At 66.6% G+C, this 57,495-nt stretch carries 50 protein-coding genes and 1 pseudogene (2 of these 51 running past the window's edge); 22 read left to right on the forward strand and 29 right to left on the reverse strand.

Going from position 1 to position 57,495, the window contains the following annotated elements:
* On the forward strand, window positions 1–126 hold the final stretch of the coding sequence (locus DFO58_RS14870; RefSeq protein ID WP_047118132.1) for a polysaccharide deacetylase family protein. It extends 633 nt beyond the left edge of the window; the window shows 126 of its 759 coding nt (coding positions 634–759); its start codon lies off the left edge, out of view; its stop codon occupies window positions 124–126.
* Window positions 127–132: 6 nt separating this feature from the next.
* Here the strand turns inward: DFO58_RS14870 and DFO58_RS14875 are convergent, their stop codons facing one another.
* From DFO58_RS14875 to DFO58_RS14895, 5 genes are all read right to left on the reverse strand, one after another.
* Window positions 133–564, reverse strand: a complete 432-nt coding sequence (locus tag DFO58_RS14875) for an SRPBCC family protein (RefSeq protein ID WP_047118133.1) — start codon at window positions 562–564, stop codon at window positions 133–135.
* 179 nt (window positions 565–743) lie between these two features.
* Entirely contained in the window at window positions 744–1,112 is a 369-nt protein-coding gene (locus DFO58_RS14880; RefSeq protein ID WP_146956065.1) for a hypothetical protein, read from the reverse strand.
* Window positions 1,113–1,241: 129 nt separating this feature from the next.
* Complete coding sequence (locus tag DFO58_RS14885; protein ID WP_120991564.1) at window positions 1,242–2,846, reverse strand: hypothetical protein; 1,605 nt, start codon at window positions 2,844–2,846, stop codon at window positions 1,242–1,244.
* Window positions 2,847–2,868: 22 nt separating this feature from the next.
* Window positions 2,869–4,170 carry a tetratricopeptide repeat protein gene (locus DFO58_RS14890; RefSeq protein WP_120991565.1) on the reverse strand — a complete coding sequence of 434 codons (1,302 nt, stop codon included), beginning with the start codon at window positions 4,168–4,170 and terminating at the stop codon, window positions 2,869–2,871.
* A gap of 173 nt (window positions 4,171–4,343) precedes the next feature.
* Window positions 4,344–5,999 (reverse strand): thiamine pyrophosphate-dependent enzyme, encoded by a 1,656-nt coding sequence (locus tag DFO58_RS14895; RefSeq protein WP_113607572.1) that lies wholly within the window; start codon window positions 5,997–5,999, stop codon window positions 4,344–4,346.
* 368 nt (window positions 6,000–6,367) lie between these two features.
* Between DFO58_RS14895 and DFO58_RS14900 the strand changes: the two genes are divergently transcribed.
* A complete protein-coding gene (locus DFO58_RS14900) occupies window positions 6,368–7,888 on the forward strand; it encodes a sodium:solute symporter (RefSeq protein ID WP_120991566.1) in 1,521 nt (506 codons plus the stop codon).
* A gap of 73 nt (window positions 7,889–7,961) precedes the next feature.
* On the opposite strand, the gene DFO58_RS14905 is transcribed toward DFO58_RS14900, so the two are convergent.
* On the reverse strand, window positions 7,962–9,257 hold the full coding sequence (locus DFO58_RS14905) for an adenylosuccinate synthase (protein WP_047118139.1): 1,296 nt from the start codon (window positions 9,255–9,257) through the stop codon (window positions 7,962–7,964).
* A gap of 524 nt (window positions 9,258–9,781) precedes the next feature.
* Between DFO58_RS14905 and DFO58_RS14910 the strand changes: the two genes are divergently transcribed.
* Complete coding sequence (locus DFO58_RS14910) at window positions 9,782–10,414, forward strand: hypothetical protein (protein WP_113607570.1); 633 nt, start codon at window positions 9,782–9,784, stop codon at window positions 10,412–10,414.
* A 61-nt stretch (window positions 10,415–10,475) separates the two neighbouring features.
* Window positions 10,476–11,273, forward strand: coding sequence for a MerR family transcriptional regulator (locus DFO58_RS14915; protein ID WP_113607569.1), 798 nt, complete (start codon window positions 10,476–10,478; stop codon window positions 11,271–11,273).
* Here the strand turns inward: DFO58_RS14915 and DFO58_RS14920 are convergent.
* The 3 genes from DFO58_RS14920 to DFO58_RS14930 all read right to left on the reverse strand — a co-directional run bounded on the left by DFO58_RS14920 (window position 11,270) and on the right by DFO58_RS14930 (window position 13,712).
* Window positions 11,270–12,208, reverse strand: a complete 939-nt coding sequence (locus DFO58_RS14920) for an EamA family transporter (protein ID WP_286163626.1) — start codon at window positions 12,206–12,208, stop codon at window positions 11,270–11,272. The two genes, DFO58_RS14915 and DFO58_RS14920, sit on opposite strands and share 4 nt — an antisense overlap.
* On the reverse strand, window positions 12,205–12,774 hold the full coding sequence (locus tag DFO58_RS14925; RefSeq protein ID WP_231736029.1) for a TetR/AcrR family transcriptional regulator: 570 nt from the start codon (window positions 12,772–12,774) through the stop codon (window positions 12,205–12,207). Before DFO58_RS14925 ends, DFO58_RS14920 begins: the two co-directional genes overlap by 4 nt.
* A gap of 62 nt (window positions 12,775–12,836) precedes the next feature.
* Window positions 12,837–13,712, reverse strand: coding sequence for a LysR family transcriptional regulator (locus DFO58_RS14930; RefSeq protein ID WP_120991567.1), 876 nt, complete (start codon window positions 13,710–13,712; stop codon window positions 12,837–12,839).
* A 116-nt stretch (window positions 13,713–13,828) separates the two neighbouring features.
* On the opposite strand from DFO58_RS14930, the gene DFO58_RS14935 reads away from it, so the two are divergent.
* Together DFO58_RS14935 and DFO58_RS14940 are read left to right on the forward strand one after the other, a co-directional pair.
* Entirely contained in the window at window positions 13,829–14,995 is a 1,167-nt protein-coding gene (locus tag DFO58_RS14935; protein ID WP_120991568.1) for an FAD-dependent oxidoreductase, read from the forward strand.
* A gap of 23 nt (window positions 14,996–15,018) precedes the next feature.
* Entirely contained in the window at window positions 15,019–16,263 is a 1,245-nt protein-coding gene (locus DFO58_RS14940; protein WP_120991569.1) for an allantoate amidohydrolase, read from the forward strand.
* A gap of 123 nt (window positions 16,264–16,386) precedes the next feature.
* Here DFO58_RS14940 and DFO58_RS14945 read toward each other — a convergent pair whose 3' ends face one another.
* The 4 genes from DFO58_RS14945 to DFO58_RS14960 all read right to left on the reverse strand — a co-directional run bounded on the left by DFO58_RS14945 (window position 16,387) and on the right by DFO58_RS14960 (window position 19,716).
* Window positions 16,387–16,725 carry a hypothetical protein gene (locus DFO58_RS14945; RefSeq protein WP_146956063.1) on the reverse strand — a complete coding sequence of 113 codons (339 nt, stop codon included), beginning with the start codon at window positions 16,723–16,725 and terminating at the stop codon, window positions 16,387–16,389.
* A gap of 201 nt (window positions 16,726–16,926) precedes the next feature.
* Complete coding sequence (locus DFO58_RS14950; protein WP_053797209.1) at window positions 16,927–18,057, reverse strand: tyramine oxidase subunit B; 1,131 nt, start codon at window positions 18,055–18,057, stop codon at window positions 16,927–16,929.
* Window positions 18,058–18,106: 49 nt separating this feature from the next.
* Window positions 18,107–18,454 (reverse strand): P-II family nitrogen regulator, encoded by a 348-nt coding sequence (locus tag DFO58_RS14955; RefSeq protein ID WP_047118147.1) that lies wholly within the window; start codon window positions 18,452–18,454, stop codon window positions 18,107–18,109.
* 23 nt (window positions 18,455–18,477) lie between these two features.
* Window positions 18,478–19,716: an ammonium transporter gene (locus tag DFO58_RS14960; protein WP_053797208.1), complete on the reverse strand. Its 1,239-nt coding sequence runs from the start codon at window positions 19,714–19,716 to the stop codon at window positions 18,478–18,480.
* Between the two features lie 387 nt (window positions 19,717–20,103).
* On the opposite strand from DFO58_RS14960, the gene DFO58_RS14965 reads away from it, so the two are divergent.
* Both DFO58_RS14965 and DFO58_RS18695 read left to right on the forward strand, forming a co-directional pair.
* Window positions 20,104–20,865, forward strand: a complete 762-nt coding sequence (locus DFO58_RS14965) for a gamma-glutamyl-gamma-aminobutyrate hydrolase family protein (protein ID WP_052772216.1) — start codon at window positions 20,104–20,106, stop codon at window positions 20,863–20,865.
* Window positions 20,866–20,906: 41 nt separating this feature from the next.
* Window positions 20,907–21,464: a TetR family transcriptional regulator gene (locus DFO58_RS18695; protein WP_047118149.1), complete on the forward strand. Its 558-nt coding sequence runs from the start codon at window positions 20,907–20,909 to the stop codon at window positions 21,462–21,464.
* Here the strand turns inward: DFO58_RS18695 and DFO58_RS14975 are convergent.
* Window positions 21,461–22,084: a thymidine kinase gene (locus tag DFO58_RS14975; protein ID WP_047118150.1), complete on the reverse strand. Its 624-nt coding sequence runs from the start codon at window positions 22,082–22,084 to the stop codon at window positions 21,461–21,463. The genes DFO58_RS18695 and DFO58_RS14975 overlap by 4 nt on opposite strands.
* 341 nt (window positions 22,085–22,425) lie before the next feature.
* On the opposite strand from DFO58_RS14975, the gene DFO58_RS14980 reads away from it, so the two are divergent.
* The gene (locus tag DFO58_RS14980; RefSeq protein ID WP_053797205.1) at window positions 22,426–22,722 is read left to right on the forward strand and encodes a hypothetical protein; all 297 of its coding nucleotides are present in this window, start codon (window positions 22,426–22,428) and stop codon (window positions 22,720–22,722) included.
* On the opposite strand, the gene DFO58_RS14985 is transcribed toward DFO58_RS14980, so the two are convergent.
* Both DFO58_RS14985 and kynU read right to left on the reverse strand, forming a co-directional pair.
* Window positions 22,723–24,105, reverse strand: a complete 1,383-nt coding sequence (locus DFO58_RS14985) for an amino acid permease (protein WP_286163627.1) — start codon at window positions 24,103–24,105, stop codon at window positions 22,723–22,725. It lies immediately after the preceding gene.
* Window positions 24,106–24,226: 121 nt separating this feature from the next.
* Window positions 24,227–25,507, reverse strand: a complete 1,281-nt coding sequence (kynU, locus tag DFO58_RS14990; RefSeq protein ID WP_047118153.1) for a kynureninase — start codon at window positions 25,505–25,507, stop codon at window positions 24,227–24,229.
* A 106-nt stretch (window positions 25,508–25,613) separates the two neighbouring features.
* Between kynU and DFO58_RS14995 the strand changes: the two genes are divergently transcribed.
* From DFO58_RS14995 to DFO58_RS15010, 4 genes are all read left to right on the forward strand, one after another.
* Window positions 25,614–26,099 carry an Lrp/AsnC family transcriptional regulator gene (locus DFO58_RS14995; RefSeq protein ID WP_120991570.1) on the forward strand — a complete coding sequence of 162 codons (486 nt, stop codon included), beginning with the start codon at window positions 25,614–25,616 and terminating at the stop codon, window positions 26,097–26,099.
* Window positions 26,100–26,324: 225 nt separating this feature from the next.
* Window positions 26,325–26,744: a hypothetical protein gene (locus DFO58_RS15000; RefSeq protein ID WP_053797202.1), complete on the forward strand. Its 420-nt coding sequence runs from the start codon at window positions 26,325–26,327 to the stop codon at window positions 26,742–26,744.
* Window positions 26,725–28,188: a HAMP domain-containing sensor histidine kinase gene (locus DFO58_RS15005; RefSeq protein WP_286163628.1), complete on the forward strand. Its 1,464-nt coding sequence runs from the start codon at window positions 26,725–26,727 to the stop codon at window positions 28,186–28,188. Before DFO58_RS15000 ends, DFO58_RS15005 begins: the two co-directional genes overlap by 20 nt.
* The gene (locus DFO58_RS15010) at window positions 28,185–28,853 is read left to right on the forward strand and encodes a response regulator transcription factor (RefSeq protein ID WP_047118157.1); all 669 of its coding nucleotides are present in this window, start codon (window positions 28,185–28,187) and stop codon (window positions 28,851–28,853) included. The genes DFO58_RS15005 and DFO58_RS15010 overlap by 4 nt, the downstream gene beginning before the upstream one ends.
* Before the next feature lie 103 nt (window positions 28,854–28,956).
* On the opposite strand, the gene DFO58_RS15015 is transcribed toward DFO58_RS15010, so the two are convergent.
* Together DFO58_RS15015 and DFO58_RS15020 are read right to left on the reverse strand one after the other, a co-directional pair.
* The gene (locus DFO58_RS15015) at window positions 28,957–29,808 is read right to left on the reverse strand and encodes a polyphosphate polymerase domain-containing protein (protein ID WP_120991597.1); all 852 of its coding nucleotides are present in this window, start codon (window positions 29,806–29,808) and stop codon (window positions 28,957–28,959) included.
* Window positions 29,808–30,443 (reverse strand): DUF4956 domain-containing protein, encoded by a 636-nt coding sequence (locus DFO58_RS15020; protein ID WP_047118158.1) that lies wholly within the window; start codon window positions 30,441–30,443, stop codon window positions 29,808–29,810. The genes DFO58_RS15015 and DFO58_RS15020 overlap by 1 nt, the downstream gene beginning before the upstream one ends.
* 750 nt (window positions 30,444–31,193) lie before the next feature.
* On the opposite strand from DFO58_RS15020, the pseudogene DFO58_RS15025 reads away from it, so the two are divergent.
* Window positions 31,194–31,340, forward strand: a pseudogene (locus DFO58_RS15025) (IS110 family transposase); the annotation flags it as partial.
* Window positions 31,341–31,636: 296 nt separating this feature from the next.
* On the opposite strand, the gene DFO58_RS15030 reads toward DFO58_RS15025, so the two are convergent.
* From DFO58_RS15030 to DFO58_RS15045, 4 genes are all read right to left on the reverse strand, one after another.
* Window positions 31,637–32,038, reverse strand: coding sequence for a hypothetical protein (locus DFO58_RS15030; protein ID WP_047118159.1), 402 nt, complete (start codon window positions 32,036–32,038; stop codon window positions 31,637–31,639).
* Between the two features lie 334 nt (window positions 32,039–32,372).
* On the reverse strand, window positions 32,373–32,732 hold the full coding sequence (locus DFO58_RS18305) for a hypothetical protein (RefSeq protein ID WP_147407300.1): 360 nt from the start codon (window positions 32,730–32,732) through the stop codon (window positions 32,373–32,375).
* The gene (locus tag DFO58_RS15040) at window positions 32,717–38,173 is read right to left on the reverse strand and encodes a DUF6531 domain-containing protein (protein ID WP_120991571.1); all 5,457 of its coding nucleotides are present in this window, start codon (window positions 38,171–38,173) and stop codon (window positions 32,717–32,719) included. The genes DFO58_RS18305 and DFO58_RS15040 overlap by 16 nt, the downstream gene beginning before the upstream one ends.
* A 127-nt stretch (window positions 38,174–38,300) precedes the next feature.
* Window positions 38,301–38,582, reverse strand: a complete 282-nt coding sequence (locus DFO58_RS15045) for a hypothetical protein (RefSeq protein ID WP_047118162.1) — start codon at window positions 38,580–38,582, stop codon at window positions 38,301–38,303.
* Between the two features lie 334 nt (window positions 38,583–38,916).
* Between DFO58_RS15045 and DFO58_RS15050 the strand changes: the two genes are divergently transcribed.
* From DFO58_RS15050 to DFO58_RS15060, 3 genes are all read left to right on the forward strand, one after another.
* Window positions 38,917–41,811, forward strand: coding sequence for a hypothetical protein (locus tag DFO58_RS15050; protein WP_120991572.1), 2,895 nt, complete (start codon window positions 38,917–38,919; stop codon window positions 41,809–41,811).
* Window positions 41,808–43,094 (forward strand): ABC transporter substrate-binding protein, encoded by a 1,287-nt coding sequence (locus DFO58_RS15055; RefSeq protein ID WP_120991573.1) that lies wholly within the window; start codon window positions 41,808–41,810, stop codon window positions 43,092–43,094. Before DFO58_RS15050 ends, DFO58_RS15055 begins: the two co-directional genes overlap by 4 nt.
* A 63-nt stretch (window positions 43,095–43,157) precedes the next feature.
* On the forward strand, window positions 43,158–47,435 hold the full coding sequence (locus tag DFO58_RS15060; RefSeq protein WP_120991574.1) for an FtsK/SpoIIIE domain-containing protein: 4,278 nt from the start codon (window positions 43,158–43,160) through the stop codon (window positions 47,433–47,435).
* 21 nt (window positions 47,436–47,456) lie between these two features.
* Here the strand turns inward: DFO58_RS15060 and DFO58_RS15065 are convergent, their stop codons facing one another.
* The 5 genes from DFO58_RS15065 to DFO58_RS15085 all read right to left on the reverse strand — a co-directional run bounded on the left by DFO58_RS15065 (window position 47,457) and on the right by DFO58_RS15085 (window position 53,141).
* A complete protein-coding gene (locus DFO58_RS15065; protein ID WP_183043216.1) occupies window positions 47,457–49,433 on the reverse strand; it encodes a serine/threonine-protein kinase in 1,977 nt (658 codons plus the stop codon).
* A 100-nt stretch (window positions 49,434–49,533) separates the two neighbouring features.
* Window positions 49,534–49,947, reverse strand: a complete 414-nt coding sequence (locus DFO58_RS15070; protein WP_053797195.1) for a DUF3151 domain-containing protein — start codon at window positions 49,945–49,947, stop codon at window positions 49,534–49,536.
* Between the two features lie 2 nt (window positions 49,948–49,949).
* Window positions 49,950–50,972: a class II fructose-bisphosphate aldolase gene (gene fbaA, locus DFO58_RS15075; protein WP_047118166.1), complete on the reverse strand. Its 1,023-nt coding sequence runs from the start codon at window positions 50,970–50,972 to the stop codon at window positions 49,950–49,952.
* Window positions 50,973–51,117: 145 nt separating this feature from the next.
* Window positions 51,118–52,365 carry a peptidoglycan DD-metalloendopeptidase family protein gene (locus tag DFO58_RS15080; RefSeq protein ID WP_120991575.1) on the reverse strand — a complete coding sequence of 416 codons (1,248 nt, stop codon included), beginning with the start codon at window positions 52,363–52,365 and terminating at the stop codon, window positions 51,118–51,120.
* Window positions 52,366–52,487: 122 nt separating this feature from the next.
* On the reverse strand, window positions 52,488–53,141 hold the full coding sequence (locus DFO58_RS15085) for an RNA methyltransferase (protein WP_082123777.1): 654 nt from the start codon (window positions 53,139–53,141) through the stop codon (window positions 52,488–52,490).
* Between the two features lie 197 nt (window positions 53,142–53,338).
* Here DFO58_RS15085 and DFO58_RS15090 point away from each other — a divergent pair, with 197 nt between their 5' ends.
* The 4 genes from DFO58_RS15090 (at window position 53,339) to DFO58_RS15105 (ending at window position 56,065) form a co-directional block, all read left to right on the forward strand.
* Complete coding sequence (locus DFO58_RS15090; protein WP_113607713.1) at window positions 53,339–54,136, forward strand: HAD-IIA family hydrolase; 798 nt, start codon at window positions 53,339–53,341, stop codon at window positions 54,134–54,136.
* Between the two features lie 106 nt (window positions 54,137–54,242).
* Window positions 54,243–54,482 (forward strand): hypothetical protein, encoded by a 240-nt coding sequence (locus DFO58_RS15095; protein WP_047118168.1) that lies wholly within the window; start codon window positions 54,243–54,245, stop codon window positions 54,480–54,482.
* Window positions 54,483–54,560: 78 nt separating this feature from the next.
* On the forward strand, window positions 54,561–55,343 hold the full coding sequence (locus DFO58_RS15100) for an ABC transporter ATP-binding protein (RefSeq protein WP_244910900.1): 783 nt from the start codon (window positions 54,561–54,563) through the stop codon (window positions 55,341–55,343).
* The gene (locus tag DFO58_RS15105; RefSeq protein ID WP_161449994.1) at window positions 55,340–56,065 is read left to right on the forward strand and encodes an ABC transporter permease; all 726 of its coding nucleotides are present in this window, start codon (window positions 55,340–55,342) and stop codon (window positions 56,063–56,065) included. The genes DFO58_RS15100 and DFO58_RS15105 overlap by 4 nt, the downstream gene beginning before the upstream one ends.
* Before the next feature lie 49 nt (window positions 56,066–56,114).
* Here DFO58_RS15105 and DFO58_RS15110 read toward each other — a convergent pair whose 3' ends face one another.
* Together DFO58_RS15110 and pyrE are read right to left on the reverse strand one after the other, a co-directional pair.
* Window positions 56,115–56,327 (reverse strand): hypothetical protein, encoded by a 213-nt coding sequence (locus DFO58_RS15110; protein ID WP_047118248.1) that lies wholly within the window; start codon window positions 56,325–56,327, stop codon window positions 56,115–56,117.
* A 140-nt stretch (window positions 56,328–56,467) separates the two neighbouring features.
* A complete protein-coding gene (gene pyrE, locus DFO58_RS15115) occupies window positions 56,468–57,025 on the reverse strand; it encodes an orotate phosphoribosyltransferase (RefSeq protein ID WP_181728131.1) in 558 nt (185 codons plus the stop codon).
* Window positions 57,026–57,064: 39 nt separating this feature from the next.
* Between pyrE and DFO58_RS15120 the strand changes: the two genes are divergently transcribed.
* A protein-coding gene (locus DFO58_RS15120; protein ID WP_047118172.1) for a transcriptional regulator crosses the window boundary here: on the forward strand, window positions 57,065–57,495 show its 5' portion. The gene runs 7 nt beyond the window's last position; only the first 431 of its 438 coding nucleotides appear in the window; it begins with the start codon at window positions 57,065–57,067; its stop codon lies beyond the right edge, outside the window.

The raw sequence follows: 57,495 nt of genomic DNA on the forward strand, positions 1-57,495 counted from the left end.
CTGGTCGGAAAGCTCAAGGAGCAGGGCTACACCCTGGTGACCGTCGACCAGCTCTTCGCCGGAACCGACTTCGTTCCCGGCGCCGCCTATGAGCGCGGCGCGCACCCGGCGGCGGCGCAGGGCTGAGTCGGGTCAGGGAGCGGTTTCGGCGTACATGCGCAGCTGGTCGAGCTTGTCTTCCTCGCTTTCACGCACATGCCCGGCCAGCTCCTCGCACTCCTCCACACTCAGGTCCGGATTGATGATTGCCACCTGGAGCACCACTTCGGTGTACCCGGCGTCGTCCTTCAGGTCGTAGCGGTAGGACAACCCGTCGGGGTTCTGCGAGGTGTGCAGCACCAGCAGCCGGTTCTCGATGAGGTCGCGGACCTCGTACCGACGTTCGTGCCCGGCGACCCGGTAGGTCAAGGTGGTTCCCACCCGCAGCTGGGGGTCATCCGAATGCATGGATCCGATGCCGTGCATCCACAGGGGTGCCGCCGCCCAGTCGGTCAGCAGCTCCCAGACGCGATGCACCGGAAGATGGATGGTCACGGTGCTCTCGAACACGCTGAACTGGCTCATACCGGCATCGTCCCATCCGCGGCCCGTCTTGCCAAGGGCTGGAAGCCCCGCGGCCCCTGCCGCGGGACGCTGCGGCGTAAGCTCAGAGAACGCAGGCCCGCTCGCGCGGCGCCCGGGGCGCTGCGTGAACCGGCCTGCGGCCCTTCCTTCCGGCGTGGTGGCCGGGCGGGAGGGATGATCTACCAGTCTTCGTCTTCGTCCGCCTCGGAGATGCCGAGTTCAGGCTCCTGCTCCAGGTCGAAGTTGTACCAGGCCTCGGCGAAGTCGGCCATGGAGTCCAAGGCGTCCTGCGCGTCCGAGTCCAGCACCTCGAGCGCATCGGGACTGTTGAGGATCGCGGTGATCGCCACGAACGGATGGTGCTCGAAGTAGTCGGTCGGGGTGGCGCCCTCATTGAACGTCAGGTCCTCGCTCTGGGCGAAGAGATCAGTGTACTGAGCCACGGCATCGGGCAACCTGGTCAGATTAATACCGGTCAGGGACTCATTGTAGATTTCGGCAGTGGCATCTGCCCACTGCTCAATGAGCTCCTCGCTCATTTGTGCCATCTGTTTTTCCACCTCGTGCTCGGGAAGTGAACTGCGCGCGCAGTTCGGTAGCACTTCATCTTAAGCTGTGGCGTTCCATGTGCCAAGACGACCCGGGCCATCGTGATCCATGCCTCGCGGCAACGGCCGCTAGGGCAGCTCAACAGCCGGCAGCGAGGGCAGTTCAACGATCTCCGGGCGTTGGGTGCGCAGCTCGTCAAGGCTCTCGTCGAGCAGGTTTAAATCCAGCTCGGACCGCTTGGGATCCATCGGCAACGGGTCAGTGGGGGCCAGTCCGGAAGGGCCCACGACCAGCAGCGCGGCGGCGAATCCAGTCGCCAACAGGCCGGGCACCAGGTGCAACCCGATGAAGTAGATCCCCGCCACGTTGCCGCGGACCAGCGCCGCGCGACGGTGCTTGGAGGAGGCTCCCACGACCTGGCCGTAGGCAAATGCGTTGCCCGCCGCGCCCAACCGGATGTGCGCGACGATCAGGGGCACCGCCACTGACAGCAGGCCCAAGCCCAGCGCCGCCAGTGGCACCGTGGCCAGCCTGCTGCCGCCGGCGGCGCAGTAGCCGAACAGCACCAGGTTGATGCACACCATCAGCACCCGCATCCAGAACCCGGAGGCCAGCCACCCGCTGCGGCGCAGCAGGAACAGCCGATGCGCCTCGCGGTCCGCGGGATCCTGCGGAACACCGGCGGCCTCCCGGTCGACCCACGCGGCGGCCAGCTGGCTGCCCGCCACGCCAAGCAGCAGCACAACGGTCCCCAGCAGGCTTGCGGCATCGAAGCAGGCCAGCAGCGCGCCAACCAGCCCGGCGACCCAGCTTGCCCGGTAGAGCCGCAGCCCCCGAAAGACCCAGGGGTGCCGGGCGCGGATGTCGCCGGCGTACCCTGCCGGCAGGGGTTCGGACGCTTTCTTGAAGGTTTTCCGGTTCCACAGCGCGAAGGCGCCGGACACCAGCACGATCAACGCGGGCATGATGACTAAGACCGCAGCCTCAGCCAGCGAGTCGAACATGGCAAGGCAGGCCAGCAGCGGGATGAAGATCCAGAAGCGGTTGCGGTAGACGCGCTGCTTTTCGATGAAGGTTTCGGCGAAGTCTTCGTGCAGCCCCTGGTTCAGGGGGTCGCGGGCCAGCAGGCCGCGCAGCAGCTGCCCGCGGTCGCCGACAAGCTGCTGGCCGTTCTCCACCTCGGCGGCGTAGCGCAGCATCCCCTGGTGGTGCGGGTCGATGCCCAGGCCCGCCTGCAGGTGGACCAGGGCGGCGCGGTGGTCCCCCGAGACCCGGGCGGCCATCGCCGCACCGAGATAGTACTCGGGGTTCTCCGGTTGCAGCCGAAGCGCATGCTCGGTGGCCTGCCGGGACAGCATGCGGTCTTCGGCGCTGCGCACGGAACCGGCCAGGATCAGGCCCAGCAGGTAGTGGGCATCAGCGAATTCCGGCCAGGTCTCGATCAGCCAGTACACCGTCTGCAGGGCTTCGTCGCGCTGCCCCAGCCGCATCAGCGCGAAGGCCAGGAAGAGTCCCGCTTCGGGCTGCTCGACATCCAGATTGAGCGCTGCACGCGCGGCATCAGCTGCTTCGGAGTGGCGGTCCAGATGCAGCAGCCCGGAGGCGTAGTGCACCCAAAATGCGGGATTCTCTTGGTGCTGCTGCAGGTTTTCCTTAAGCAGGTCCACCGCTTCCGCGGCGCGGCCGGTCGCCAGGTGGTGGCTGACCCGGGTACGCAGTACGTCGAATTCCATCAGACGAGTTTTCCTGTGCGCCCTAGAGCATTTTCCGCGAACGCAGGTAGTCGGCCAGGTCGTCGTAGCGGCCGTGCTCGTTGCCGAAGCGGACCACGTTCCGCGCGGATTCGAGCCACGGCAACGTGGAGGGCTTGACCTCCCCGATGGCCTGTTGGACATGGCCCATGTCCACGGGAACGACCTCATTGCGTTCGATGGACTGCATCATGGCCTTCTCCGCGGCCGTGGTGCACAGATGCTCCAGGTCGGCTCCGGAGAACCCGTCGGTGCGGGAGGTGATCCATTTGAGATCGATACCGGCGATGGGGCGGCGCTGCAGGTGGTGGCGCAGGATCGACCCGCGGGCCTCGGCATCGGGCGGGGTGACCAGCACGGAGCGGTCCAGTCGTCCGGGGCGAAGCAGCGCCTCGTCCAGATCCCACGGATGGTTGGTGGCGGCCAGCACGTAGAGGCCGTCGTTGTTGGCCGATAGCGAGTCCATTTCCAGCAGCAGCTGGTTGACCATCTGGCGCAGCCAGGAGGCGGAACCGGTCAGCGAGCCGCGGCGCAGGCCCAGCGCGTCGACTTCGTCGAGGAACAGCACCGTCGGGGCGTTCGCGCGGGCCTTGTCGAACACTGCCTTCAGGTTCTTCTCGGTACCTCCCACATGCGAGTCGAGGATGTCGGTCATGGTCACGGCCATGAAGTTCGCCTGCAGCTCGCCGGCAACCGCCCTGGCCACGAAGGTCTTGCCACAGCCCGGCGGGCCGTAGAGCAGCAACCCGCCGCGCAGCGACTTGCCGAAGGCCTTGGCGATGGCCGCGTTGCGCATGGGAGCCAGGAAGGATTCGTTCAGCCGGTCCTTGACCGCCTGCAGCCCGCCCACGTCGGCCAACGTCACCGGTTCGCCCGCCGGCTCCAGCGGCGGCTCCAGCGCGCCGGAGTCCTCGCTGATCTGGAGGGGCTGCTCGATGAAGGGCGCGGCCAGCGCGTCGCCGAACTGCGCGGCGGCCGCGGTCCAGTCATAGCCGCCGTCCGCTGCATCCGTTCCGGATCCCGGGTCGGGTTCAGATGCGGAGGGGGCCGGCGCTGTTGGCTGCGGCGGCTGCACGGGGCGTTCGGCGGCGACCGTGCCGCCGACCAGTGCCGCGGTCACCTGGCCCAGCAGGCCCAGGGCAGTCGCGTTTCCGGGGTCCTTCTGGATTACGAGATTCAGCTGAGCCAGTGCTTCCGCTTGGCGGTTGGCTCCGTGGAGCAGCTGCGCGAGGTGCAGCCCGAGCTCCAGATCTTCGGGGGCCTGATCAACGGCGCGCTGCAGGCTGGCAATTAGGGCTTCGTTCACGGTTTGTCGGCTCCCCGAGTCTCGTCGTCCCTGCCGCGGATTCCTGCACAGCAGAGCAATGCCTTTTTAAAGGCATCCAGCGGGCGCCCCAAAAAGGACACCCGCTGGAATTATACGACTATTGAGCCGGGGAAATCCCCTCCGCACGACACCAGCCGCGCGGAACGGAGCCCCTAGTAGGCCTTGACGCCCTGCTCCACGATCAGGTGGATCAGCGCAAACTTCTTGTCCTCGTCGATGGCCTTCAACGCCGCTTCCAGCGCCGCCGGAACCTCGGCATCCTGCTCCACGCGCACGCCGAATCCACCGAAGGCCTGGGCCATCAGCGCGAAGTCGGGGTTGGCCAGCTGGGTGCCGGAGACGCGTTCCGGATACTGGCGCTCCTGGTGGGTGCGGATGGTTCCGTACTGCTGGTTGTCCATGATGATCACCAGCGGGGTGGCGCCGTACTGCGCGGCGGTAGCCAGTTCCTGGCCGTTCATGAGGAACTCGCCATCGCCGGCGATGGTGACGACGCGGCGGCCCGGGTAGCTCAGCGACGCCGCCACGGCGGACGGCACGGAGTAGCCCATGGAGCCGTTGCGCGCCGAGATCATCGAGGCGTATCCGTTGGTCGGGAAGTAGCGGTGAGCCCAGTTGGTGTGCTCGCCGGCGCCGAAGGTCACCATGGCGTCCTCGGGCAGCGACTGCACCAGATTGGCCATCATGGTGGCCATCTTGGCCTGGCCCTCGGATGGAGCTGCCGGCGGAAGCTGCGCGAATTTCTCCTGCTCGCCGCGCATCCGCGAGGTCCATTCCTTCCAGGAATCCTTGACCGGCAGGTCCATCAGCAGCAGGTCGCGGACGAACACGTCCGGCTTGGCCACGATCTGATGGGAAACCGGACCTGAACGACCACGCAGGGCGGGGTCGATGGTCACGATGAAGTTCTTCTTTTCCCAGTTCTGGCGGACGTTGAACCCGTCGGTGATCACGTCGCCCGGAACGGTGCCGACGAAGACGAGCAGGTCGGTTTCTTCGAGCAGGTCGTAAGTCGGCTTCGGACGTCCGTAGCCGATCGGGCCGACGTAGGACGGCGAGCTGAACGGGACGGTGCCCTCGCAGCGCCACTCCGCGGCCGCCGGCAGGTCGTGCTCTTCGAGCCAGCGGGTGAAGTCCGCGGCGCCCTCGTGCGACCAGTCGTTGCCGCCGAAGACGAACAGCGGCTTCTCGGCTTCCTGCAGGGCCGAGTTCAGCGCCTTCCAGTCGGTCACGGTCATGCCGCCGGTGGCCACCGGAATCTCCGGGTGCAGCTCGGCGGAGATTTCATGGCGGATGATGTCCTCGGGCAGACCCACGACCACCGGGCCGGGGCGGCCGGACATCGCCGCGAACATTGCCTCGGCGACGATTTCGCTGGCGCGCTCCGCATGGTCGAGGATCATCACGCGCTTGGCGCCGGTGCCGAACCAGGCCTTCGGATCGAATTCCTGGAACGCTTCCTTTTCCCGGTGCTCGAAGGGAATCAGGCCGACGAACAGCACCAGCGGGGTGGAGTCCTGCCATGCGGTATGCAGCCCGACGTGGGCGTTGGCCGCGCCGGGGCCGCGGGTCACCATGGCGACGCCCGGGCGCTGGTGCAGCTTTCCGTCGGCTTCGGCCATGTAGGTCGCCCCGCCTTCGTGGCGGCAGACGATTGTCTCGATCGGCGAATTATGCAGTCCGTCAAGGACATCGAGGTAGCTCTCCCCCGGAACGACATAGGTGCGCTCAACACCGTGCGCGGCGAGCGTATCGACAATTACATGTCCGGCAGATTTCCGCATCTGCGCTTGACCGTTTTCACTCATGTTCTAGGGGCGTCTTTCTTTTTCTAGGTCGTCAGACGCAACAACGAGTTAAAAGATCATTGTGATCGTGCGATGCAACGTTGCGTCGTCAAAAAACACTACTAAAACCAGAGCAATTGCACAGCATGAATACCTATTGCTACGCGAGTATGACATGATGCGCGACTTCATGCATATCCTTGCTCATATTGTCTACAGAATTCCGAACAGTGGGACAGTGTCCTTCATCACTGAAATCCACTCCCGCCAAACGACGTCGCGCAACCCCGGAATGTTGACCAGATCACGTTGAAACAATATTCTATTAGAAAACTAATGTTTACTGGCAGGAATCACCGGCTAGTCAAACTCTCCAGTGAGGTTCTCCCATGGAATTCATTAACGGAACGATCGTCGCGGTCTACCTCGCGGCCATGCTGGCCTTCGGCTGGTGGGGCAAGTCCCGGACCAAAAACAGCAGCGACTACCTGGTAGCCGGGCGCCGACTTGGTCCGGTGCTCTACACCGGCACCATGGCCGCAGTGGTCCTGGGCGGCGCGTCCACCGTGGGCGGCGTGGGCCTGGGCTACAAGTGGGGCATCTCCGGCATGTGGCTTGTCGCGGCGATCGGCGCCGGCGTCATCCTGCTGTCCCTGGCCTTCGCCCCGACGCTGCAGAAGCTGAAGGTCTTCACTGTCTCCCAGATGCTGAGCCTGCGCTACAGCAGCAAATCGGCCACGAACACCTCCGGCATCGTGATGCTGGCGTACACGCTGATGCTGTGCGCGACCTCGACCAGCGCCTACGCCACGATCTTCGTGGTGCTCTTCGACTGGGAGAAGTGGGTGGCCATCGCCGTGGGCGGCGCCATCGTGGTGGTCTACTCGACCATCGGCGGCATGTGGTCCATCACCCTGGCCGACCAGGTCCAGTTCGTCATCAAGACCATCGGCATCTTCGCGCTGATGCTGCCGTTCTCGCTGAACGCGGCCGGAGGCATGGACGGCATCCGCGAGCGCATCGGCGCCGAGTTCTTCGACATCACCGGCATCGGGCTGCAGTCCATCATCACCTACTTCGTGGTCTACACCCTGGGCCTGCTGATCGGCCAGGACATCTGGCAGCGCGTGTTCACCGCCAAGACGCCGAAGGTCGCCCGCTGGGGCGGCACCACCGCCGGCATCTACTGCATCATCTACGGCATAGCCGGCGCCCTGATCGGCATGGCCGCCCGAGTGGCGCTGCCGGACATCACCGGGGCCGATACCAACAAGGATGTCGTCTACGCGGAAGTTGCCACGCAGCTGCTGCCGGTGGCCGTGGGCGGCCTGGTCATGGCGGCCGCCGTGGCGGCCATGATGTCCACCGCTTCCGGTGCGCTGATCGCCGCCGCGACCGTGGCCCGCACCGACGTCACCCCGTTTGTCGCCGGCTGGTTCGGCCGCACCATCGAAGTGAACTCGAACGAAAACCCGGAGCACGACGTGCGCGCGAACCGCATCTGGGTGCTGGCGCTCGGCGTGGTGACGGTATCGCTGGCGATCCTGGTGGACGACGTGGTTGCGGCGCTGACCATCGCCTACGACATCCTGGTCGGCGGACTGCTGGTCGCGATCATCGGCGGCCTGCTGTGGAAGCGCGGCAACGGCCTCGGAGCCACCGCCTCGATGGCGGCCGGCACGCTGGTCACCCTGGGCACCATGATCGTGCTGGAGATCCAGGCCGAGAACAAGTTCGACGGCGTCTACGCCAACGAGCCGATCTACTTCGGCCTGATCGCCTCCGCGCTGACCTTCATCGTGGTGTCGCTGGCCTCCAAGCCCACCGATTCCGGGGTGCTCGCGCACTGGAACCTGCGCGTCTCGGGCAAATCGCAGGAAGAAGGCGTCATGGCGGAAACCCGCAACTAGCCTGCGCAGCAACCACAAAAGCATCGAGCCACCGGCCCCGGGAGGGGCAGGTGGCTCGATGCTTTTCTCCTGTTTAGAGCTTGTCGCTCAGCAGGTCGTGGCGCACGATGGTCTGGTCGCGGTCCGGACCCACGCCGATGGCGGAGATGCGGGTGCCGCTGATCTTCTCCAGGGCCAGGATGTAGTTGCGGGCGTTCTCCGGCAGATCCTCAAGGGTCTTGGCTCCGGAGATGTCCTCGGTCCAGCCCGGGAAGTACTCGAAGATCGGCTTCGCGTGGTGGAAGTCGGTCTGGGTCATCGGCATTTCATCGTGGCGCACGCCGTCCACGTCGTAGGCCACGCAGACGGGGATCTGCTCGATGTTGGTCAGCACGTCCAGCTTGGTGACGAAGTAGTCGGTGAAGCCGTTCACGCGCGAGGCGTGGCGGGCCAGTACCGCGTCGTACCAGCCGCAGCGGCGCGGGCGGCCGGTGTTCACGCCGAATTCGCCGCCGGTCTTCTGCAGGTACTCGCCCATTTCGTCGAACAGCTCGGTCGGGAAGGGACCTGCGCCCACGCGGGTGGTGTAGGCCTTGATGATGCCAATCGAGCGGGTGATGCGGGTCGGGCCGATGCCCGAGCCCACGGATGCGCCGCCGGCGGTCGGATTCGACGAGGTCACGAACGGGTAGGTGCCGTGGTCGACGTCCAGGAAGGTGGCCTGGCCGCCTTCCATGAGCACGACCTTGCCCTCGTCCAGCGCCTTGTTCAGCACGTAGGTGGAATCGATGACCAGCGGACGCAGGCGGTCGGCGTAGGACAGGAAGTACTGCACGATGTCCTCGGCGATGACGCTGCGGCGGTTGTAGATCTTGACCAGCAGTTCGTTCTTCTGGCGCAGCGCGCCTTCGACCTTCTGGCGCAGGATGGATTCGTCGAAGACATCCTGCACGCGGATGCCCAGGCGTCCGACCTTGTCCATGTAGGCGGGGCCGATGCCGCGACCGGTGGTGCCGATGGCGCGCTTGCCCAGGAAGCGTTCGGTCACCTTGTCCATGGTCTGGTGGTACGGGGCCACCAGGTGGGCGTTGGCCGAGACGCGCAGGCGCGAGGTGTCCGCACCGCGGGATTCCAGGCCGTCGATTTCCGCGAAGAGGGCTTCCAGGTTCACCACGCAGCCGTTGCCGATAATCGGGTTGGTGTCAGGGGAAAGAATGCCGGCTGGCAGGAGCTTGAGCTCGTACTTTTCGCCGTTAACGACCACGGTGTGCCCGGCGTTGTTGCCGCCATTGGGCTTCACTACGTAGTCGACTTTGCCGCCGAGCAGGTCGGTGGCCTTTCCTTTACCTTCATCGCCCCACTGGGCTCCGACGATCACGATTGCTGGCATGGGATCCTCCCCCTTGCATAAAAAGCAGCGGTTGCGGCGTGCTTCGCGCCGGCCCGGCACGGTACCGGGCAAAAAATATGCCCCTGTCCTGCTCACTTGCCCGAGCCGGGCATCGCAAGAGTTAGGGGCTCTTACGACCAAAGTTTACCGAACCGCTAGCGGAAGTGCGAGCCGGGAAGCCTCCCGGCGCGTGGTGGGCTGGTTCTGCACGCGTCGAGAAGCCCGGAAAAACGGTATGCATTGGGCTTCAATTCACTCCATAGCCTTGATTAATCCTGCAGCTACGGCAGTATGGATGGACGGCGCCGGATAGTCATTTGCACCACGTGGCACGCACCGTTTGCACCGCACCGACAGGACCGTACACAACGCAAGGACAACCGATGAAAACGCAGCCTCGTCTTCTGGCTCTCATTCCAATCGCGGCACTTCTCGCCGCGTGCACGCCGGGCTCCCCGGACGCGCCGGCGGGCGATTCGGCCACGGCTTCCAGCACTCCTACGGCCGCATCATCAAGCCCGACCATGACAAATAGCCCGAGCGCTACGCCAACGCGGCAATCGCCAAGCACCACCGAAACCGAGTCAGCCGCCGAGGTCGACACCCGCGACTGGAAGACCTTTGCCGTCCACGGCATTTCCTTCAAGTATCCAAGCAACTGGACCATCCGCGTGGATGACTTGGACGACCCGTCTCCCGATCCGGATAATCCCTATCAGGATTGGGACATCGTCACCGAAAAAGGCCACTCCATCGCCACGTTCGAGGCGAATTCAGCCAAGGACACCGACGGCGATCTTGCCACCTACAAGCGCACCACCTTGGAAACCGAAAAGGTTCCGGCGAAGCTGCACACCCCCGCAGTGTTCGTGGCGGAGCACTTCGTCCAGACCGAATCCGGAGACGACTCGAATGACGAAAAGTTCGTCATGTTCCTGAGCACCAAAGAAAGGGCCGAGGACCGCGGCACGGACCCTGCGTTGTCCTACTTCATGCCCGTCGCCGACTTCTATACCATCTTCGAGTCCGATGGCGATCTGCCAGAGGCATTGGGCATCGACGACGACCACGTAACAATCGAAGCGGCCAAGAAAATCATGAAATCGCAGGAATACCGAACCCTGAAGGCGATGATGCTCAGCGTCTCCGTCAAGTGACAGCAAGAAAATCTGCCTCATTCTTGACCCTGACACCGTGTCAGATGGGATAACTGAAGACATGTTGACCATTGGGCAGTTCGCGCAGATCGGCCAGGTGACCCACCGCATGCTGAGGCACTGGGACACCGCTGGCCTCTTGGTCCCCGCTCACGTGGACCGGGCCAGCGGCTATCGATCCTACGATCCCTCGCAGCTGCATCGGCTGCACCGGATCGTCGCGCTGCGGCAGCTGGGGTTCGGCCTGGCCGAAATCTCGTTGATGCTCGAAGGCGCAGCAGATCTCGAACGGCTCAAGGACCTGCTTCAAGCCCGCAGGTCTGATGTCGCCGCCGAGTACGAACTGGCAACCACCCGGCTGGCGGATGTCCAACGCCGGTTGGATCTCATCGAACAGGAGCACCACATGTCCAGGATCGAACTGATCGACAAGCCGTTGCCGGCGCTGCGACTCGCCGCGCTGACACGTACCGTGCAGTCCCAGCCCGAAATCGCGACCGTCATCGGCGGCATGTTCGCCCAAGTCGAGGCCGCGCTTCCCGAAATTCCCGACTCCATGGCCATTGCCCAGTACCGTCCGGTCGAAGACGGGCTGGAAGTCACGGCGGGTTTCGAATATGCAGGGCCGGCGGTGGCCGGATGCGACATCGTTGAGCTTGGCGCGCAGCCGGCGGCGCTATGCGGGGTGCATCTGGGGTCCATGGACCGCATCCACGAAAGCTGGCAGGCGGTGCACCAGGAAATCCTCGACCGGGGTTCGGCCCCCAGCGGCCCGTGCCGGGAACTGTACGTACGCTCGGAACCGGAGGACCAGTCCGACTGGGTCACCGAACTGCAGCAGCCCTACGCGCGGAGCTAGTCGACGTCCAGCAGCACGCCGGCTCGCAGCGGCACCCGGGACCGGGGCCGCAGAAGCAGGACAACCAGCGCCGCGGCGATCAGCACCATGCCAATCCACCCCATCAGGCCCACGCGCTCGCCCAGCAGGAACACGGCGAGCGCCGCGGCAACGGCAGGTTCGCTCAGCGTGACGGTGGTTGCGGTACTGGCCGGGACCCGGGACAGGGCGATCCCGAACAGGACGTATCCCAGGAACATCGGGACCAAAGCCAGATAGGCGGCGACCGCGAAATTCAGCGGATCCTGTACCAGCGGCGCCCCGGTGGCCAGCAACACCGGCATCAGCAGCAAACCTCCCTGGCCGAAAACCGCTCCCACCGCTGCCTTCCGTGGAATCCCGTTGGCCATCAGCCGTCCGGCGGCCCAGGAATAGACTGCGTAGCTGGCACCGGCGGCAAGTCCCAGCAGGCAGCTGGGAAAGACCGTATCGGCATTGGCGTTGTCCCCCGCGGCCCTGGCGAATCCCAGCAGCGTACTGCCGGAGATGCCCAGCGCCGCCGCCAGATACCAGCGGGTGGTGAGCTTGATTCCGTCGATGAGCCGCTCAAGAAGTCCGGAGAACAGCGGTGCGGTCCCCAGCGAAATCACGGTTCCCAGGGCGACGCCGCCCAGATGCATGGACGAATAGAAGGCCAGCGGATAAACCAGGATGCCCACGGCCCCGAGCATGACCAGGCGTCGGTTGATCACCAACGGGACTCGGGCTGCCTTCAGGGAACGTGCGCCGAGCACCGCTTGGAGCAGCCCGCCGATGCCGAGCGACGCAGCCCCGATGGCCAGGGGCGAGACGCCGTGGGCCTGCGCCGCGGCGGTGCCGGTGGTTCCCCAGAGCACCGAAGCCGCCAGCAGCATCAGCACCGCTGTGCCCTGCGCACCGCCGGCCGGATTTTTCACAGGGCACGCACCATGCTGGTGATCAGCGACTTGGCTCGGTGCAGCAGTTCGCTGTGGCCTTCCAGGCCGGCCCGCGAGATGGCGCCCTCAAGCAGGAAAGAGATCTGTTCGGCGAGCGCGGCGGCCTGCCTGGAATCGGTCAGCGATTCAAGATGTTCGCGGAGCAGGTCTTCAACTTGGGCCTTGTGCCCGGCCACGATGGACCGTCCGGGGTCTCCCGCCGGCAGCTCCGCGGCCGCGTTCAGCAGCCCGCAGCCGCGGAAACCATGCTCATAACCGGCCTCGGCATGGTCGAGGTAGGCGTCCACGATGGCCAGCACGCCGCCGACCGGATCCGAGGACGCACCGAGGCGGGCGCGATATAGTTCCAGCCATTCCTCGTGGCGGGCCTGCAGGTAGGCCGCCACCAGCCCCGACTTGGATTCGAAATTGTTATAGAGGCTCATCTTGGCCACTCCGGCTTCCGCGATGACTGCATCGATGCCCGTGGCGGAAATGCCGTGGGCATAGAAGAGCCGGGCCGCGGCATCCAGGAGCTTGGATCTGGCATCAAGGCGCGGGGACAAGGGAACCTCCAAGTAGACAGGTCGGTCTAAATAGACAGACTAGTCTAGTTAGACCGATCAGTCTAGGTTGTTCCCGCGGCTTCCTTCAGGCATCGCAGAAACACGTCCGCCGCGGGATTATCCGAGCTCGCCGCCGCATAGAGGGCGCTGCGCGGATTGCCGGCGATCGGCCGGAACACCACCTCCGGCATCTGGAAACGCGACACCGAGGCCGGAAGGATCGACACCCCGAGCCCGGAGGCCACGAGCCCCAGGATGGTTTCCTGATGGATGGCGCGTTCGACGATGCGTGGCGGGGAAAAGCCTTCGAACAACGAATGCACCAAGGTGTAGAAACCATTCATGTACTTGTAGGGGAAGAGCACAAAGTCCTCACCCAAAAGCTGCTCAATCTCCAGCTCCGCCTGCCCCGCGAGGCGGTGGTCCGCTTGGATCACCGCTACCAGCGGCTCGGCAAGCACCTCGGTGAGCACGAGTCCCGGAACCGGAGCCGGGTCACGCAGGATTCCCAGATCCAGCTTCCCATCCAGCAGCTGGTCAATCTGCTCATCGGTGGTCAACGGGCGCAGCGCAAGATCCACACTGGGCCGCAGCTCGCGAAATAGCCTAATGGCACCGGGCAGGGCCGCATAACTGGCCGAACTGACGAAACCCACGGCGATCCTGCCCCGCAGCCCAAGCCCGGCCTCGGTCAACTCATGGTTGGCCCGCTCAAGATCCGCCAACAGCGGGCTTATCCGATCGCGATAGGCGCGCCCCGCAGGGGTCAGCTCGACGCTGCGCGTGGTGCGGCTGAAAAGCCGCACCCCGAGCTCCTGCTCAAGCTTCTTGATCGCCACGGTCAAGGGCGGTTGCGACATCCGCAGCGAGTCGGCGGCGCGCCCGAAGTGCAGGTGCTCGGCCACCACGAGAAAGTACTGAAGCTGTCGAAGTTCCATGCATCTATTGTTGCACGAACACTAATAATTTCATTGAAAATAGTATTGGACTAGATAATAATTTTTGTGGGTTACTGGAAGCGGAACAATCGCACACCGTCGTCCAGGAGCACACAATGAGCCAGAAGACCCACGCCCCATCCACCGAATACATTGTCATCGGAGCGGGCTTGAGCGGTGCCGCAGCCGCATGGAAGCTCGCCCAGCGCGGCCACGAAGTCGCACTGCTCGAGCGCAAGGTTCCCGCCGCGGCCGATGCCAGTTCGCATGGCTCGGCGCGCATCTTCCGCTACGCCTACCCTGACAGCTTCTACACGGATCTGGTCTGCAGGGCGCGGACCGCCTGGGACGAACTTGAGCTGGCCAGCGGGCAGCAGCTGATCTCCCCGCACGGCTCGGTCGACTACGGGGCATTGCGCAACCCCCGCCATTTGGCGTCGGTATTGGAATCCGCGGGAGTCGAGCACGAACTGCTCAGCGCAGCCGAAGCGCGCGACCGCTTCGCGGGCATCGACTTCGACACCGAGGTGCTTTGGCATCCGGGTGCCGGCGTCATCGATGCCGAACGGTCGGTGCAGGCCATGGTCGCCCAGGCCAAGGCGCATGGTGCTCGGGTCGAAACCAACTGGCCCGTCGCATCCGTTGAAGCAGCCGGCAGCGGCTACCGGGTCAACAGCGCGGACGGGCGCTCCTACCTCGGGTCCAGAATCGTCGTGGCCGCCGGAGGGTGGCTGCCCGGGCTGCTGGGCAACCTGCCGCTGCCCGCGGGCTTCGCAGGCAGCGTGCCGACGATGGACGTCTACCAGGAAAACGCATACCACTTCCCCTACCGCAACCAGGATCCCGAGGCCCGCCTGGCCTGGCCCACGTATATCCACAAGGATCCAGCATTCAAGTCCTATGGCCTGCCTGGCGGACGCGATGCCGGGTTCCGCGGTCAAAAGGTCGCCGAATACATGGGCGGGCGCCGAATGGACAGCGCCGCGGCGCAGGACGGGCGCATCGATCCGGCCAACCGCGAACGCGTCATCGACTACGTCAAGCGCTACCTGCCCGGTCTGGACCCGACCCCGTATGCGGAGACCACCTGCATCTTCACGTCCACGCCCACCGAGGACTTCATCATGGACGAAACCCAGGGCATCACCATCATGTCCCCCTGCTCGGGACACGGGGCGAAGTTCGGCCCGCTGCTCGGTGACCTGGCCGCAGACCTGGCCACCGGAACCGGCACGGTTCCGGAGCTCTTCCGCCTGTCCTCCCATGCCAAGGCCCTGGCCTAGAGCGAACCCGCAGGAGAAATCGCATGCAGCATCTTGACACCGCCAGCACCATCCCCGCTTCCACCGTCGCCTCGCTGATGGGGCAGATCGCCGGCATCGGGCGGGACCGGCTGCGCGGCGGCTACACCCGTCCCGTGTATTCCACTGCAGAGCTGGACCTGCGCGGCTGGTTCACCGAGCAGGCCGCCGCGCGGCAGCTGAGCGTGGAGCAGGACGGCAACGGCGCGCTGTGGGCTTGGTGGGACCTTCCCTCCGGGATCCGTGCGGACGCCGTGGCCACCGGAAGCCATCTGGACTCGGTCCCCGGCGGCGGGGCCTTCGACGGGCCGCTGGGGGTAGCCAGCGCGCTGGCCGCCGTGGACATCCTGCGGTCCAGGAACCTGAAACCCACCCGCCCACTGGTCTTGGCAGTCTTTCCCGAGGAGGAGGGATCCCGCTTCGGGGTGGCCTGCCTGGGTTCACGGCTGCTGACCGGCGCCATCGACCGGGACAAGGCGCTGAACCTGCGCGATCCGGACGGCAACACCTTCGCCGAAATCGCCGCGCACCATGGGCTGGACGTACGGCGCATCGGAGCGGATCCGGCGCTGCTCGGACAGCTCGGCGCCTTTGTCGAACTGCATGTGGAACAGGGGCTCGGGCTTGGACAGCTGCAGCATCCGGTGGCCGTGGGCGGATCCATCCTGGGCCACGGGCGCTGGAAGCTGTCCATGTCCGGGCAGGGCAACCACGCCGGCACCACGCTCATGCGCGACCGCCGCGACCCCATGGTCGCCGCCGGCCGGACCATCGCCGCCGTGCAGCAGATTGCCCGCGCCCAGGACAACGCCCGCGCCACCGTCGGAAGGCTGCACCCCGTTCCCGGCGGCACCAATGTCATTGCCTCGCGCGTGGATTTCTGGCTGGATGTCCGGCACCCGGACGACGCGGTCACCGCAGCCGTGGTCCAGGACATCCACCGCGCCGCGCAGCAGATCGCGGCGGAAGAAGACTGCGGCTTCGAATTCTCGCAGGAGTCGCTCAGTCCGACCGTCGGCTTCGACGCCGACTTGTCCCGCAAGCTGGGCGCGTCGCTGGGCAACGCTCCCGTCTTGGACACCGGAGCGGGCCATGATGCGGGCGTGCTCGCCGGGCACGTTCCCAGCGCCATGCTGTTCGTCCGCAATCCCAGCGGCATCTCCCACTCCCCCGAGGAATACGTCGAGGATGCGGATGCCGAGCTCGGCGCGCTGGCACTGGCTGACGCGCTGCAGGGCTTGTTGAGCTGATCCCCGCGCCAGACGAACCCCCTGCGCGAAAGCCCGGGGCCGCATCCGGAGAATTCCGGATGCGGCCCCGGGCTTTCGCCCGCGCCGCCGAAGCTGCCACCGGCAACCCGAGGCTCGTTCCAGTCAGAAGGACTTCAACAGCGCCGGGACATCGTTCCGGTCGGGATTCGGGTGCCCGTAGTTTCGCGCACGTACCGCGACCACCAGGCCGAGCACGAGCAGCAGCAGCCCCGCGGCCGTGGTGAATCCCAGCAGGGCCGCCAAGCATGCGGCAAAGAGGATCAGCGTGTTGCGGCGGTAGACTCTCGCCACCGACCGCGGCTGGGAACGCGCCGCGTTGCGTGTCGCCAGCCAGTACACCACCGCGAGGGCCAGCTGCGGCCAGCCCGCTGCATAGCCCGGCAGCAAAAGAATCCCCGCGCCGGATGCCGCAAAAACCAGAACTTCGGCCGCTGGCCTCATCAACAAGCACCTCCCCGTGCATCACTAGGACCCCATGCTATCGGCCGCCCGGCGCATCCGGCCCCACCCGCCACGCGGTCGGGCGCGGACGTTAATAGCAGTTAAATAGCAGTTCCCCGGACGGGGGCCACACTCCGCCGTCCGGGGAACTACATCCATGCGGGCTCCGTTTCCGAAGCCCGGGTCTCTTGCCGGGTGCCGCTACGCGAGCACCGGGGCCTGCCACAGGTTCAGCACCTGGCCGAGGTCCTTCTGCTCCGCCGAACGGTACAGGTCCGTCGCCCACGCCACGTCCTCGATCGGCATGCCGCCGACCGAGTAGAGGATGATCTCCTCGTCATTGCGGCGCGCGGGGATCTTGCCGGTGGCCACGTCCGCGATTTCCTCCAGCTTGGACTCGGGCAGCTTGCCCTCGCGCATCAGGTCGTGGAAGTGCGTACCGGGGATGCCCAGCAGCTCGTAGGCCTGGGTGTCGTATTCCTCGGCCCAGGCGTCGTACAGCCCCCGGGCATCGAGCACCAGGCGGGCCTGGTTGATCACGAAGTCGTCGTCGAACCTGGCCGCGGCCGGCAGCAGGAACAGCGCCCCGGGCTTGATGGCGGAGGCCGGGAAGTACGGGAAGGCCCCGGAACCCTCGATGTCCGTGCTGGTGGTAGCCATGACGATGTCCGCGTCCTTGATGGCCTCCTCGATGGTTTCCGCTGCGATGACGTTGGCCACCTGCGGGAAGTTCTCGCGGATGTACGCGGCAAAGGTTTCCACGCCGGCGGCCGAACGTCCCTTGATGCGCACGGTGTCGATGCCCGGGCGCAGGGTCAGCGTGGCGTCGATGACGGACTTGGCGATCACCCCCGGCCCCACCACGGCGGCGATCTTCGCATCTTCCCTGGCCAGGTGCTTGACGCCCACGCCCGGCACCGCCCCGGTGCGGTAGGCGCTGAGCAGGTTGGCGCTCATGATCGCCATCGGCGCCCCGGTATCGGTGTCGTTCAGGGTGAACAGGTGGATGGAGCGGGGCAGGCCCTTGGCGCGGTTGGCGGTGTTGGAGCCGTACCACTTGACCCCGGTGGTGCCGAAGCGGCCGCCGAGGTAGGCGGGCATCGCCATGAAGCGGCGGTCCGGGCCGTCGCAGGGCATGCCCTCGTGGACCGGCACCTCGGGGAAGGTGATCATCGCCCCGTGGGAGTTGCCGTTTTCGCCGGCCATCATGTAGTCCCCGTTGCGGAGCAGAATCAATGCCTCTTCCATGACGTCGGTGCAGCGGGCGATGTCGGTGACGCCGGCGGCGATCATGTCCTGTTCGCTGAGGTAGCGGAAGTTGATTGCGGTCATTGGTGGACCTTTCGTGAATGAAGTGCGGAAGCTGGTGGTTGGTGGATTTCTAGATGGCCGCCTCGCCGGTTTCGCCGGTGCGGACGCGGATGATCTGCTCCAGCGAGGCAACCCAGACCTTGCCGTCGCCGATTTCGCCATCCGGGCCTGTCCGCGCGGCCTCCAGAATGGTGTCCAGCGCGCTGTCCACCTTCGCGTCCGGAACGAGCAGTTCCAGCCGGATCTTGGTGCGGAAGTTCACCGAGTATTCCTGGCCCCGGTAGTATTCGGTGCGCCCGCCCTGGACGCCGCGGCCCTGCACCTCGGTGGCGGTCATTCCTGTGAATCCGGCTTTCTCCAATGCGGCGCACACGCTTTCGAGCCGGATCGGCTTGATCACTGCGGTGACGAGTTTCATTTGCCTGCCTTTCGATGCGGGACTTAGAACGGACGGCTGTCGTAGGCGGTTTCGGCATGGACCGAACGGTCAAGTCCGGCTTCCTCGTCCGCCTCGTCCACACGGATCGGGCGGATCTTGTTCATGACCCACAGGATCGCGAAGGTCATGCCGAAGCTGTAGCCCAGCGTGACCGCAATGGCGATCAGCTCGCTGCCCAGCTCAGAGAACGCCCCGCCGAAGACGATGCCCGCCATCTCGCCGGGAGCCGCCGGGTTGGCGAAGAACGTGGCGAACAGCGAGCCGGTGATGCCCGCGATGCCGTGCACCGCGAAGACATCCAGCGAGTCGTCGATGCGGTGGCGGCGTTTCCAGGTGATGGCCCAGGCCGCGGCCGCCGCAGCCAAGAAGCCGACCATGATGGCGCCGACCGGGCCGACCACGTCGGCCACCGGGGTGATGCCGACCATGCCGGCGATCGCGCCGGTTCCCAGGCCCAGCATGGTGGCATGCCCGTCGCGGATCCGTTCGATCGCGATGAATCCGAGCATGCCGCCGCACAGCGACAGCAAGGTGGTGAGCACCACGTACTGGGCCAGGAAATTCGCGCCCCCGGCCGTGCCGCCGTTGAAGCCCATCCAGCCGGTGGCCAGCAGGCCCACGCCGATCATCATCAACGGGAGGTTGTGCGGACGTCCGGCCTGCGCCTTGCGGCGGCCCAGCACCACCGCCAGCGCCAGGCCGGCGGCGCCGGCGTTCATGTGCACCGCGGTGCCGCCGGCGAAATCATGGAAGCCCAGCTGGTTGCGCATCCAACCGCCCACGGTCCCGGCTTCCGGATTGTCGAAGGCGAAGACCCAGTGCGCCAGCGGGCTGTAGACCACCAGAACCCACAACGCCACGAAAACCAGCCAGGATCCGAATTTCATGCGGCCTGCGGCGCCCGAGGCCACCAGGGCGGCGGAGATCGCGGCGAACAAGACGTAGAACGCCGCCCAGAAGGTTCCGCCGGCCTCGTCATCGCTCATGAAGTCGGTGTAGAACGAGAAGTCCAGCGGGTTGCCGATGAGCCCCAGTCCGCCGACCGAGTCGCCGAGTACAAGCCCGTGGCCGACCACGACGTAGACGACGCCGGTCACGGCCAGTGAACTGAGCACCATGAGCATCATGTTCAATACGTTGCGTCCGTTGAGCATGCCGCCGTACAGCATTGCCAGCCCAGGAAACATCAGCAGGACCATGGCGAATGCAGCCAGCAGCCAAGCCATGTCAGCAGCTTCCATCTCGGGACCCCTTTCGAAGAGTTTGAGTGCGAGTGGGTTCAAACTATCGACGTGAGATTCCGCGGTGCTTTCGATTTTGTTTCTGCGAAGAAACAGAATGTTTCATTATTCGAGCCACATATCGCGGTCGTGACATTTATGTAAATTGCGCGTCGCTGCCCGAAATAATTTTTGCCTCGCATTCACTCCGGGAGTATTTTCGAGAGCACATTCATACACGCCAGCACGGGATTGTTAACGGAAGGCTATTGAAGAATTTCCGGAAATCCCGGTGAAACAATCCTGACCTAATCACGAAATCACGCGGTTTTACACTGGCAGGGCACCCCGCGAATTTACCGCTCCGACGCATCTGCCGGGAGCGGCCAAAGCCAAATGGAGCCCGACATGGAACCGATGAAAATTGCCGTCCTGCATATCCGCGACACTCGCGAGCACGACCCCGGATTCCAGCTGGAGCTGGACGAGCTCAATGCCAGCGCCGCCACACAGATCCTCGCGGAGGGGCATGAACCGGAACTTGTCGCGACCTGGCAGCTGTCCTTGGAACAGGTGCAGCAGCTCGTGGACTGTTCGGATGCCGTCATCATCATGGGCGGCGAAGATGTGGACCCGGAATTCTACAACGGCCCTGAAGACTACCCGGGATCCGGAACCCACGAGCCGCAGGCCGACCGCATTCAGATCGCCGCCATCCGCTACGCAATGGCCACCGGCACTCCCCTGCTGGGCATCTGCCGGGGCATGCAGCTGCTCAACGTCGCCTTGGGAGGAACCCTGGTGCAGCACCTGCACAACGTGCAGGACCACCGGTGCGAAGGGACGGATCCGTTTGCGCAGACCCGTGTGGGCTTTGTCGCCGAAGCGCTGGCCGAAGACTTGTCGTCCGGGGACCTCCACCTATGCTCGCACCATCAAGCCATCCACGCCCTCGGGGCGGGGCTGCAGATCGCGGCCATGTCCAGCGACGGCGTGATCGAGGCAGTGGTCCACGATTCCGCCAAGGCCACAGCGGTGCAGTGGCACCCGGAGCACTCGCAGACTGCTGCTGCCCAGCTGGGTCCGTTAATCCGGCGGCTGGCGCACCAGCACGCGCAACCGGCCGCAGGGGAGGCTGAAATCCTGCAGCACCAGTTCGCCGGCGCATAGCCGCCGGTCCGTGGGACAGGGCGTACGTCTAGACTTGAGGCATGGCATTGACTCAGTTAACGGTCGTGGATACCGCGGTCGACATCCTGCAACAGTTCGGATTGGCTGATTTGTCGATGCGTCGACTGGCCAAGGAACTGGATGTCCAGGTCGGCGCCCTGTACTGGCACGTGAAGAACAAGCAGGAGCTGCTGGCCCAGGTCGCGGCGAAGCTGCTGAACACCCCGGCGCTCGCGGTGCGGGCCGAGGACTTCGCTTCGCCGGGCGAGGCGGTGCTGCAATTGATGCGCAAGCTCTATCTGGCGCTGCTTCCCATCCAGGACAGCCCCGAGGTCATCGAGGTTGCCAGCGCCATGCAGGTGAAGGACCTTCAGCCGGTGCTGCTCCTGCGTGCCCTCTTGCAACGGGCCGGGCTGACTGCCGAGCAGGCGCGCTTCGGCCAGCAGCTGCTGCTGAACCACGTGCTGGGCTCGGTCGCCTACCGCCAGAACCTCATCCAGCTGGACGTGGACTCGGAGGAAAGCGACGGCTACGACTGGGGCCTGCAGCGGGCCGTCGCCGGGCTGCTTTCCCCGGCGCCAGCCCCCGCGCAGGATTAACCGAGCGTTCCCCCGGAAAGCTCCAGATAACAGGCCGCGCACAGCGATTCGTACCAAACGTCCTCGCCGTCGATGGCCACCTGGTCCCCGTCGAACACCACGTTCTGGCCGATGCGCCGGGTGTTGAACATGGCCTTGCGCCCGCAGCGGCAAATCGTTTTCAACTCTTCAAGCGAGTGCGCCAGCTCCATGAGCCGGGCCGATCCGGGGAACGCATGGGTGCGGAAGTCCGTGCGGATGCCGTAGGCCAGCACCGGAACGTCATCGAGCACTGCAATACGCAACAGGTCGTCGACCTGCTGCCGGCTCAGGAACTGGGCTTCGTCCACCAGCAGGCAGGCCACGGGCGGAGCGTCGATATGCGGGACGAGCGCGTCCGGGTCGTCGCCCGAAGCCAGTGCCGCGAACTGCTCGCGGACGTTGTCCAAGGGCGACACAATCAGGTCCACCGCACGGCTCAGCCCGAGCCGGGAAACGATCGAGCTCTCCCCCTTGGTGTCCACCCCGGGCTTGGCCAGCAGGATCCGCTGCCCGCGCTCTTCGTAGTTGAAGGCGGCCTGCAGCAAGCTCGTCGATTTGCCCGAGTTCATTGCCCCGTATCGGAAATACAGCTTGGCCACAGTCGCCCCTTGTCGAATCCATCGGCCTGCCAACGGCAGACCACCTACGATTTTAGCGCCCGGGACCCATTCCTCCATGACACTGCATGTCGTTCCGCGACCAATTGTGACCGAGCGGCGTGCGGATCGCCGCCGCCGCTTCCCCCGCACCGAAACGGTTTTATAGCATGGAGCCAGCTTCACGAGATCTGATCGCGGGGAACCCCACGGGTTCCGGCAAGGCTCCGACCGATCAGGCGCCAACCCCACACAGTTGTACGGCGGGTGGCTCGGATGACGAAGCGGCTCGCGGCGCATCCGGCGCTTCGGGCAAGGACAACAACCTGCAAAGGCGTGGACCCATGAGCAAGCAAACCCATCTCGGCCTGGCCGCGAAGCCGCTGACAGCCAACCCCCTGCCCCGCTTCGCCAATGACTGGATCAGCGCCTGGCTGCAGTTGGACGGCGGCACCGGGCTGCTGCATATCGGCGCGGGCCCGCGCGAATGGATCCTGGAACCGCTCGATCCGACGGCGCTGGGCGCCGCCGTAGATCCGGGAACCCAGATCGAGGGCCAGTTCAATCCCGATTTGAAGATCGCCCTGATCCCCGGATCGCATCTGGTGGCGGGCAGCTCGTTCTTCCGGCTGCGCGCGTAGTCAGCTGCGCGCCACGGGCTGCCGGCGGACGAAAACCAGCCAGTACAGCAGCGACATCACGACCACAAACGGCAGGCCGAAGACCAGCGTGAACTTGAATTCCTCGACGAACAACGTGGTCAGCAGCAGCCCGCCCAGCAGCGCCGCCCCGAGGATGGAAGCCGCCGGGTAGCCCGGCAGCTTGAATTCCAGCGGGCTGCGCTCGCGGGCGGCCTGGCGGCGGAAGCTGACGTGGGTCAACAGGATCATGAACCAGGTGGCCAGCGCGCCGAAGGTGGCCAGCGACATCATTAGGCCGAAGCCTCCCTCGGGAAGCACCGCAACGGCGATCGCCGCCACGGCGATGCCTCCGCCTGACATCCACACTGCATGCACCGGGGAGCCGTTGCGGCTGGTGCGGTGCGCCAGCTTCGGGGCATGGCCTGCATCTGCCAGCGAGTGCAGCATGCGGGTCGCCGCGTAGAGCTGGGCGTTCATCGCCGACAGGGCCGCGATGATCAGCACGAAGTTCAGCACCGAGCTGGCAAAGGGGATGCCCACCTGATCCATGACGGTGACAAACGGCGAACCGCCGGAGATCAGCTCGCTGGTCGGCGCAATGGCAAGGATCAGCGCCATGGTCAGCACGTAGAACAGCAGCAGGCGCAGGAAGGAGACCTTGAAAGCCTTGCGCACCGCGAGCTGCGGGTTGCGGGCCTCGGCGGCCGCGATGGAAATCGCCTCGATGCCCATGTAGGAGAAGATCGCCACGATCACCGCGCTCCAGGTGCCCGACAGTCCGTTGGCGAAGAAGCCCGAACCAACGCTGTAGTTCGCGAACCCGAAGCCGTCGGCCGGGTCGTGGAACACCAGCCAGGCGGCGATGACGATGAAGGCGATGACCGCGAAGACCTTGATGGCGGAGAACCAGTATTCGGTGGTGCCGAAGACCTTCACGCTGGAGAAGTTCACCGCGAGAAGGGCGGCGGAGAACAGCAGCACCCACAGCACCCCGGGCACCTCGGGGAACCAGAACTGCATGTATTCGCCGATGGCGCTGACCTCCGTGCCGACCGCAAAGATCAGCGCTGACCAGTACATGTATTTGGTCAGGTAGCCGGCGTAGCGGCCGAGGTAGCGTTCGGCGTACACGCCGAAGGAGCCGGCCACCGGCTGCTTCACGGTCATTTCGGCGAGCGCTCCCATGACCAGCAGCGCGATCACTCCCCCCAGCACGTAGCTGAAGATGACCGAGGGGCCTGCCATCGCGATGGCGAGCTTGCTGCCGGCGAACAGTCCGGTGCCGATGGCGCTGCCCAGGGCGATCATCGCCATCTGGGCAGGGGTCAGCGATTTCTTCAGGCCGGGGCCGGGCCCCTTGGTTCCAACCGGCTGCTGCGCCAACGATGCTCCCTGCTGTGTACGTGTGCGGCACGCGGATCTTCATTTGCGCGCCGCGTCTAAGCGTACTCGGGAGCTTTCACCCCGGATCTTCGCCGAAGATCCGGGGTCTGGCGGATACCGCCTAGGTCACGGCATTTCGGACCGTGAACTCTTCGCGCTGCCAGTCGCCGGTGTGCAGAATCTCACGCAGGATTTCCACCGCATCCCAGATGTCGGTGCGCGAGAGGTACAGCGGGGTGATGCCGAAACGCAGGACCTCCGGCTCGCGGTAGTCGCCGATGACGCCGCGGGCGATCAGCGCCGCCATGATCTCGTAGCCGTGCTCGTGGCGGAAGCTGACGTGGCTGCCGCGCTGGGCGTGCTCGCGCGGGGTGACCAGTTCCAGGCCGTGGTCGGCGCAGCGGGTCTCGACCAGCTCGATGAACAGGTCGGTGAGTTCCAGCGAGGCGGCGCGCACCGCGTCCATGTCCGCTTCCAGGGCGATATCCAGCCCGACCTCGATCATGGCCAGGGAGGTCACCGGCTGGGTGCCGCACATGAAGCGGCGCACGTCGTTGGCCGGGGTGTAGTGCTCGGCCATCTCGAACGGGGCGTTGTGCGACCACCAGCCGGACAGCGGCTGCCAGAAGCGGTCGTGGTGGCGGGCGTTGACCCAGATGAAGGCCGGGGATCCGGGCCCGCCATTGAGGTACTTGTAGGTGCAGCCCACCGCGTAGTCCGCGTCCGCGCCGTTCAGGTCTACCGGGACCGCACCGGCGGCATGGGCCAGGTCCCAGATAACCAGCGCACCGGCGTCGTGGGCGGCGGCGGTGATCTGATTCATGTCCCACATCGAACCGGTCCGGTAGTTGACGTGGGACAGCGCCAGCACGGCGGTGTCATCGCCCAGGGCCGCGCGCAGCGAGGCCTCGTCGTCGATGAGCTTGACCTCGTAGGGCACGCCCGTTTCCTGCGACAGCGAGTTGACCAGGTCGGCCAGTCCCTCGGCGATGTAGATGTCGGTCGGGAAGTTGTCCCGTTCGGTGATGATGACCCGGCGCTGAGGCGCATCGGACTTCTGGATGCGCAGCGCGGAAGCCAGCGCCTTGAACAAGTTCAGGCTGGTGGTATCAGTGATGGCGGTTTCGCGGGGATGCGCTCCCAGCAGCAGGCCCAGCTTGTCGCCGAGCACCAGCGGAAGCTCGAACCAGCCGGCTTCGTTCCAGGAGCGGATCAGGCCTTGGCCCCATTCTGCGGTGACGACCTGCGCCGCGCGTTCGGCCGCGCCATGGGGCAGCGCACCGAGCGAGTTGCCGTCGAGGTAGATCACCGATTCGGGCAGCGCGAAGCGGCCCTTGAACCGGCGCAGCGGATCCTGCGCGTCGAGCTGTGCCAATTCCTCGCGGGTGTGTACCGTCTGCACGCTGTGCTTCCCTTCCTGGATGCCATGAATGTCCCTCCATCGTAGAATCAGAAGCAGGAAAATTTCTTGGGTTCCGAATTTTTGCAAATAATAGGGAGGCTGATCCGTGCCGGATTCAGTATGGGCAGTTTCGGGGGCCGACTCGGCGAATTCCGTTCACATCGACGAGGTTGACTTGGCGATCCTCGTCGAACTCAGCCGGGATGCCCGCCTGGCGAACAACGTCTTGGCGCAGCGGGTGGGCTTGGCTCCTTCGACCTGCCTGGGACGCGTCAAGATGCTGCGCACCCGCGGGGTGATCGAGGGCTACGAGGCGAAGATCAACGAGAAGCTGCTGGGTGTCACGGTCAACGCGATGATCTCCGTGATCGTCGCCCCGCAGGCCAGGGACCGGATGCTTCCCGCGGCCAAGGCCCTGGCGGCGCTGACTCCGGTCCGCGACGTTTTCGTGCTCGGCGGCACCCCGGACCTGCTCATCAGGGTCGCCACCCGGTCCATTGACGAGTTGCGCACTTTCGTCGCGAGCCATCTGGGATCTAACCGTGCGTTCTCCTCCACGCAGACGAATATCATCTTCGAGCACCTGCGCTAGCCGGGGTGCCGGTGGACGTCAGGTGAACATCCGCTGAACTCCAGGTGTCTGCGCTGCGGGCTGCGCCGTCGCACCACATCATTCGAAGAATTCTGCGAACCCTCGATGACCTGATGATTTTCATTTCACATGGCCGTATCATGAGCCTTGCTGCGATTGGGGAGCACACCACACGATGAGCCGTTTTCTCATGTTCGTCTCATCTGGCACGACGAGAATGAGGACATGGGAAAACGCATAGCGCTTCGGGCGATTGGCCTGGTCGCGGCTCTCGCCGTCATCGGAGCGGGAATCGCGGCTCTGGCTCAGTTGGTCTCCGGACCTTCCCAGAGGGATCTGGGCCCAGGCATCGTCGTCCACCAATCCGAGGTGCCCAGCGAGGACGCCGGCTTCGCCGAGCGTACCGGGGAACCTGCCGACCCGTCGGCCATGCCTTCCCCGAGCAAAGACCCCAAGGAACCGGCCAGCCCGTCGGCCTCGGCGAGCCCCTCGGCCTCCAGCAAGCCGAGGCCTTCGAAAACCAGCTCTCCCAAGCCCACCCAAGGTCCGGTCAAACCGCTTCCGCCGAAGGCCCCAGTGGATGACGACGACGCTTGGGACGACGACGACGCCTACGATGACGACGATGATGATGACGACGACTAGCAGACCGCCGCGTCGCCGGGTCTCCATCCGAGCCCGCGTGCTCGCCTCGATGATCCTTCTGGTTGGCTTCGCCCTGGCGGTCTCCGGTGCCGCGATCTACGTCTACGAACGCCAGGAGCTCAACGCGCGCTTGGATGATTCGCTGACCCGCACTGTGGAGGAATTCCGGGTGCTGGCGGAAACCGGCATCGATCCGCAGACCGGCAACGGCTTCAAGCACGCCGAGGACCTGCTCTACACTGCCATGCAGCGCACGCTGCCTGCCCGCTACCAGGGCATGGTGGGTTTGAGCGCGGACCAGCTGCAGTGGACTGCCCCCGCCACCGTGGAAATGCGGCTGGAGGAAGACCCGCAGTTCCTGGAATGGGCCAAGACCAGCGCCGCGGACCAGCATGTGCGCATCGAGAATTTCGAGACTGAACTGAGCGAATACCGCGCCATCGTGGTTCCGATCCAGCTCTCCTCCGACCCCAAGCCAGCACGCTTCGTGCTGGCCTACGACTACACGGCCGAAGTCAGCCGCATCAACAAGCAGTTCATGGTGTTCTTCGGCGTGGGCCTGGTGGTAATGCTGCTTGCCGGAGGTGCGGCCTACCTGATTGTCGGGCGCATGCTCGAACCCATCCGCCGGCTGCGCGACACCGCCCGCCAGATCTCCGAATCCGACCAGTCCTCGCGCATCGAGGTCACCGGGGACGACGAGTTCGCGGAGTTGACGGTCACCGTCAACGACATGCTTGACCGGCTTCAGGACGCACTGAATTCCCAGCGCCAGCTGCTGGACGACGTGGGCCACGAGTTGCGCACCCCGGTGACCATCATCCGCGGCCACCTGGAGCTCATGGATGTCCAGGATTCCGAGGACGTCGCCCAGACCAAGGACATCGCACTGGACGAACTGAAGCGCATGTCGCTGCTGATCAACGACCTGATGACCCTGGCTGGGGCCAATCGCGCGGATTTCCTGTCCGCCAAGCCGACCGACATCGGCACCCTGCTGGACGAAATCCTGGACAAGGTCCGCGCGCTGGGAAACCGCGACTGGCGCATCGGCCACCGCGAGGAAGCCAACGTCACCCTGGACCCGGCCCGCATTACCCAGGCCATGTTGCAACTGGCCGCCAACGCCGTGAAATTCTCCGACGAGGGTTCGCGCATCGATTTAGGCTCGGCCATGCTCGAAGAGCAGGACACGGCGCCGGTGCTGCGCCTCTGGGTGCACGATGCCGGCGTGGGCATCGCCCCCGAAGACCTTGAACGGATCTTCGAGCGCTTCGGCCGCGGCCAGAACAGCGACCGGGCCAAGGGCTCCGGGCTGGGCCTGAATATCGTATCGGCCATCGCCGATTCCCACGGCGGATCGGTCTGGGTGGATTCCGTGCCCGGCAGCGGTTCGACGTTCTACATCGACATCCCCTTGGCCGAAGGAGCCCACAGCGTATGAGCCTCATCCTGATCATCGAAGACGAACCGCGAATCAGCTCCTTCATTGCCAAGGGCTTGAAGGCCGCCGGCTTCATCCCCACCGTCTGCGCCACCGCGCGCGAGGGCTACGCCCAGGCCCGGTCCGGGAATTTCGAGCTGATCATCTTGGACCTGGGGCTGCCGGACGAGGACGGCTTCAGCCTGCTGCGTCGGATGCGCGAATCGCACATCGACGTCCCGGTGATCATCCTGACCGCCCGAAACAGCGTGGACGACACCGTGGCCGGGTTGCAGAACGGCGCGGACGACTACATGGCCAAGCCCTTCCACTTCGACGAGCTGCTGGCCCGGGTGCGGCTGCGGCTGCGCACCGAAGACTCGTCCTCCGACGTCTCGGTCCTTTCGCACGGAAACATGGAAATGGATCTGCTGCGCCGTCTGGTCACTGTCGACGGTGTCGAGGTGGACCTGTCAGCCCGGGAATTCTCACTGGCCGAGGCCTTCCTGCGCAACCCGGGGCTGGTGCTCAGCCGCGAGCAGCTGCTCTCCAGGGTCTGGGGCTACGACTTCGACCCCGGCTCCAACGTGGTGGACGTGTACGTGCGCTACCTGCGCAACAAGCTGGGCGGGGAGCGTTTCGAGACGGTGCGCGGCGTCGGCTACAGGCTGGCCCGCGAATCCTAGGATCCCGCAAAACCAATGCCTTGGCCGCCTGTCCCCTTGCGGGGCTGGCGGCCAAGGCATTGAGGAGCGCCTTCCGTGGAGGGGGCCGGAGGCGCCGGCCGCGCTAGCTAGCGGCGGCCTGCCAGGGCCCGGTGCCCCGGAGCTTCGAAGCGGGTCGCGGACCGCTGGCATGCCGGGACGACCCGAAACGCTGCTCCAGCAGCCGGCTCCACTTGTTGGCAGGAAGCTGCGGATTGAGCAGCGCAATGCCGATGCAGTACTTGCTCATGCTCACCGGGCGGATTCCCAGTGCCGCCAGCGCCTGGTCGCTGACTCCGCGCCCGTCCGCTGACTTGGTTTCCACCACCACCAAGTCCGGCCCCTGCACCTGCTGCCGGCCGTTGGCGTACTCCAGCTCCACGTCGCAGGTGACCCGTTCCCCGTCCAGCGGGTTCACGAAGGTGCTGCGGATGTAGGAGCTGTCCAGCACCGGCATCAAATCGGGCACCTCTTCGCCGTATTCCCTGGACACCACCTGGTCCAGGAACTCCAGCGAGCTGTCGGTCAGCCGCCCCGCGTCGTCCAGTTCCTGTTCGATGCGGTGTTTCACGGTGGCGCCGCGCAGGCCCTTGGTCTTGATCTCGAACATCGACAGCCCGGTCTCCGCATAGGTGCGGCTGCGCACCTTGTAGCGGCGCCGGCGCCCCTGGCGGTGCGCGCGGTACTGGGCGAAATCCTCGGTGTCGAAGTAGACCGATTCGTAGCGGAAGGTCCGCAGACCGTCGATCTCCATGATCTTGAAGTCCTCCCGCAGCCGCTGCGCCAGGGCCGTGAACTCTTGGGCGGTGAGCAGGAACTTGCGGTCCACGCGGGTCTGCAGGGCCGCCTGGTCGATCACCTCGTCCAGGCCGATAGGTGCACGGCACACCACTGCTTCTTCCAGCGCGGCTTTGGCGCGGCCTGCGAGCGGCTGCATCAGGACCACGTCTCCTGGGCGACCGGCGCATTCTGCCGGGGCGCGTTGGCCAGCTGGTACGAACCGCCGGATTCCCGCTCGCCGCGGCTCGGGCCGACCCGGAAACGCACGTCCACAATGGTCAGGTCGCGGACCATGTCCAGCTCGATGACCACGGTACGCAGGACCTTGGCGCCCAGCAGCTCCTCCAGGGCCCGGGCCAGATCTTCCGAGCGCGGGTAGGCCTTTTCCAGGGTCACTGTCTGGCGTTGGGTGCGCGGGGCGAAGCCGGGATGGTCGGCGAAGAACATCACCACGACCAGGGCCGCGGTCACCGCCGGGGAGAACCAGGCCGGGTCCGGATGCAGGCCGTTGACCAGGCCGATGGCCAGCGAGATGAAGTAGTAGGCAACTTCCTCCTGGGTCAGGGTGTCAGACCTCAAGCGGATGATCGAAAGGATGCCGAACAGGCCCATGCCCAGGCCAACCCCGGCGCCCGAGCCGGACAGCAGCATGGTGACCGCGAAGATGCCCATGCTCAACGCGATGTAGGCAAGGACCAGATCACGGCGGAAGTGCCGGCGGAAGTAGACGAAGTACACCAGCACGGTCATGCCAACGACGTTGGCGGCCAAACCCATCCAGAATGACAACATTTTATTTACCTTTCACCGAAAGTTCATCTCTTGTTTCAAGAGTAGGAAGGCCAAATGAAGGAAATAAAAGAAGCCGATGAGAAGACTCTCATGTGCGTCTTGGGATGCATGACAACAACTGACGGTCCGGCGCTACCGGTGGAGGCCCTGAAAAACCCGCATCAATCACCCGAGAGAACAAGGGACCCCGGCGCACGAGGAGTCAAGGGCGGATCGGGTGCCTCCGGAAGCGATCAGAAGATAGACCAACTCCAGCGTCTTCTTATCAACTAGATCGCTGAACCAGGCAGCTCACCAGCTTGCGGTGCCCCTTTCAGGAGCCAGATCTGCCTGATGCACCCATCGGAAGATTCGACCCACACCCCCAGTGCGTAGTCCTTCCGCACTTCGTCCCTAGGTGTACGGTCGCCTATTTCATTAGATACAGTGCGTCAGATGACCTTTTAATGCCTACCACCGGAATCCACGGGGAGTCCAATGGAATGTAGCAACAATAACGGTTCGGCGCGCGAAAGCTTGAACTTCTTTGAGTAAAACATTATATTTTCAATTTCTCTGGAGGCCGGTGATCCGTCAGATTTTTGAACGTAAATTACCAACAGACCATCATGGTGTCCGGTGACCGTGCCCAAAACCGTCTTGCAGATTCGATATAGCCGTTGTGGCGTGACACCGCGCTCAAGTTCAAATGCAGTCTTTTCGTACTTCTGGGCACTTTCTGGTTGCCACATTCCCTCAAAGTACCTTGCAAGCCGTGACTACTATGACCAGAAACGAGGCCAAGGCAAACGGCATAATCAGGCGCTCATCGCCCTGGCTCACCGCCGGCTGACGGTGCTGTTCGCGATGATCCGGGATGGGTCACTTTATGATGTTCCAGAGCTGAAAATTGCTTGAATTTAAACATGGGGGCACCCCCTGAATAGCGACTACCACTTGTCCCGGCGTCCGGCACCGCCCTTCCAGCGGGTTCGATCGGCTTGTTGAACCAATAACGTCACGACGACAAGTAAAGGTTGGAGTCCACGCGCCGATGTCTACAGATTTCGCTTATGAGTTATTGGGAAGCTACTTGCCCTACACGGAAAGCTGACATAACCGCCCCGGCGGGATTGCCTCGACGTCATATAACGCACTGCGAAGAAAATTGCGGGCGCCATTATTGATTCGGCGGACCCTGAACCGAGCGTTCTTCAAACTCTTCCCTCACGACGCGACACATTGCCGGTTCTCGAATAGCGCCGATCCGCCAGGAACCTGAAGTGTGCCCCGATAATGGCCCCGGACGCCGCACTCACCAATTCCGTTGGCCACAAACCCAACCATCGGCTCTCGGTCAGGCCAAGCAGCGCAATGCTGGCGAAGACCACTAGTGAAAGCGCCACACCAGCCAGATTTGGACGCAGAAAATAGTACATCGCAGATCCACACAGCACTCCTACGGCTACTCCCAGCAAAAGCAGTGGAAGCACACCCACCCCCACGAAGGACAGAGACAACGCAACTGCCGACAATGGAGCGGCGATGGCAACGGCCCAGGACACGGCGTCGGCCCCCTTGGCATAACGCGGTTTGCGCTCAGCTTTCTCAATCATTGTCTCCACCGACTTCCATTACAGTCATCTTCCTCGAACGGCGATTCGATGCTCACTGTTGCAATCTCCACGCAACCACTGTGTTCGAAGCTTCCAGACATCGCGACAAGCTGACGACCGAACGTCACTCAGCACCCTCCCAGTTCCGTCAGCCGCTTCAACTTGGCTGCCACGGAACTTCGGGACCGCTAATCCTATTCGGCATCCACCTGGTCGTAATTTTCACGTAGCCGGATTCTGCGTACACATCGGTGGGTACCGTGAGCAAGCAATGTCGCTTGTGTGATCGCGGATTGGCATTCAATTCAACGCGAAGGACTCCATGAAGTACAACCTACCGTTTCCGGCTACCCAGCAAGCCGAATAGACCGGTCCGTCCGCCGTTGTGCCGGGCGAATCTGCGCAGCTCCCCGATCAGCACCGCAAATCTTGCCGTAGCTTGAGAATCCACTTCCCCGCTTGAATTCGTTACCGGATGATCGCTGATGCTCATGGGACCGGCTCGCAGCGCCTCTTGCAGTTCCCGGGTGATCTGCCGCAGCCGATCAGGACGGACACCCGCCTCAAGTTCACTGGCGAACGCCCTGAATGTCTGGGCGGCTGCCGTGAGGCGCTCGTGTTTCACGTACGAAGACAGTTCACGCAACTGCTCCGCAACTTGCCCGAACGATTTGCGTTCTAGTTCAGCTGCCATGATTCAATGATCTCCCCTCGGTCCCACGGGTTCGGGATATAGGTCTGATTTGTCCCTCCAGGATAAATAGTGCCATCATTGCCCGTCTGGGGTGCCACAGTCCCTGAATAAGTGGTTGTGCCCGGCGTGAACGAGGCACGGTATGCGCTGTCGATGGGGCTCGCGTCACCCGTGGGCCACACCGGAAGGACCGCCTTGTCGTTTCTGACCTGCTCAATACTGACTGGACGATCACTGGACCAGAATCTGCCCCACGGAGAGGTGCTCGTGCTGTCACCCGCGCGGTACAGGAGGGTCTCGCCATGCGTGTACCCGGACCGGTAAATTCCGAACCTGAAGGTGCTGGCGGTGTCGCGGTTCAACCATGCAGGTTTGTACCCGGTAACCCCTCCTGTTATTCCGCCGATCCCTGCCCCGGTCAGGCCTGATTGCACGTACCCTTGCACGGTGTGCGGCCCGTCTCCCACCGCGTATCCCGCAACGCCCGACACACCACCTTCAACAGCACCGCTCGAAGCACCGACTGCTGCGCGTGCGGCCAGACCCCCACCATATTTGGCAGCTACTAATGCGCCGGTCCCCGCACCAAACGCACCGGAAACTCCCCCAATGGCGGCATCTACTCCCGCTTTCCCCCAATCCACAGTTCCGTTCTGGTGCTTTTGCGATGCCACGGAGATTCCGCCTGAAACGAGCGCTCCGGCACCGGCCATCAGGGCCAGTCCAGCTGGACCGCCCACACCCGTGAACATCAATCCGACACCCACCACAATGGCAGCGCCGGCAACAACATACTCCCAGTTCTCGCTCATCCAGTCGCCGGCCGCGGCCAGCGCGCCGTTGTTCGATTCGCGGTATGCCGTCAACTCGTCTTCGGTGACCGGGCGCAGGCCGAGGGGGTCGATGGCGTGCAGCGGGTCATTGCCCGCATAGGAGTAGGGGTTGGCCGCCCAGCCGGCACCGATCACCGGCTCCAGCGGGTCCACGGACAAGAAGCCGCGGGTGGACGGATCGTAGGCGCGCGCGCCCAGCCAGTCCAGCCCGGCAACCTGCACGCCGCCGTTGGCGGCCAGGCCCAGGCCCTCAGACAGGCCGGGCAGCGACTGTCCTGCCAGAGCCCAGGGGTTGGCCGCCGCCGTGGGATGTTCGCCGCGCCAGCCGGCCGAGAGCAGGGTGCCGTCCACCGCGGCCAGCCCGCCGGGCATCGCGGTGACCGAGAGGCCACCCACCGACAGGACGCGCGGTGCATACTCTGCGGTGTCCCACCACAGGCCGGTGCCGTCGACCTCGGCCAGTTCACCCAGCGCGTCGACCCACAGCTCGTGGCGGGTGGTGCCCGTAGCAGCGGTGCGCTCGACCTCGCGCAGCGTGCCCATGGCGGACCACTGGTAACGGGTGGTCCCGTCCTGCGCGTGTGCGGCGGTGCGCCGTCCCGCGCCGTCGTAGTCGTAGGTGGTCGCCGTGTCATCGGTCGAGCGCACGCGTAGCTGCCCGGCCGCGTCGTACTCGTAGTCGCGGGTCTGCCCATCCACGGTTTCACGCGCCAGACGCCCGGCGGCGTCGTAGCGCCACTCGGTCACGGTGCCATCCGCCCCGCTCATCCGCACCAGCTGGCAGGCGGCATCATAGGCGTAGGCGGTGGTGCCGTCGGCGTCATGGATGGCGGTGATGCGCCCGTCCTCGTCGCGTTCCAGCGTGCTGGTTTCCACCCCGTCCGGGCCGGCGATCCGGTGCGCGGCCAGGACGCCGTCGCGGTAGTCCCAGTACTGGACCAGATCCCCGGCCACGGCGCCGACCAGGTTGCCGCAGACGTCGTAGGCGTAGCTGACGGTGCCGAACACCGGGTGCTGCACGGCGCTCACGCGCCCGGCGGCATCGCGCTGCCAGCGGGTGCGCCGGCCGGTGGCGTCGGTGCGCGCGGTCCGCCGCCCGTCGGCATCGTATTCCCAGGCCAGGCCCTGGTCGTCGCGGGTGCGCTCGATCAGCTGGCCGCGCCGGTTGAAGCGCAGCACGTGCTGCACTGTGCGCCCGTCGCCGCGCGTGGCGTCGGTGATCCGCACGCAACGGTTGGCCGCGTCGCGCTGCAGCTGGACCAGGGTGTTGCCCGCGCTGGCGGTGGCGGCCAGCCGCCCGGCCGCGTCGTAGCTCCACTCCAGGCGCCGCCCGTCCGGGTCCTGCTGCCAGGTGGGCCGCCCGGCGGCGTCGTACCCGGCGGTGGTGCGCCGCCCTAGCGGGTCGGTTTCGGCCACCACGCGGTCCGCCGCATCGTATTCGCGCACGGTGACCGCGCCCAGCGGGTCGGTGATGGAGGTGAGCCGGCCGCGCTCGTCGTAGCCGTAGCGGGTGACCCCGCCCAGCCCGTTGACCGCCTCGATCAGCTGGCCGGCGGCGTCGTAGCGGAAGCGGCGCAGGCCGTTGACCGGATCCTCGGCACCGGTCCGCCGCCCGGCCTTGTCGTACCGGTAGCGGCAGGTGCCCCGCCCGGGCAGGGTGCGGGAGATGACCCGGCCCATCGCGTCGTAGCGGATCCGCTCGGCCTGCCCGTCCGGGAAGACGCGGGCGATCACGCGCGAGTCGGCGTCGTAGCGCAGCTCGGTGCGCGCCCCGGCCGGGTCGGTGGCGGACACCGGGCGCCCGGCGGCGTCGTAGTCGAAGGAGGTGACCGCCCCGGTGGGGCTGATGCGCTCGGTGACCCGTCCGGCCGCGTCGCGGCGCAGCAGCGTCAGCCCGCCCTCGCCGTCGACCAGCTCGACCACCCGTCCGCAGCGGTCGTAGCTGGCCAGCTCGCTGGAGCCGTCGCTGGTTTCCACGGCCACCGGACGGCCGTACTCGTCGCTGCGCAGCGTGCTGCGCTCGAAGGCGTCGGCCACGTTCAGGGCCCCGGAGGCCGGGTCCGCGGTGTAGGCCTCGCGCACCCCGGTGGGGTCCACCTGGGCCGACAGCTCGCCGTTGACCGTGTATTCGCGGATCCACCGGCTGCCGGTGGGGTCGGTGATCGCGGTCAGCCGCGAGAGGGTGTCGTGGGCGAAGTGCCATTCGGCGCCGTCGGGCAGCACCAGGGCGGCAACCCGGCCCAGGTCATCGAAGCGGCGGCTGATGGCCCGGCCCAGCGGGTCAATGGTGCGCTCAAGCTGCCCGTGTGTCCCGTACTCCAGGGCGGTGCGCGCCCCCAGCGGGTCGATCACGGCGGTCAGCCGGCCGCCGGCGGCGTGTTCAAAGCGCCACAAAGCCCCGTCGGCGTCCAACCGGGAGGCCAGGTTGCCGGCGGCATCGTAGAGGTAGGAGGTGCGCGCCCCACCGGGGCTGATCGCCTCGGTGACCCGGCCGGCCTCATCGCGGTGCAGCCGGGCGGTGTCGCCCATGGCGTTGGTGACGGCCACCAGGTCGCCGTACCGGTCGTGGGTGAAGTGAAGGGTGACACCGGTGGGGTCGGTGACCCGAGCCAGCAGCCCGTTGGCCCATTCCAGCTCGGTACGCCCGCCCTCCGGATCGATAATCAGCGCCGGGTTGCGCTCCTCGTCGTTCGCGTAGCGGTACTCCACGGTGGCCCCGGTACCGGTGACCACGGTGGTGGGCCGGTCGAGCTCGTCCCAGCCGTAACTGAACTCGGCACCCTCGCCGGTCAGCGTGCGGGTGCGCCGTCCGCGCTCGTCATAGGCGTGCACGGTCAGCGTGCCGTCGCGCTCGGTGACCGAGACCAGGTTGCCGTGCCGGTCGTAGCTCATCGACTGTCGGGCGTCCTGCCCGTCCACGACACCCACTAGACGGCCGCGGGCGTCGGCGATGAAGTTGTTGGAGCGCGTCCCGTCGGCGTCGGAGACCACGGTGAGTCGTCCGGGCAAGTAGGCAAAGCGGGTGCTGCGTCCGAAGCAGGACTCCTGGGTGGCGACCCGCCGCTTCTCGTCGTAAGTGTTGCGCGCCTCGATGACCCCGGCGGCGTCGGTGACCGCGCGGATGAGCCCGTCCTCGTTCCACTCGTAGCGGCGCGTGCCGCCGGGCCCGGTGGCCGAGCACAGCCGCCCGGCCTCGTCGTAGCCGAAGTCCACGCGGCGTCCGTCGCTGGCGCGCAGGGCAAGGACGCGGGTGGCCGCGACCTCCGGGTCGGTGTACTCGGCTTCGATCCAGCGGCCGCGCTCATGGGTGAGCCGCGTGATCAGGTGTCGCTCGTCGCGCCGAACCGTCAGTGCGGTGCCGGCCCCGGATTCGTGGGCCAGCCAGGTCCCGGCGGGAGTGAAGATCCAGCGGGTGCCGGTACTGTCCGCCGCGGTGAGCACCGGGTGCCCGTCGCGTTCGGCGCGGCACAGCCAGAGGTTCTCCCCGTCGGCCCGGTCCCAGCCCTCGCCCAGGCGAGGGAAGTGGATCTGCCGCCCGTCGGGCAGCACCAGGTCGGCCCCCTCGTCGCCCAGCTCAAGGCGCACCTCAAACACCGAGGACCAGCCGGGGCCGAACAGCCCCTGAGCGTCGGCGAGGGAATTGTAGGCGCGGGTGGCGGACAGGGCCGCGGCGGCGCCGGCGAAGCCCAGGTCCACCTCGGGCTCCATGAAGTTGCCGGTGGAGGTGTTCACCGGATCGGCGGAGTAGCCGGTGGTCGGCGGGCCACCGTAGGCCTGGGCCGGGGTGATGGTCAGGTCCTGGCGGCTGGAGCCGATGCCCTGGGCGTCCAAGGCAGCCTGCAGGGCGGCGTTGGACAGCCGCTGCACCTGGCCCTCGCCGCCGGCGGCGGCAAACGCGCCGGCGATGGTACGCGCCCAGGCGACGTCCTGTTCGTTGGCCTCCAGCCAGCGGTCGTAGCCGCGCACCACGCCCCCGGCGGAAAGCCGGCCGTAGGTGCAGCGGGCGGCGAAGTCATCGAGGTGGGAGCGCAGCGAACGCGGGGTGCCGGAAAGCTCGGAGTTGAGCCCGGCCGAGCCGTTGGCGAAGCTGCGCAAGTCGGCCGGGCGCGCGGCGGAGACGCCGGTCCCGCCGCCGCCTCCGGACCCCGGCGGCGGGGTCTGACGCACGCCGGTTTGCGGTGCCGCGGCCTGGACGGAGACGGGGGCCGAGGGCGGGCCGACCGGCGGGTCCTCCTCGCCGAAGACCGCGTCCCAGGCGTTCAAGAATACGTTGGCGTCGCGTTCGTCCTTGCGCTGCTTCCATTCGCGGGCCAGCCGGCGCCGCTCGTTCTCGGCCTTGGCCTGATCGTTCAACTGCCGGGCGCCGTCCGCCGTTTCACGCAGCCGGTCGGCCAGCTCGCGGCGGTCCGCCGCGGCCACGCGCGCGTTGTCGGAGAAGAGCCGGGAGAAGTGTCCCTCGAAGTCGGCCTTGGCCGATGCCACGAAGCCCGCGCGGGGGCCGGCCTGGCCATCGAGCTTGCTTGCTGCATTGCGGAATGCGGTGATCAGCGCCTCGGCTGTCCCGAAGTCGAAATCCACATCCCGGTCAAAAACTCCGAGGTTGACCACGCGTGTCCTCCATTATCGAGCCGCACGGCCCGGCCGGCGGCAGCTTTGCTCCTTGCGGGCGCACCGCTGGGCGACGCGCCGGAAAAAATCCGGGGCCGCGAACGGCCCCGGATGCACCCTTGGCTGCTTAGTTGCCGCCACCGGCGGTGAAGATGTTCTGCGAGATCTGGCTCAGCTGGCCGCGCAACTGCTCCAGCTCGGTGCGGGCCTTGTCCAGGGCCGCTTTGGTCTCCGGCCAGGTGGTGCTGCGGAACTGGATGGCCAGCGGCCCGTCCCAGACGTTCGGGTCCGACAGGGTGCGGCCCTGGGCGTCGAGCTGGTTGATCTGGTCGGTGAAACCGCCGTTGATGATGGCCTGCAGCTGCTGGATTGAAGTCTTGGCCTGCTCGGTTGAAAGAACACGTGACATGGGAACCTCCGCAAATCGTGGTGGCCCCCGGCAAAATGCCGTGTCGTCCGGGAGCCCAGAACATGAGTAACTCTAACAAGATGAATAGAAAATCCCAAACGATGACGCGGACAAAATTTCGTCCAAAAGGCTGGAAAACGCCGAAATCCCGCGGGATGAGCAAGCGGCGATTTCTTAACCGCAAGTCCGGGAGCGAACCGCCCGTTTAACGGTTCGCACCGCAAACAGCCTATTATCTCAAGGGGAGTTAGCAACCGGAGGGAACCCATTGGCACACTCGCAGCCACGCAGACAGCATGCACGACCGCCCAGGACCGGAAGGCTGGCCCGTACCGTGGGCGCGTTCCTCTCCGTCGCCGCGCTCGGGCTCATCACCAGCTGCAGCAACGCGCCGCAGGCGATCGAGAACCCCTCGCGCGTGCTGCAGTCGGTGGACGTCGAGCTCGCGTCCAACGCCTCGATTGCCAGCGTGAACGGTACTGCGATCGCCGTGGACGACGCCTCGGGCGAATCCTCGACGACCACTAATTCCTTCGCCCCGGCCGAGGTGGCCGGAGACCTGCCGGTGCGCGTCAGCACCTACTACCGCACCGACAAGGCCAGCGGCACGGACCTGAAGGACCTGGCCGGCTATACCGGGCGGGTCCAGATCGAGCTGTCGGTGGAAAACCTGACGGTGGCCCCACGCGAGGTCTCCTTCGACGTGGCCGGGCAGAACCGCACCGAACCGGCACTGGTCGGCGCGCCCATGACCATCGCAGCCTCGGCCGAGATCCCGGGCCTGTCCCCGAACAACATCGTCGCGGCCTCCGGCTCGGACGAGACCGGAACCAACGGCATCATCAGCGCCGCCACCAACGGCAACACCGTCATCCAGTGGGCCACGCTGCTGGCCCCACCGGTCTCCCCCGCCACCACCACCCTGCGCCTGGTCGCCGAAGTGCAGGACTTCACCGTTCCGGGCATCGATCTGGCGGTGCAGCCGGGGATGCACACCGACCTGTCGGCCGAGGGTGTGCTGGATACCGCCTTTAATGAGAGCGCCACCTCCGAGCTGGCCCTGCAGCGGCGCACCATCGAGCTGATCACCGACGTCAACGAGGTGCTCGCTCGTGCCGGCGGCACCATCACGGAACTGCGCACCAACCTGGAAAGCACCTCGGACACCCTCGGGGTGAGCACCGTGCAGCACCTGCGTGAGAGCAGCGAATCACTGGCCGGCACGCTCAGCGGGCTGAAGCAGCAGCTGGGGCAGCTGGAAACCGACCTGGGCTCCACCGTCACCGCCGCGGACAGTGCCACCACGGCGCAGCTGATGCAGACCGTGAGCACCATGGACCGCATGCTCGGCGACACCTCAGCGCAGATAACCAAGCCGGCCCTGAAGGGCGAGGGCTGCCAGGCCATGGTGGCCCCCAAGGGCGAGGCCTCCAGCGTGTACTCGAACCTGATGCTGATCTCCGCCCAGCTTGAGGGGTATGCCGAGTCCACCGCCGGCTGCCGCGACGAGCTGGCCGATAACCTGCAGCGCATCGTGGGCCCGGCCGATCCGGACATCGAGAACTGCGACACCCCGTCGCTGACCTGTGCCTTCCGCGCCTCGTCGATTAGCGTGACCGGCGAACTGATCAAGCTGGTGCTCGAAGGCGACAAGCTGGTGCAGTCCCTGCAGCCGGAGATCATCGGCAACGCCATCTCCAGCCACGAGGCCATTGCCGGGTCACTGATTGAGATGCAGAGCGCCTTGGACGCGCTGCAGACCACCGCCGACACCGACGAGGTGACCGTGGCGCTCAAGGCACTGCGCGAATCGCTGAAGGTTTCCGAGGACAACCTGGCCGCGGTGGAGAAGACCGTGGGCTCAATCCACGACATCGCCACCGAGAACGCCGCACTGGTCGGCCATCCGGAGGACTCGAAGTCGATAGCCGGTCAGAACGCCACGCTGGTCGAGGAGATCTGCGAACTGGCAAACCGACGTGAGGTGACGGAGACCGCTGCCCGCGAGCTGATCGCGTCGCTAACCGCGAATGACACCTGCGTCATCGACCTGCCGCCGCTGCCGACCGAGACACCGGAGCCAGAGCCGACCGGCGAGACTTCCCCGTCACCGAGCGATTCGACCACTCCTGCCCCGGAGCCGTCCGAGACTCCGGCTGAGTCGGTCGAGCCGACCGAATCCACCGAACCGACCGAGACCTCGGCACCAGCCGAGTCCCCGAGCCCGACTGAAGTGGACGCCGAACGGGCTGCGTTTACCAAGCCACTAATCACTGGCGGCCCCAAGGAGCCAATGGATGAGCGCCTGGCCGCGCAGGCCAAGGCCTGGAACTCCGTCGCCGCACTCAGCAACCTGGAGAATGATGATTCCGGGCTCGGCCAGCAGCTGACCGCATCCAAGGATCAGCTGAAGGACATCGCCGCGAAGATCGACGCAGTGGAGACTGCGGCGACCAATGGCAGCGGCAACATCCAAGACGCCATTGACGAGCTGCGCGCCGCGCTGCAGGTCTCCCTGGTCGACAGCAAGATACTGGGCAAGTCCCTCGCCGATCTGCAGGGACAGCAGGAGCGCCTTGAAGCCGGCATCGAGGAAGCGTTCGGCAAGGCCTCGACCGAAACCCAGCAGCAGGTCAACGAGTTGATCGACGGCCAGATTCGGGTGCTCTCGGAACAGGGCGCGACCAGCCGCGAAGCCGTGCTGACCGCTTTCAACCGCTCGGTCACCGGCCTGTCGGGCACCTCCGGCGAAGTCGCTGCGGACGCCAAGGCCACCGTGGACAAGCAGCACGCGCAGCTGAACGAACAGGCCGAGGCACTGACCAAGGCGATCGGTGAGCAGACCGCCTCCTCGCTGGAGCAGATCGCCGCGCGCACCACAGCCTCGACCCGCGACGTGGAGGGCGGCGAAGGGCTGCTGTCGGCCTCGCTGAGCAAGGTGCTGCTGGATCTGGGCGACCGGTCATCCAACGGATCCGGGCTGCTCGGCGCGCTGGCCACCAGCGCCGCCATGTCCGACACCGCCGACTATCAGCTGGCGCTGGCCACCGAGCATGCCGACGGCTACGCCAACGTGCGTGCAGAGGACATCGCGGCCATCCTGCACCGCCAGGCCCAGTTCAAGGCCGCCCTGGAAGCGGCCGGTGACCTGCCCAGCTTCCACCTGCAGGTGTCAGAGGGCACCTCGGTGCGCACCCTGTACGCCTTCCATCTCCAGGCCGGCAAGTGAGCGCCCGCAGCTCGCGCCGCCTGATGCCGGTACTCGTGGTGGGGCTGGCCCTGGTGCTGGTCGTCGCGATCGCCGCGGTGATCTCCCGCCCCGAAACGGCTACCGGTGAACCGGTGGGCAACTCCGTGCCGGTGGCCCTGACCGCCCAGGGGCTGCCGCGGGACACGAGCATCGGGGTGATCCTCTCGCTGGGCTCCGCGCAGGGCTCCGAATGGAAGGATGCGGCGCAGGGCGCGGCCGTGGCCGCCCACCGCCTCGCCGCCGGCGGCTCGCCGGTGATTCTGGAAACCCGGGATGATCGGGGCACCTCCCAGGGAGCCCGCGACGCCGTGGCCGAGTTGGCCGCCCAAAAGGTGGCCGGCATTGTGCTGGCCACCTCCGGCGAACACGTGCCCGCGGCCCTGCAGGCCGCGCAGGAGGCAGGGATCCCGGTATTGCTGCCCTACTACAGCGGCGAGCTGTCCGGCTTCGATACGGCATATAGCCTGACTCCCGGACCGCAGCCGGTCTCCGCGGCCATGAAGTCCGCGCTGGGCGAGGCCGGACACGTGATGCTCATTGACCTGGGCGGCCCGGCACCCGAGGGAATCAACCCGGCCGAGCGTCGCGCACCGGCGGCGGGCGATGACCTGAACACCCTGGCCGTCGAGGTCTCGAAGCTGGCCGCCCCCCAGCGCGGTGAACCGGTGGACGCCGTGCTCATCACCGGACCGGCCACCCGGCAGGCCGCAATGGTGCACGCCCTGCAGCAGCGCAACATCAGCCTGCCGCTGGTGCTCGGCCCGGCCGCCACCAGCCCGGGCTTCGAATCGGCCCTGCACGAGGCCGGGGGCAGCGCCTCCAGCCGGCTGCTGAGCGTCGGTACCGGTGCCGTGGACGCCGCCGCACTGCGCCCCGGGGACGAAGGCCGGGCCATGTCCGGTTTCCTCGCCGCCGTCCGCGTCATGGCCGAAGATCCACAGGTCATGAACCTGACCGGGGATCAACCCTTCGCGAAGGTGGCCCCCGTGGCCGAGGCCCACAGCCACGACGCTGTGATTGCCTTGGTCCACGCCGCGGCCCACGCCAAGAGCGGCGAACCGGGCGCCGTGGCCGGGCAGCTGGATAAACTGTCACTGCAGGCCGGCCACGGCATTGCCGGAGGCGACCTGGATCTGGGCCGCGACGCGGACCAGGCGCAGGCGGTCGTCCTGCATCTGGCCAGCCAGGACCTGGGGCTGCGCCCGGCACCGTCCGGTGCCCGGATCCCGGCGCGCTGGTTTGCCGGCCCCGCCGGCAACTAGGCCACCTGCCACGACCGGTTACGCGCACAGGAGTGCGCATGAAGCTGTTGGAAGGGAGCACGGGTGCGCGTGTTGATCCAGCTGGGCGACCAGCGACTGGACCGCGAACTGACGGGGCGCGATGACGCCCTGACGCTGGGTGAGCTGATCGATCGGGCCGGCGGCACCGCACCGGGCCCGGACACCACGCTCTATGTGGATGACGTCCCCGCCACTGCCGGCACCCCGCTGGGCGAAGTGCTGCTGCTGGAGGGCAGCACGATCTCGCTGTCCCCCGTCCCCCGGCCACAACCGCTCACCGGCTGGAGCGTCACGGTCTGCGGCGGTCTGCACGCCGGGGCCGTACAGCCGATCCCCGAGCACCGCCCGTTACTGCTGGGCCGCTCCCCGCAGGCCGACATCGTGCTGGACTCCGAGAGCGCCTCCTGGAACCACGCCAGCATCCAGCTGGAGCAGGACGGGGTGCGCGTCCGCGACCACGGCTCAACCAACGGCACCCAGCTGGATGGCACGCCGGTCGCCGAAGACGGGGAGCTGATCACCGAGGCGGCCACCGTGCTGGTCGGCGGCACCGCCCTGCTGCTGCGCCCGCAGCTGTCCGAACGCCTGGCACCGCGGCCCGGCTCGCTACACAACCTCACCCCTGCGGCCACCGCCCCCTTCAACCGCCCGCCCCGCCCGGGCCTGGACCCAGCCCCCGAACCGCTGCCCGCCCCGGCACCGAAGGACGTGGCCCCGGCCTCCAAGTTCAGCTACATCACGGTGCTGGCCCCGCTGCTGCTGGCCGGCGCCATGGTGATGATGCTCGGGGACCTGCGCTTTGCCATGTTCGCCCTGCTCAGCCCGGTGATGGCGATCGGCATGTGGTTCGAGCAGAAGCACCGCCACACCAGGAACCTGAAGGAGGAAAAGAAGCGGTTCGAAACGGCCCTTGAGGAGTTCGAGGGGCAGATCGCCCGGGCGGCCGTACGCGAGGCCGAGCGGCGCCACACCCGCATCCCGGATCCGGCCACCACGCTGCGCGTACCCGCCCTGCCCACCACCGCTCTGTGGCAGCGACGGGCCGGCGACCACGACTTCCTGGCCCTGCACGCCGGAACCGGAAACGTGCCCTGGCAGCCGGAGATCGACCGGCGCGCCACCCCCACCCTGGACCCGCGGGTGCGCGAGCTGATCGAGGCCAGCCACATCCCGGCGGCCCCGGTGGTCGTGGACCTGACCGGCGCCGGCGTCGTTGGCATCGTGGGCGAGCGCGAGGGGGCGCTCGCCCTGGTCCGCAGCCTGCTGGTGCAGGCCGCCGTGCACGCCGGGCCGGCGGACCTGCGCATCGCCCTATTCTGCGACCGCGGACGGCACCCGGCATGGGAATGGACCGGCTGGCTGCCGCACACCCGGCGCGCCGGGGCGGCCACCGGGGAACGCTGGCTGTCCGATGACCAGCGCCGCAGCGCGCGCCTGCTGCGCGCCCTGCGCGAGGACAGCATCCAGCGCAGTGAGGGAGCCACGCTGCTGGTGCTCGACTCGGAGGTGCTCACCGAGGGCCGCGACGCCCCGGCCCGCGCGCTGCTGGGGCACGGGCGGGACGCCGACTCCGGGCTGGGCGGTACGCGCCGCGCCCACCAGGTCTCCGGGATCGTCATCGCCGCCACCGAGCAGCAGCTGCCCGCGGCCTGCAGCACGGTGATCCGGGTCGGCGCGGACGCCGCCGGCACCGTGCACGGGCTGGGCGAGCAGTCCGAGGTCGAGGACGTGGTGCTCGCCGGGCTGCCGGTCGAGCGCGCCGAACGGGCCGCCCTGGACCTGGCCCGTTTCGACGACCCCGAACTGGTGGTCCCAGGTGCGGCGCTGCCCGCCCTGGTCAAGCTGCCGGCACTGCTGGGCCTGGAGCAGATCAACGAGGCTGCGATCGGCGAGCTGTGGCGCACCGCGCGCGGGGTGTCCACCCCGATCGGCAGCACCGAGGCCGGCACCATGATGCTGGATTTGGTCAAGGACGGGCCGCACGGCCTGGTCGGCGGCACCACCGGCTCGGGCAAGAGTGAATTCCTGCGCTCGCTGGTGGCCGGGCTCGCCGCCCGCAACGACGCGACCAAGCTGAACTTCATCCTCATTGACTTCAAGGGCGGGGCGGCCTTCGCCGCCTGTGAGGCGCTGCCGCACACCATCGGCACCATCTCCAACCTGGACGAGCAGCTGGCCGACCGCGCGCTGCGCGCCTTGGAGGCGGAGATGGCCCGGCGCCAGCGGATCTTCGCCGCCGCCGGGGAGGACATCGACAACCTGGACGCCTACCTGGCCACCAACCCGGCCGAGCCGATGCCGCGGCTGCTGTTGGTGGTCGACGAGTTCGCGATGCTGGCCAAGGACTTCCCCGAGGTGCTCTCCTCGCTGGTCTCGGTGGCGGCGGTGGGCCGAACCCTGGGCGTGCACATGATCCTGGCGACCCAGCGCCCCGCCGGGGTGGTCAATGACGACATCCTGGCCAACACGAACCTGCGGGTGGCGCTGCGCGTGCAGAGCCGGGAGGACTCCTCGAACGTGATCGGCGTGCCGGACGCCGCGGCCATCGGCCGGGCGCAGACCGGCCGCGGCTTCATCAAGCTGGGCCAGGACGACATCAGCGCCGTGCAGACCGCCCTTGTCACCGGGCGGGCCAGCACCGCCAGCGGCGGCGGGCTGCGGGTGAGCGAACCCGGACACTTCGGCGCCCCCGCCCCGGCACCAGTAGCCGAGCCCGAGAGCACCAGCGATGACAGCGACCTGGACCTGCTGATCGCCGCGATCCGCCAGGCCCACGCGCAACGTGGGCTGGGCGAGCCCCGGCCGGTGTGGCCCGGGGCGCTGGGCGATCAGGTGCAGCTGGCCGGCTACACCCCGGCCTCGCGGCGTTCCGCCTCCCTGCCCGCGGTCGGCGCGGTGCGCGGGCAGATCATCGAGGTGGCGCTGCGCGATGAGCCGGAGTTCCAGCGCCAGGTGCCCGCCGGTTGGGACCTGTCCGAGGGCAACCTGCTGCTGCTGGGAATCGCCGGCTCGGGCACCAGCACCACCCTGGCCTCGATCGCATTGACGGCCGCCGCCGCGTATTCGCCCGGGGAGCTGGACCTGCTCATCCTGGACCTGGGATCGCGCACACTGGCCCCGCTGGCCGGACTGCCGCACACCGCCGCGTACGTGGGCACCGGCGCGGGCGCCGCGGAGCAGCAGGCCCGGTTCCTGCGCCACCTGCGCAACGACCTGGCCCGCCGCCGTGCCGAACCGGCTGCCCGGCGGCGCACCCTGGTGCTGCTGGACGGGCTGGCCACCCTACGCGATGAATTCTCCGACTACGACGGGCTGGCGCTGATGGACGCGCTGAACCGCGCGTACGCGGACGGCCCAGCCTTGGGTCTGCATTTTGCGGTTAGCAGCACCCGCGCCAAGGCGGTGCCCACCGCCATTGACGAGGTCACCACACAGAGGTGGCTCTTCCGGCTGGCCGACCCGTATGACTATTCCACGCTCGGGGTGCGCGGAAGCAACATCCCCGCCGCCGTACCCGGGCGCTGCGTGGCCGCCGCCCAGCTGCGCCAGATGCACGTGGCCACCCCCGGCACCGAGCTCGAACAGGCGGTCGCCGAGGCCGCCGCCCGCTGGCCGGAGGCACGGCCCAAGGCGCCGGTCATCGGCCAGTTGCCCGCCCGGGTCGCGGCCGGCAAGCTGCCGGCACCCGGACTGGCGGCCGAGCCGTGGCGGATCCCGGTGGGACTACGCGAGGAGGACCTGGCCCCGGGCTGCCTGGAAATCTACGAGGGCGAGCACGTGCTCATCGCCGGCCCGGCCCGCTCCGGCAAGTCCAGCCTGCTGCTGGCCCTGGCGGACTCGCTGCGCGGCATCCCGGGCCCGGACGGCACCCCGGTGGCGGTGTGGGGCGTGTGCGATCGCCGCTCGCCGCTGGCGGATGCGGACCTTGACCGGGTGGCGGTCGGTTCCGCGGACCTGCCCGCGCTGCTGGCCTCACTACGCCTGGAGCGCGGGCCGGTGGTGCTGCTGGTCGATGACGCCGAGCGGTTCGAGGACACCGACCAGGCCCTGGCCGGGCTGCTGAACTCTCCACCCGCGGGGTTGTGCGTGATCGCCGCCGGGCGGGCCGCGGAGCTGCGCGGGCTCTACGCGCACTGGACCAAGACCCTGCGCAAGTCCCGCTGCGGGGTGCTGCTGCAGCCTGATGCGGACTTCGACGGGGAGCTGCTGGGCGTGAACCTGCCGCGGCGCGCCCCGGTGGCGGTGACCACCGCGCGCGGCTACCTCTGCGTGGGCGGTGCCCCGGCGTTCATCCAGGCCATGGGGCCCTCCGAGAACTGACCAGGCGAATCCGACTCCCGGCTACTGCCGGGTGGTGATGCCGAACGGCTCGCTGGCCAGGTCGGTGAAGTTGCCCACCGAAGCGCGCAGCGTGCACTGCGGGGTCACCGACAGCGCGGTGACCACCAGCCCGTCCCCGGAGACGGCCACCGCCCCGGAGCAGGCGTCGGAGAAGCGCACCCCTGCCTCGCCGCCGGCAATCGAGCGCAACGTCGCCGAGGGCTTGCCGGTGGCGGGGCTGGCATACAGCGGGCTGAGCACGTCCGGGCCCGCGGGCCACACCGGTACCAGGGTCACCGGCAGCGTGGTGCCGCTGACCGTGCGGGCGGGAGTCTGCACCACGATGTCCTGCAACCGCTGCGCCGGGTAGGCCGAGCCCTCGACCCGATCGTCGGCGAGCGCCTGCTCGGTGGCGGCCGCGGCCTGCTGCAGCCATTGATCCAGCGCGTCATCCCCGCTCAGCGCCAGCGGCAGCGTGGCCTGGACTGTCACCTGGCCGCGCGCCGGGATGCTGATCCCTGACAGGTTCCACCCGCACTCGACCGAAATCCCGGTGAGACTGGGCTGGTTGCGTTCGCCCTGCGCCTGGCTGAAGTCCACCGCCGGGCAGCCCGAGGTACCTGGTGCCGCCGGCAGCACCTCCAGGAACGGCCCGGTCAACGGGGCCTTCTGTGCCGAATACGTGAATTCAAGGTGCACCTGCTTGGCCTGCGCGTCGTAGCGTACCGAGCGTGCGGTGGCCAGCCCACTTGGTGTAGCCTGGCCCTGCCAGCTGGCGGTGGCATCCGGGGCTGGGACGGCCTGCGGTTCGGTGCGTCCGAACAGCGCGATGCTGCCGGCGATGACGGCGGCCAGTAGCACCACCGCGGCGGCCAGCAGGCCCAGGGACTTGGCGTTGAGCCAGCTTGGGCGCCGTCTGTTCCCGGCGTTCTCCGTGGCCTCGGTGGGTGGTGCCGCGGGGGTCGGCAGGTCGCTGCGGCGCAGACGGAAGACCGTGTGCCGGGCGCTGGTCCCCAGATCGGGCGCCTCTGGCGAGGTCAGCTGTCCAACCATGGCGGCGGCGTCGGTGGGCTCGGGGTCGGCCTGCTGGATTCCGCGCAGCACGGTGGCCGGACGTTGCAGGTCCTCGAAGTGTTCCGGGTCCACCACCGGCGGCAGCGCCGGCAGGGAGGCGTGTGCGGCGGCCAGCGCGCGCAGGGTGGTTGCGGCCTCGGCGGCGGCCGGGCGAGCCGTGGGGTCCTTGTGCAGCATGGCGGCCAGCGCGTCCCAGAGTGGGCCCGGTACGTCAATCCGCGGCGGCATGACGCTGACGTGGCGGAAGGCGATCGTGAAGTCGGTGCCGGACCCGGCGAAGGGGGTGCGCCCGGACAGCAGCTCGTAGAGCATGATGCCCGCGGAGTAGACATCCCCGGCCGGTCCGGCCTCGCCCCGGCTGGTCAGTTCCGGGGGCATGTATGCCGGGGTGCCCATGATCTCGGTGGTCCGCCGGGATTGCCCGGACATCACCGAGGCGATGCCGAAGTCAGAGACCCGCACGTTGCCGGCCGCATCCCCGGGGGCGGCCAGCAGCACGTTGTCAGGCTTGATGTCCCGGTGGGTGGTGCCCGCCGCGTGCGCCGCGGCGAGCGCGTCCAGCATCTGGGCGGCAAGTTCCAGCGCCTGGGACGGCGGCAGGGTGCCCACCTCGAGCAGCCACTCGCGCACCGAGCCGCCGGGGACCAGGTCCATCACGATGGCCAGCCGGCCCCCGTCGACCACCAGGTCACGCACCGCCACGATGTTCGGGTGGCGCAGCGCCAGCAGCACCGAGCGTTCCCGCACGAACCGTTCGACCAGCCCGGCGTCCTGCGCGTGCTCCTCGCGCAGGATCTTGGCGGCCAGGTCCGCGCCCGGATCGTGGGGGCGGACCCGCCAGACCTCGCCAACGGCCCCGGAGCCCAGCGGCTCGACAAAACTGTAGGAGGCGCCCAGCGCCTGGCCCGGCTGCACGTTGCTCATGGTTTCTCCCCTGCCCGTTTACGGACGCGTCGAAGCGCACGATTGCCCGGGCCGATGCGGGACCGGCCCGGGCAATGATGCGAGGATGCTGCTTCTCGGGCTACTTGGCCTCGATGGCCGCCCGGGCGCTCGGATCCGAATCGTTCAGGAACTTCCCGATCCGCTCGACTTCCTCGGCTTCGCCGATGGCTGCGGCCGCGCGGCCCAGCGCGTACAGCGAGCGCAGGAAGCCGCGGTTCGGCTCATGGCTCCATGGCACCGGACCCTGTCCGCGCCAACCGGCCTTGCGCAGCGCGTCAAGGCCGCGGTGGTAGCCCACGCGGGCGTACGCGTAGGATTCCACGGTGCGGCCTTCGGCGTGTGCTTCGTCGGCCAGCAGCGCCCACACCAGGGAGGACGACGGGAACTTCGCAGCCAGATCCACCGCTTCGTCGCCGGCCTCAAGGCGGGCGAGCACGTCGGTTTCCTCCGGCAGCAGCGTGGCCGGGATGCCCAGCAGGTTCTCTCCGACCATGGCTACTTCAGGCTCTTTCCTGCCGAGCCCAGCTGGCGGGCGGCTTCCACGATGCGGGCGGCCATGGATTCTTCGGCCTTGGCGCCCCAGACGCGCGGGTCGTAGGTCTTCTTGTTGCCGATCTCGCCGTCTACCTTCAGCACGCCGTCGTAGTTGGCGAACATGTGGCCAGCCACCGGTCGGGTGAAGGCGTACTGCGTGTCGGTGTCGATGTTCATCTTGATCACGCCATAGGACACCGCGTCGGCGATTTCCTGGTCGGTGGAGCCCGAGCCGCCGTGGAAGACCAGGTCGAACGGGTTGGCCTTGCCGATCTTGGCGCCGACCTTGTCCTGGATGTCCTTGAGCAGCTCCGGACGCAGCTTCACGTTGCCCGGCTTGTAGACGCCGTGGACGTTGCCGAAGGTCAAAGCGGTGATGTAGCGGCCCTTTTCGCCGGCGCCCAGGGCGTCAATGGTGGCTAGCGCATCCTCGACGGTGGAGTACAGCTTGTCATTGATGGCGTTCTCCACGCCGTCCTCTTCGCCGCCCACGGCGCCGATCTCAACTTCGAGGATTTGCTTGGCGGCGGCGGTGCGCGGCAGCAGCTGGGCTGCGATGCGCAGGTTCTCTTCCAGGGTCTCGGCCGATCCGTCCCACATGTGCGAGTTGAAGAACGGGTCGCGGCCGGCGGCGACCTCTGCCTCCGAGGCGGCCAGCAGCGGCAGCACGAAGCCGTCGAGCTTGTCTGCAGGGCAGTGGTCGGTGTGCAGCGCGATGTTCACGCCGTAGTTCTTGGCGACCTGGCGGGCGAAGGCTGCGAAGCCCAGCGAGCCGGCAACCATGTCCTTGACCGAGGCGCCGGACCAGTAGGCGGCGCCGCCGGTGGAAACCTGGATGATGCCGTCGGATTCGGCCTCGGCGAAACCGCGGATGGCGGCATTCAGGGTCTGCGAGCTGGTGACATTCACCGCTGGGAAGGCGTAGCCGCCAGCCTTGGCGGCATCGATCATTGCATTGTACTTATCGGGGGTTGCGATAGGCATGCTTCACTCCTGTGAGGATTGGCGGGGTTCACGCGTCGCCGTCGACGGCAGTTCGTGTCCATCCTATCGGTTTGCAGGGGCCGGCAGACCTAAATCTGTCTTCGTGACACGCCAACTTCTGCCCCTGCCCCGGCTGCATCGCGGGCTAGCTCGACTCGGCGGCGCCGGAACCGGACCCGGACGGGCTCTGCGAGCCCGGCTTTTGGGTTGGCGCCGAGGTTGGCTTCTTGCTCGGGGTCGGTCCGGTCGAGGGGGCTTCGGTTGGCGGCGTCGCCTCGCCGGTGGGCTTCGCCGATCCGCTGGGCGACTCGGATTCGGACGGCGCAGTGCTTGGCGAGGGCTTGGCGCTTGGCGATTCGGAGTCTGGAGCCGAGGATCCCGGGCGTTGGGTCTGGCTCGGCGACGGCGCGGGCTTCTGGGACTGCGAAGGCTTGGGCTTGGCACTGGGCTTCGGCTTGGGGACCACCGGGGTGTCATCCTTCGGCACCACGACATCTGGATCGGTGCTCAGATCGGATTCGTCGCGCACCGGCGGCTTGCCGCCATCGCCCTTCGGCGCGCTGTTGGCATTAACTGTCAGGCGCGAGGAATCGATCATCGCCTGGCCCTGGCCCGGGATGATCGGCAGGTAGTTGCGCGGATCGTGCCAGCGGCCGTCCACGATGACCTCGAAGTGCACATGGCATCCGGTGGAGTTGCCGGTGGTTCCCGACAGGGCGATCAGCTCGCCCTGCTTGACCTCCTGGCCCACCGAGGCGATGAGTTTTGAATTGTGGCTGTAGCCGGTCTGCACGTCGCTGCCGTGGTCGATGCTCACGCGCATGCCGGAGTGCCCCGCCCAGCCGGACACCGTCACGGTCCCCGCCTCGGCGGCATACACCGGGGAGCCGCAGGCGATCGGGTAGTCCTGGCCGATATGGATCTGGTTGCCGGCGCCGGTAGGGTTCGACCGCCAGCCGTAGGGGCTGGAGATACGGCGGGTTGTGACCGGGTGCATCAGCTGCAGGCCGCCGGGGAGTTCGCCGACCTGGCCCACCTCGCCGGCGAGCAGCGTGGAGTTCTCCTCCGATTCGGACTGCTCATCCACCGGGGATTCGTCGGCGCCGGCCAGCATGCCCAGCGGGCGTCCGTCGATGGCCAGCTCCTTGCCGGAGCCGCCGAATGCATGAAGCGGGGCGTCCTGGCTAACGAGGATCGGATCGTTATACAGCCCGGGGTCGGATAACGCGTTGATGGCGACAGGGAGGTCGCCGTTGCGCGGATCAGCCGTCTGGGCCACCAGGGGAATCGCCACGGCGCTGGACAGCGCCAGTGCTGCGGCAGTCGATATCCCCCAGACCACCACCGGTTTTTTGCGTCGGGGAAGCCCGGGCAGCAGAAGGTCATGGTTCACCTGATGACGTCGACGCACGGATTAATCCCCCCGGATCACAAATTCATATCGTTTCCAAGCCTAGGGGTTCAATGGCAACTAATCCAGATGCTCGACTAAAGAGCTTATTAATAAATTCCTTGTTAACCTACTTTTTGCCCGAAGACGTGGCGGCGGATCCAAGCATGCATCGCGATGCCTGCGGCCGAGGCCGCGTTGATCGACCGGGTGGAGCCGAACTGCTCGATGGACAGCGTGTCCTTTGCCGCGGCGTGGACTTCCGGGCTCAATCCCGGCCCTTCCTGGCCGAACACCAGGACGCAATTGCGCGGGATGTCGTAGGTTTCCAGCGGCACCGAATCCGGGAAGATGTCGATGCCCAGGATGGTCAGCCCTTCAGCTTCGGCCCAGGCGACAAATTCCTCGACCGTGGCGTGGTGGCGCACGTGCTGGTAGCGGTCGGTGACCATGGCGCCGCGGCGGTTCCAGCGGCGGCGTCCAATGATGTGGACTTCCTTGGCCAAGAAGGCGTTGGCGGAGCGGACCACGGTGCCGATGTTCATGTCGTGCTGCCAGTTCTCGATGGCGATGTGGAAGTCGTGGCGGCGCTCGTCGAGGTCGGCGATGATCGCATCCATGGTCCAGTAGCGGTATTTGTCGGCGACGTTGCGGCGGTCGCCTTCGGCCAGCAGCTGCGGATCATATTTTTCGTCCTGCGGCAGCTCGCCTTCCCAGGGCCCTACGCCGATGACGTGCTCGGCGGTGTTCTCGGTTGCTTCATTCACTTCGTGGCTCACACATTTAAGGGTAGTAGGTCGCGGGAGTGCCGCCGTTCACTGCACCTCCCGCGGATGCTGTGTAGGCTTTGGGTTACAGGGAAACTTTCAGCGCAGATAGCTCCCGCCACCTACTGCCAATGGAGGAATGACACCTCGTGACCCTCAGCAACCGCGCCGCACGCACCGTCCACGATATCGAATGCTGGCTGACCGACATGGACGGCGTCCTGGTCCACGAAAACCACGCACTCAAGGGCGCCTCGGAGCTCTTGCAGTACTGGCGCGAGAACAACCTGCGCTTTCTGGTGCTGACGAACAACTCCATCTACACGCCGCGCGACCTGCGCGCCCGCCTGCTGGCCTCCGGGCTGGACGTGCCGGAGGAGAACATCTGGACCTCCGCCATGGCCACCGCCGAGTTCCTGGCGCGCCAGCGCCCGGGCGGACGCACCTTCGTGATCGGCGAGGCGGGATTGACCACGGCCCTGCACGACGCCGGGTTCATCATGACCGACCAGAACCCCGATTACGTGGTGCTCGGCGAAACCCGCACCTATTCCTTTGAGGCCATCACCAAGGCCATCCGCCTGATCGAGGGCGGCGCGAAGTTCATCGCCACCAACCCGGATGCCACCGGCCCATCTGCCGAGGGCAGCCTCCCGGCCACCGGCGCGATTGCCGCGCTGATCACCCGGGCGACGAACCGCGATCCGTATGTGGTGGGCAAGCCGAATCCGATGATGTTCCGCTCGGCTTTGAACAGGATCGACGCGCACTCGGAGACCACTGCCATGATCGGCGACCGCATGGACACCGACATCGTCGCGGGCATGGAAGCAGGCCTGCTGACCGCGCTGGTCTACTCGGGAATCACCGCGCGCGAGGACATGGACACCTTCCCGTTCCGCCCCGACCTGCAGTACCCGTCGGTTGCCAACCTGCATGCCGAACTCGTCAAGGGGCGCGTCCCGTCCGACGCCAATCCGGCCGAAACCAAGGCCGCTTCCAAGTAGCCTAGTTTCCCATGCCCCGGCAGCCGTTGAACCGGCTGCCGGGGCATTTTTCTTTGTCGCACCAACACCCTAGGCAGGGACGGAACACTGGCGGATACTAGGTGCCATGGAGAACTATCGTTCCCGGCGGCGGGTCTGGAAGTTCGTGCTCATCGCCGTGGGACTCTATCTGGGCCTGACGCTGCTGATCGCCGTGAACTACGCGATGCGCTCATGCCTCGGCGCCGGGGCGGAACTGCACTGCTCCATGAGCAACACCGTGGTGTGGGGCGAGCACAAGCTGTTCGGCTTCATCGCGCTGGTCTACCTGGTGCTGGTCGTCGGACTGTGGGCCAAGCGCCGTTGATCCGTTCCCGAGGCCGCCGGGGCGGCAATTCGCCGCCAAGCATTGACCCTGCCACGGCTGGGGTCTCTAATTCATTGTGTGACCAACAAGACTGCATGCATCCAGGTCCAGCGGTTGAGCGTCAAGAGAGGCAAATCGCTGGTTCTCCAGGACATCGACTGCGAGCTGGCCCCGGGCCGCATCGTCGGGTTGCTGGGCCCCAGCGGCAGCGGCAAGAGCACGCTGCTGCGCAGCATCGTGGGCAACCAGATCACCGCCGGCGGCACGGTCACCGTCCTGGGGCAGCCGGCCGGGCACAAGTCCCTGCGGCATAGGGTCGGCTACATGACGCAGGCTGCCAGCGTCTACGACGACCTGACGGTGCAGCAAAACGTCGCCTATTTCGCCAAGGTCCTCGGCCTGCCAGATGCCGAAGCCACCCGAGTCATCGAAGCCACCGACCTGCAGGACCAGGCTAAGCGGCTGGTGCTGGACTTGTCCGGCGGGCAGCGCAACCGCGTATCCCTTGCCATCGCGCTGCTCGGGTCTCCTGACATCGTCATCCTCGACGAGCCGACGGTCGGGCTGGATCCGGTACTTCGCGCGGAGCTCTGGGCCCTGTTCGCCAAGCTGGCGAAGACCGGAATCTGCCTGTTGGTTTCCAGCCACGTCATGGACGAGGCCATGCGCTGCGATGAAATGCTCCTGTTGCGCAACGGAAAGCTGCTGGCCCAGCTCTCCCCCGGCGAACTGCTCAGGCGCACCGGCGCCAGCGACCCGGAAGACGCATTCCTCAGGCTCATCGCCTCCGGCGGACTGGGGTCCGCGCCACCGCGCGACCCGTCCACCGCACGGCACCGGGCGGAAGGAGAGGGATCGTGAAACGAACCGCGGCCACCGCGGCCCGGGTCTTGACCCAGATCCGACACGACCCGCGCACCATCGCGTTGATGCTGGTAGTCCCCAGCCTATTGATCGGCTTGATGGCCTGGATTTTCACCGATACCGAGGTGTTCCAGCGCATCGGCCCGGCGATGATCGCGCTGTTCCCATTTGTCGTGATGTTTCTGGTGACCAGCATCGCGACGCTGCGCGAACGGCGCAGCGGCACCTTGGAGCGGCTGCTCAGCATGCCGCTGGCCAAGGGCGAGTTCATCTTCGGCTATGCGCTGGCGTTCACCTTGGTTGCGGTGCTGCAGACCGTCATCGCGGTCTCGTTCGCCCTTCTGGTACTGGGGCTGCAGATCTCCGGAAGCCTGGTGCTGCTTTTCAGCGTGGCGGCGCTGGATGCCCTGCTCGGAACCAGTCTGGGATTGATGGCCAGCGCCTTCGCCCGCACCGAATTCCAGGTCGTCCAGTTCATGCCGCTGCTGATCTTTCCACAGTTCCTGCTGTCCGGGCTGATCCTGCCACGCGAGCAGCTGCCGGGGACGCTGGAGGTCATCGGCGATTGGCTGCCGCTGTCGCATGCCATCGACGCGCTGGGCGATGTCGCTGCGGGCACCGAGGACAGCGGCACCTGGGCCAGCCTTCTGGTCATCGGCGCGTGGATTCTCGGCGCCCTGCTGGTCGGATCGTTGACCCTGCGTCGGCGGACGCCGTAGCGCTTCGCTTGCTTGAACTAGCCGGGCAGCCCCACGGCCGGTTGCTCCATTAAACCCGGCCGTACTTCTTGTGCGCCGCCTGCTTCGAAATCTCCAGGGCAGATGCGATGGCTTGCCAGGAATACCCGTTGGCGCGCGCCCGGCGCACCTCGGCGGTTTGCGACCGGGCCAGTTCCCGCTGCCCCTCGGTCAGACGCCGAAGCTCCGCCAAGGGACCTCCGTGGTCCTCGGAGTCGACGGCTGTTCGAATCCCCTCATCCATGGGGTCAACTTTAGTTGACGGCATGTTGCAAGTCAATCAAAGTTGACGGAATTCAGGGTCGGGAAAATCCGCAAGGGCTGGGCGAACCTTGAGGTTCGCCCAGCCCTTGCGGTCGAAGAGATTGACGGGAAAGCTGCAGACTACAGACCCAGCTCGTCCTTGCCGTAGGCGAAGAGGTAAGGCACGCCGGCCTCTTCCTCGATGCGCTCCTTGGCACCGGTGTCGCGATCCACGATAACGGCCACGGCGATGACGTTGCCGCCAGCCTTGCGGACACCCTCGACCGCGGTCAGCGCGGAGCCGCCGGTGGTGGAGGTGTCCTCCAGCACGATGACGTTGCGGCCCTCAACGCTCGGGCCTTCAACCTGACGGCCCATGCCGTAGGACTTCTGCGCCTTGCGCACCACGAAAGCGTCGATGGCGCGGTTCTTTTCGCGCGCAGTGTGCATGATGGCGGTGCCCACCGGGTCAGCGCCCATGGTCAGCCCGCCCACGTTGGTGAACTCCAGACCGGCTTCATCCAGAAGATCAAGCATGACCTGGCCGACCAGACCTGAAGCTTCCTGCTGCAGGGTGACCCGGCGAAGGTCGATATAGTAATCGGCTTCCTTGCCAGAGGAGAGGATGACCTTGCCACGCACAATGGCAAATTCCTGGATCAGTTCTTTTAGCCGCCCGCGGGCGCTGGTTTCGCTCATACCCTCGATTCTAGTCGGCATCCTCGCTAGGCTGATCCCATGAACGCTACACGCCCCTTGGGTTACTGGTTGAAATTGGTGGATTCGCTGATTGACGAGCAGTTTGCTGCGACGCTGGAAGAGCATGGCGTGACACGCCGGCAATGGCAGGTGCTGAATCTCCTGGAACAGCAACCCGCCACCGAGCCGGAACTGACCGCCGGACTTTCGCCATTCTTCGCGTCGCCCGACGAACCGACGTCGGTCTCCGAGCACCTCATGGAATTGGTGGAGTCTGGATGGATTTCGCACGACGAGGGCGAGTTCTCCATCACCGACCGCGGCCACGTCTCGTTGATGAAGCTCAGCGAACTGATCGAGAAGATCCGGACGCAGTCGGGACAGGATCTCGACGGCTCGGAATACGCTGCAGTGGTCGCCACGCTGGAGAAGATGGCGCGCAACCTCGGATGGGACCCGGACGCCGAAGA

The sequence above is a fragment of the Arthrobacter sp. AG1021 genome (assembly GCF_003633665.1).
GTDB classification, from domain to species: Bacteria; Actinomycetota; Actinomycetes; order Actinomycetales; family Micrococcaceae; genus Glutamicibacter; species Glutamicibacter soli.

Bases quoted from the DNA above. Each gene is read 5' to 3' on its own strand.
- DFO58_RS14900 (WP_120991566.1), top strand. From the start codon at position 6,368: ATGGAATTCATTAACGGAACGATCGTCGCGGTCTACCTCGCGGCCATG.
- DFO58_RS14935 (WP_120991568.1), top strand. From the start codon at position 13,829: ATGAGCCAGAAGACCCACGCCCCATCCACCGAATACATTGTCATCGGA.
- DFO58_RS14950 (WP_053797209.1), bottom strand. From the start codon at position 18,057: ATGACCGCAATCAACTTCCGCTACCTCAGCGAACAGGACATGATCGCC.
- DFO58_RS15005 (WP_286163628.1), top strand. From the start codon at position 26,725: ATGATGATGACGACGACTAGCAGACCGCCGCGTCGCCGGGTCTCCATC.
- DFO58_RS14940 (WP_120991569.1), top strand. From the start codon at position 15,019: ATGCAGCATCTTGACACCGCCAGCACCATCCCCGCTTCCACCGTCGCC.
- DFO58_RS14895 (WP_113607572.1), bottom strand. From the start codon at position 5,999: ATGAGTGAAAACGGTCAAGCGCAGATGCGGAAATCTGCCGGACATGTA.
- DFO58_RS14885 (WP_120991564.1), bottom strand. From the start codon at position 2,846: ATGGAATTCGACGTACTGCGTACCCGGGTCAGCCACCACCTGGCGACC.
- DFO58_RS15070 (WP_053797195.1), bottom strand. From the start codon at position 49,947: ATGGTCGGAGAGAACCTGCTGGGCATCCCGGCCACGCTGCTGCCGGAG.
- DFO58_RS14965 (WP_052772216.1), top strand. From the start codon at position 20,104: ATGGAACCGATGAAAATTGCCGTCCTGCATATCCGCGACACTCGCGAG.
- DFO58_RS15095 (WP_047118168.1), top strand. From the start codon at position 54,243: ATGGAGAACTATCGTTCCCGGCGGCGGGTCTGGAAGTTCGTGCTCATC.
- DFO58_RS15020 (WP_047118158.1), bottom strand. From the start codon at position 30,443: ATGTTGTCATTCTGGATGGGTTTGGCCGCCAACGTCGTTGGCATGACC.
- DFO58_RS15030 (WP_047118159.1), bottom strand. From the start codon at position 32,038: ATGATTGAGAAAGCTGAGCGCAAACCGCGTTATGCCAAGGGGGCCGAC.
- DFO58_RS14930 (WP_120991567.1), bottom strand. From the start codon at position 13,712: ATGGAACTTCGACAGCTTCAGTACTTTCTCGTGGTGGCCGAGCACCTG.
- DFO58_RS15015 (WP_120991597.1), bottom strand. From the start codon at position 29,808: ATGCAGCCGCTCGCAGGCCGCGCCAAAGCCGCGCTGGAAGAAGCAGTG.
- DFO58_RS15010 (WP_047118157.1), top strand. From the start codon at position 28,185: ATGAGCCTCATCCTGATCATCGAAGACGAACCGCGAATCAGCTCCTTC.
- DFO58_RS15000 (WP_053797202.1), top strand. From the start codon at position 26,325: ATGGGAAAACGCATAGCGCTTCGGGCGATTGGCCTGGTCGCGGCTCTC.
- DFO58_RS14960 (WP_053797208.1), bottom strand. From the start codon at position 19,716: ATGGAAGCTGCTGACATGGCTTGGCTGCTGGCTGCATTCGCCATGGTC.
- DFO58_RS14875 (WP_047118133.1), bottom strand. From the start codon at position 564: ATGAGCCAGTTCAGCGTGTTCGAGAGCACCGTGACCATCCATCTTCCG.
- fbaA (WP_047118166.1), bottom strand. From the start codon at position 50,972: ATGCCTATCGCAACCCCCGATAAGTACAATGCAATGATCGATGCCGCC.
- DFO58_RS14910 (WP_113607570.1), top strand. From the start codon at position 9,782: ATGACAAATAGCCCGAGCGCTACGCCAACGCGGCAATCGCCAAGCACC.
- DFO58_RS15065 (WP_183043216.1), bottom strand. From the start codon at position 49,433: ATGAGCAACGTGCAGCCGGGCCAGGCGCTGGGCGCCTCCTACAGTTTT.
- DFO58_RS18305 (WP_147407300.1), bottom strand. From the start codon at position 32,732: ATGGCAGCTGAACTAGAACGCAAATCGTTCGGGCAAGTTGCGGAGCAG.
- DFO58_RS18695 (WP_047118149.1), top strand. From the start codon at position 20,907: ATGGCATTGACTCAGTTAACGGTCGTGGATACCGCGGTCGACATCCTG.
- DFO58_RS15090 (WP_113607713.1), top strand. From the start codon at position 53,339: ATGGACGGCGTCCTGGTCCACGAAAACCACGCACTCAAGGGCGCCTCG.
- DFO58_RS15110 (WP_047118248.1), bottom strand. From the start codon at position 56,327: ATGGATGAGGGGATTCGAACAGCCGTCGACTCCGAGGACCACGGAGGT.
- DFO58_RS14880 (WP_146956065.1), bottom strand. From the start codon at position 1,112: ATGGCACAAATGAGCGAGGAGCTCATTGAGCAGTGGGCAGATGCCACT.
- DFO58_RS14945 (WP_146956063.1), bottom strand. From the start codon at position 16,725: ATGAGGCCAGCGGCCGAAGTTCTGGTTTTTGCGGCATCCGGCGCGGGG.
- DFO58_RS14915 (WP_113607569.1), top strand. From the start codon at position 10,476: ATGTTGACCATTGGGCAGTTCGCGCAGATCGGCCAGGTGACCCACCGC.
- DFO58_RS14980 (WP_053797205.1), top strand. From the start codon at position 22,426: ATGAGCAAGCAAACCCATCTCGGCCTGGCCGCGAAGCCGCTGACAGCC.
- DFO58_RS14955 (WP_047118147.1), bottom strand. From the start codon at position 18,454: ATGAAACTCGTCACCGCAGTGATCAAGCCGATCCGGCTCGAAAGCGTG.
- DFO58_RS15045 (WP_047118162.1), bottom strand. From the start codon at position 38,582: ATGTCACGTGTTCTTTCAACCGAGCAGGCCAAGACTTCAATCCAGCAG.
- DFO58_RS14905 (WP_047118139.1), bottom strand. From the start codon at position 9,257: ATGCCAGCAATCGTGATCGTCGGAGCCCAGTGGGGCGATGAAGGTAAA.
- pyrE (WP_181728131.1), bottom strand. From the start codon at position 57,025: ATGAGCGAAACCAGCGCCCGCGGGCGGCTAAAAGAACTGATCCAGGAA.